Origin of the sequence: Paraburkholderia phymatum, from assembly GCF_038900715.1 — a bacterium.
GTDB lineage: Bacteria > Pseudomonadota > Gammaproteobacteria > Burkholderiales > Burkholderiaceae > Paraburkholderia > Paraburkholderia phymatum_A.
In genome coordinates this window covers 171119-228174 of the sequence record NZ_JAYMRZ010000015.1, presented here as the reverse complement: position 1 = coordinate 228174, position 57056 = coordinate 171119, and the positions used below count along the sequence as shown (strand labels likewise).

Below are 57056 nucleotides of genomic sequence, written 5' to 3'. Positions count from 1 at the left end.
CGCACTGGTCACCAACGCGCGCGCAGCGTTCACACGGCTGCTTGCTTGAACGCAACGGTCGTGTCCGCAATCGGGACAATGACCGCATTTCATGTGGCGTTCTTTCTGGCATTCGTTGAAAGCACGCAGATTGCCTCCTATGATGATTGCAATGCCGGCGTCATCGTGATGCTCTAGCTTGTCGGTTCTGCGGCAAGCCTGTTCGTGCGCGAAGTCAACGCCGCTTCGCAGCCGCACGAGGCAGCGGTTTGGTAAAACATCGTAAAACCTGGTAAAACCGCCCCCTATTTGGCATCTTTTTGCGAACTTGAATACACTGTCGGCGCCGCGCGTCGGACGGACAAGAGCAGCAGCCATTCGATTGACATAGATCACATACGTGACTGAGGCGACCAAGCAGTATTGAAGAGAGCGACCCGCCTCTTCAAAGGGTGTTCACACAACGAATCAAGAAACCCATTTCCCTACGAGGCCACTCGTGCATCGCAGAACCGTCGGCTCTTCGATCCTGTTGCTGATTTGCGTCGTTTGCACCTTGAGTGCGCGGCCTTCGATTGCGGCCTCGAACGACGTGCCGCCGCCGTCGGCCATGGACGAAAAAATGCACGCCTGCACGACCTGTCACGGCGTGCAAGGCCAGGGGCGCAACAACGACTACTTCCCCCGCATCGCAGGCAAGCCCGCGGACTACCTGTTCAACCAGCTCACTGCATTTCGCGACGGTGGCCGCACGTATCCGCCGATGGGCTATCTGCTCGCGTTCCTGCCCGACGACTATCTGCGCAAGATCAGCCAGTACTTTGCCGATCGCCAGCCGCCGTATCCGAATCCCGATACCAATCCGCTGCCGCAAGCGACGCTCGACTACGGCAAGCAGCTCGTCATGCAAGGCGATTCGAAGCGCGGCATTCCCGCGTGCGCCGCGTGTCATGGCGAGCGCCTGACGGGACAGCAGCCGGGCATCCCCGGACTGCTCGGTCTGCACGCGAGCTATATCGCCGGGCAGATGGGCACGTGGCGCTCAGGCACGCGTCACGCGCTCGCGCCCGACTGCATGCACTCGATCGCCGTCAAACTGAACGACAAGGACATCACTGCCGTCTCGAGCTGGCTCGCGCGCCAGCCGCGCCCCGCCGATCCGCGTCCCGTGCCGCGACTGCCCGGCAAGCTGCCATTGGCATGCGGGAGCCAACCGGAATGAAGACTCTCTCCTCTCGCTCCGTGAATCGCATGCAACGTGCCGCCAGCCTCACGCGCCGCGCGACGATGTCACTGCTCGCAGGCACTGCGCTTGCGCTCGCTGGCATCGCCGCGCAATGTCCGTTCGTCACCGCCGCCTATGGAGCGGGTGCAGCCGCGCCCGCAGCCGCAGGCGCGCGTTCCGAACAGGTCGTGCGCGGCGAGTATCTTGCGCGCGCGGGCGATTGCGTCGCGTGTCACACCGCGCCGCGCGGCAAGACGTTCGGCGGCGGCCTCGCGATGGAAACGCCGTTCGGCACGCTCTTCACGCCGAACATCAGCCCCGACAACGAGTACGGCATCGGCAAATGGACGGCCGACGATTTCTTCAAGATGATGCGCACGGGCAAGAGCCCGGACGGCAAGCTTATCTATCCCGCGATGCCGATCGCGCAATACACGAAGGTCACGCGCGAAGATTCCGATGCGATCTTCGCGTACCTGAAGTCGGTCGAGCCCGTGCATCAGGCGAACCGCAAGCATGAGCTGCGCTTCCCGTTCAACCAGCGCGAGCTGCTGATCGGCTGGCGTTCGCTGTACTTCCGCGAAGGCGAGTTCCAGCCGAATCCGACGCGCTCCGTCGAATGGAATCGCGGCGCTTATCTGGTCGAAGGACTCGGCCACTGCACGATGTGCCACACGAAGATCAATCTGCTCGGCGGCTCGTCGAAGAGCGAGCAGTTCGCGGGCGGCCTGATCCCGGTGCAGAACTGGTACGCGCCGTCGCTCACGTCCGACAAGGACGGCGGACTCGGCGACTGGAGCATCAAGGACATCGTCGATCTGCTGCAGGCGGGCATCTCCGATCGCGGCGCGGTCTATGGCCCGATGGCGGAAGTGACGTACCACAGCCTGCAATACATGACCGACGACGACGTGAAGGCAATGGCCGTCTATCTGAAGACGCTGCCCGACAACGATCCGGGCCGCAAGACGGGTCCGTCGGCGACGGTCAAGCCCGCCGTGTTCGAATCCGGCCAGCACATCTACATGACGAAGTGCGCGATGTGCCACGGCGACAACGGCGAAGGCAAGCTCCAGCATTACCCGCCGCTCGCGCGCAACCAGTCGATCGAAATGGATTCGGCCGTCAACCCGATCCGCATCGTGCTCAACGGCGGCTTCCCGCCGGGCACGCGACGCAATCCCGAGCCCTATGGCATGCCGCCGTTCGCGCAGGAACTGAACGACGTCGACGCCGCCGCTGTCGTCACCTACATCCGTACGGCCTGGGGCAATCACGGCCAGCCCGTGACGGCGAAACAGGTCAACGAATTGCGCAAGGCGCCGCTGCACTGATCACGCTTCACTGACACCAACCCTGTCCTCGGAGACTTCGCAGATGGACCCTAACGATCACTCCGGCGACCACTACGGCAACGCTTCGGACGACGAAGTCGAACGCATCGTCGCGCAAGGACCGAACGGCGCGATAGCGGTCGCGGGCGTCGCCGCCGTGGTCGTCCTTGCGCTCTGGATCGGCTTCTACTTTCTCGTGTTTCTGCCGCGCGGCGTCATTCACTGATCATGTCGACCCAACCTTCCCATTCTCCAGACAGCGGTCATGCCGTCTCCGTGCGCTCGGAGCGGCGCTGGGCGTACTTCGTCATCGCGATCGTCGTGTTCATGCTCGTCCTCGTCGTGTACTCGGGGCTGCACTGGGCCATGATGCCGCCGTCGCGTGTCGAAACCATCGATCCATCGCGGCTGCAGATGTCGGGTGAATTCGTCGAGAGCAATCTCGGCAGCGCCGTCGAGCCCGACGGTTCCGTCGTCGTGCGATTTATTGCGCAGCAGTACTCGTTCACGCCGCAATGCCTGCTGGTGCCCGCCGACACCGACATCACCTTCCGCACGACGAGCGCCGACGTCGTGCATGGCCTGCTCGTCACCGACACCAACATCAACACGATGGTCGTGCCCGGCTACGTCGCGACGTTTTCCTCCTCCTTCGACAAACCCGCCGATCATCTGATGCCCTGCCACGAGTTCTGCGGCTTCGGCCATCAGACGATGTGGGCACACGTGAAGGTCATCGACAAGGCTGCCTTCTTCGAACAGGCAAAACAACATCGGAGGCTCAGCTGTGTTTCACGCTAAGCGACTCGTTCTCGCGCACTTCTGGCTCGCGTTCATCTCGTTCGGGGTCGCGCTGCTGCTGGGCGCATGGCAGATGCTCGTGCGCAGTCCGCTGCATCCGTGGATCGGCGACCCGGAGCTTTACTACCGTTCGGTGACGGCGCACGGCACGGTGATGGCGTATGTGCTGCCCACGCTCGTCGCGATGGGCTTCGGCTACGCGATCGTCGAACTGGCTCTGCAACAGGCGCTCGTCGGCCTGAAGTGGGCATGGGCCGCGCTGATCATGCTCGCGGTCGGCGCGGTGATGGCGATGGTGCCCGTCGCGGCCGGCCAGGCATCGGTGCTCTTCACGTTCTATCCGCCGATGATCGGCAGCCCGTTCTATTACCTCGGCGTCGTGCTCGTCGTCGTAGGCTCGTGGATCTGGGTCGCGCTGATGGGCATCAACCTGCGCATCTGGAAGCGCGCGAATCCCGGCAAGCCGGTGCCGCTCGCGATGTATGCGAACGTCGCGGGCGCGTATCTGTGGGCGTGGACGGCCGTCGGCGCGGCGCTCGAAATCCTCTTCCAGATCCTGCCCGTCGCGCTCGGCCTCAAGACGACCATCGACGCCGGCCTCGCGCGCGTGCTGTTCTCGTGGACGCTGCACGCGATCGTCTACTTCTGGCTGGTTCCGTCGTATATCGCGTACTACACGCTGGTGCCGCGCGCGATCGGCGGACGGCTGTACAGCGATTCGATGGCGCGCGTGTCGTTCATCCTGTTCCTCGTCTTCGCCATGCCGATCGGCATTCACCACCTGTTCGCCGATCCGCAAGTGGGCGCGGGCTTCAAGTTCGTGCATGCCGTGTTTACGGGCATGGTGTCCGTGCCGACGCTGCTGACCGTGTTCACGATCTGCGCATCGGTGGAAATCGCGGGGCGGCTGCGCGGCGGCAAGGGCGCGTTCGGCTGGCTGAAGGCGTTGCCGTGGGACAACCCGATGATGCTCGTCATCGCGTTCTCGTTCATCATGCTCGGCTTCGGCGGCGCGGGCGGGCTCATCAACATGAGCTACCAGCTCAACGAGACGATTCACAACACGCAGTGGGTCACAGGCCACTTTCACCTGATCTTCGGTGGCGCGATCGTCATCATGTACTTCGCGATCGCGTATGAACTGTGGCCGCAACTGACGGGTCGCGCGATCGGCTCGCTGAACCTGATCCGCTGGCAACTGTGGCTGTGGTTCATCGGCATGATGGTCGTGACGCTGCCCTGGCACTACGTCGGCCTGCTCGGCGCGCCGCGCCGGATGGCCTACTACGACTACAGCAATCCCGCGATTGCGCCGCAAGCGATCTGGGTTGCCGTGTCGGCATTCGGCGGACTGATACTCGTGATCTCCGGTCTGCTGTTCCTCTACATTCTCGCGAAAGCGCAGTTCGGGGCGATCGAGCAGCCGAAGCAGTTCCGTTTCAGCGCGCCCGTGCATCCCGTCGAGCGCGTGCCGGCCGCGCTGAACAGCTTCGGCTTGTGGGTCGCGCTGATGATCGGCTTGACGGTCGTGAACTACAGCGTGCCGATCGCCCAGCTGCTCGGCTTGCAACAGACGTCCGTGCCGGCCGTCGCAGTGGGAGCACGGTGATGAGCGACGAACGCGTATTCAGCTTCAGCAACCGGTGGTTCACGTCGAGCGTCGGCGGCGTGATTGCGATTGCTGTCGTGTCGATTCTGATCGGCTTCATCTGGCTGCCGTCGAAGCATCCCGACTTCACGCAACGCGGACTCTGGGCGACGATCTGCAGCGCGGCGGGCGCGCCGTCGTCGTGGTACACGCAGAACGGGAACATCGCGGGCCCGGCGCCGAGCAATGTGGTCGTGCTGCCGCCCGCACCGCCGTTGAGCCGCCCGAGTCTCGATGCCGTTTCGGTCGGGCGCGGCGCGACGCTCGCGCAGAACTGCTCGATGTGCCACGGCGTGGAGAGCCTGATCCAGGTCACGGCGCCCGTACTCGCGGGGCAATACGCGGACGTGGTCTACAAGCAGCTGCGCGACTATCAGAGCGGTCAGCGCATGAACTCGATCATGCCGCCCATCATCCGTCACCTGAACGACCGCGATCTGCACGATCTCGCGAACTACTACTCGACGCTGCCGCGCCCGCCTGCCGTCGAAAAGGGCACGGTCGAAGACGCGAGCATCCGCAAGCTCGTCAACGAAGGCTCGCCGATGCGCAATATCGCGCCGTGCGCCGCGTGTCACGGCGAGCGCGACCGCAAGGGGTCCGCGCCGTGGCTGGGCGGGCAGTCGTCGGTGTATATGGCGGCGCAGTTGCGCGCGTTCGCCAACGGCGATCGTCATAACGACGTCAACGAGCAGATGCGCAACGTCGCGCGCAACATGACGCCGGAAGAAATCGACGGCGTGGCGAAGTACTACGCAGTGCGGCCTTAAGAAACGATATCAAAAAAGACCCCGAAGCCTGCTAACGAGTGAGGCTTCCTGTTTGTCTTGCGCTTAGGTGCGTGGTGGTGTCGGCGGGTTCCAGTCCACGGGCGTATCCGTCTTGAATTGAAGCCGCTCGCGTAAATCCGGATTGGAAAATCCTTGCATGAGCATCAGCATTCCACCGAGTTTGCGGGCGTCTTCATCCGTTAGCGGCTCCTCGGAATGCTCCGCCGCATCGGGTGGAATGGTGACAGCCATTGCCTGGTCGATTGCCGATTGAACACGTGAGCGCAACACCGTGCACATCTTGAGTTGTTGCGTCTCTTCGTCATAAACAACGATGCTTGCGTGTGGAGGCATTTGCATGATGTCAACTTCGCACTAGAGCGTCACCTTACCGCCTTTCCCGTCAGTAACTTGAAGGAAGTCGCGAAGCTCTGGGTATTGCGTCGCAAACCAGAGAAGAGCCGCACCGCCGAATCGACGTGCGAACTCATCGTCAATAGGACTGTCGGCGTTGACCTCATGCTCCACTGCCAAATTCATACGAGCGCCCGTGAGGATGCGGGCATCAACGAACCCCGTCTTTATGGTCTTCGTCTGGGGATCGTAGTAAGAAACAAAGTACTCAACCATCAGTAGCCTCTACACGCTTGATAATCTTGGAAGGCCTGGTCTTTGCAGGCCAGGTATGTCCGCGCATCGCCGCCATACATTTTGCTAAGGGCACTACAATATGTCATGCGCGCTTTGTACATGGCATCGCATTCAGCCTCCTCTGCCGCACTCACGCCACGCGCCGCGATTTCCTGTACATCACCCGATGAGGTATCGTCAGAGTACTCGAACGGCTGCGCGTCGCCGAGCGGCGTCGATGTGTCGTCATCCGTACCGACATCGTCCGCAAAGCTCTCCGCCATGCCCGGCGTAGCGTCGCCATCATCGTCCGCATCTGAATCGCTGCCGAATACGGATCCGGCCACGCCTTCCACCCGGCCAAGCAGGTCGCCACCATCATCGCCGCTGCTTGCAGCCATTGCTGCCCGAGCAGCCTTCAATTGCTTTTCCCACGTGGCCGGATCATATGGACCAGATAAGACGGGTTCGCCGTCCCATGTCAGGGGACCGGGACCCGCATTCTCGAAGGCGGCCCACTTTGTGCCGCCACTTCTGCCGAATGCGCCTCCGCCTGACTGCTGCGGCCAACGCAGCGGTGCGGGCGTAGGCCGAAACGTCGACGGATGCGAGCGCCAGTCACGGTTGATGACGGGCACAAGCATTCCGTCGCGCACGGCCTGTTTAAGCGCGCGCTCGATACCCTTATTATCGCTCGGCAGGTTCCAATGAACGAGGTTCAGTTGGTCGCTCAGGAATGAGCGGATCGCATCGATATCCCGGGCGATGGTTCGCCGGAAATCGTAATTGGGACGGAAATGCCGGTCGAAGGTGCGCTTGTCATCTTCGATTTCGCGCTCCCGCTCACGGCGCGCGTCCCAGTCAGCGAAGCGGTCCACGTATCCGCCAGAAAGGCGGTAGAACTCCCTGGCGGGTACGAGCTTGCATTGCCACGTGCCGATATCGAGCGGCAAATGAAGCGTGTTATACGACATACACCCTCCCACAGCGCTGCATTCGGCCTCCTGTAGTTGCTCGATGAGCGGGTATACCTAGCACGGAACCGGGGCGCGACGGGGTGTCATGACGATTTATGACATAAGTCGTGTAGAAGAAATGTCACGGGAAATACGTTTCGCAAGGAACTTAATCGGCCGCGCGCATCGCGCCAGAAAACAAACGGCGGTGCAAGCGTTCAAGGCTTGCACCGCCGTTCTGTTTTGCGTCGATGATGAAGCGCGAGTTATGGGCGCTTTCTCCTCTACGCCTCTACTCCCCTGCTTCAAGCACCTTCATCCGCCGGCGATGCGAAGAAGTGAGCCACGTCTCCGCGATTCCATTCGCCAGCGTGCCTAAACCGCTTCGGCCGCCTCCAGCGATACGTCCAGATCAGGCATCAGCGCGACCGTGCGATGCGCAACGGCACGCGGCGAAGAGGCACGCGCGCTATCGGTGCGGAACACGGAAACGGCCTCCGTGAGTTGCCGCGCCTGCTCTTCGAGCGAACTCGCGGCTGCCGCCGCCTGCTCGACGAGCGCGGCATTCTGCTGCGTCACTTCGTCCATCTGCGCGACGGCGACGTTCACCTGATCGATGCCCGTGCTCTGCTCGTTGGCCGCTTCGGCGATCTCGCTCATGATCGCGCTGACACGCGCAATCGCATCGACGATCTCCGACATCGTCGAACCGGAACGCTGGACAAGATCGGCGCCCGCCGTCACACGGTCATTCGATGCGCCGATCAAGCCCTTGATCTCCTTCGCCGCTGCCGCGCTACGCTGCGCAAGCGAACGGACTTCGCTCGCGACAACGGCAAAGCCGCGTCCCTGTTCGCCTGCGCGCGCGGCTTCGACGGCGGCGTTCAGCGCGAGGATATTCGTCTGGAACGCGATGCCCTCGATCACGCCGACGATATCGGCGATACGCCGCGAGTCGTCGACAATCTGCTGCATCGTGCCCACCACCTGCTGCGTGAGCTCGCCGCCTTGCGCCGCGAGCGTCGATGCGCCTTGCGCGAGCGAGCTGGCCTGCTTCGCGTTGTCGGCCGTCTGCTTGACCGTCGACGTGAGTTCTTCGATGCTCGCCGCCGTTTCTTCGAGCGAAGCCGCCTGCTCTTCGGTGCGCTGCGACAGGTTCGTATTGCCCGCTGCGATTTCGCTCACGCCGGTGTCGATCGAATCGGTGCTGTGGCGCACCGTGTTCACCGTCGCGATCAGCGACTCCTGCATCCGGCGCAGCGCCGCGGCGAGACGGCCCATTTCGTTGTCACCGGTGTTTTCGATGCGGCCCGTCAGGTCGCCGTGCGCGATGCGCTGGAACTGCTCGATGGTGGCGTCGACGGGATGCACGATCGCGCGAACCATCACGACGCGTCCGATCCACGAGAAGATCAGCGTGCCCGCCATGCCGATCGCAACAGCGATACACACTGCATAGAAGAGTTGCTGCGCATCCTGGTAGCGCTTTTCGGCGTGATCCAGTTGCAGCTTTTCGAGCGACAGCATCGGTTTTTCGTAGGCGCTGTACAGCGGCGACAATTTGTGTCCCTGCAACTCGTGGAACGCCGCCTTGTCGCCGGCCTTGAGCGCCGCCATTGCAGGTTCGACGCCTTCGTGCAGGAACGTCTCGCGCTTTTCCTGCATCTCCTTGATGAGCCGCTGCTCGTCGGCATCGTTGCTCGCGTTGCGAAGGAAATTGGCGAGACGTTCGTTCGACACCTTCAGGTACGTATCGAACCGCTTGAGCACGGCGTCGGCGCCTTGCTGATCATTGAGTTCGTTGAGCGATGAATACGTCGCGAGCGACAGGCGCAGGCGAAGCAGCTGGCCCGCGCTGCCTTCGAGATCCGCGATGGCCGGCGTATCGATCGTATACATCCGCTGCAACGACGCATTGTTCGCGCGCAGCGACAGCAGCCCCGCCGCCGCGCCGATCAGCAATACGATGCCGAACAGCACGATCATCAACGTGAGGTACGTGCGTATCGAAAGACCTTTCAACATGAAGCATGTCTCCTATGGCCGCCTGACCGGGAATCTCCAGAGAGTCCCGTGGCAGGATTGCTGCGCCCAGGCCGCCAGGCAAGGTCCGCAACTCGATTGAACATTAAGCAGATGCACCACACTGCCAGTTACGGCTGATTTGCCGAAAACTTTATGGCCTGTCGGGAAGTGCTCTGCCGGAAGGCCGCCGGGCTTGATCTCGCGCAATCTCGTCCGGAAACGTCACGCGCGTCGTGGATCAACCGACCTTGAGCCCGCCCGCCGCGTCGAAAATCTCGCGCAGCCATTGCGCGAACGCGCGCACGCGCGACGACAACTGGCGATTTTGCGGATACAGCACGGTGACGGGCATCGGCGGCGGCGGAAATTGCGGCAGCACGACGACGAGACTGCCCGCGGCAAGCTCGTTCAGCACGCGATAGCGCGGCACCTGCACGAGACCGAGTCCGGCGACAGCCGCGCCCGTGTACAGATCGGCGCCCGTCACCGACACGATCGCCTCGAGATTCACTTCGACCACACGTTCGTCGACCGCGAATTCGAGCGGCATTGCACTGCCCGTCGCGCTCGATATGTAGTTGACGGCACGATGCGTCGCGAGTGCGGCGAGATCGGCTGGCAGGCCGTGCCGCTCCAGATACGCGGGACTCGCGAGCGTCACCTGTTCGAGCCGCGCGACGCGCCGCCCGATCATCGACGAATCCTGCAAATTGCCCGCCCGCAGCACGCAATCGACGCCTTCGCGCACGAGATCGACGAGCCGGTCGTCCTCGCCGATATGCAGTTCGATGCCAGGATAGCGTTCGAGAAAATCCGGCAGCGCCGGGACGATGAAGTGCCGCGCGAGCGTGCCCTGCAAGTTCACGCGCAGCAGTCCCTTCGGCGCCGCGTTGCGGAACGAGCCTTCGGCCTCTTCCATGTCGGCGAGCAGACGCACGCAGCGCCGGTAATACGCTTCACCGTCGGGCGTGAGGCGCACGGTGCGCGTCGTGCGCTCGAGCAGCCGCGCGCCGAGCCGCTGCTCCATCCGCTTCATCAGGTTCGTGACGGTGGCGCGCGGAATCTGCAGATCGTCGGCGGCACGCGTGAAGCTTTGCCGCTCGGCGATCCGGACGAACACCTGCATTTCCTGGAAACGGTCCATAGCGACGAGCTCCACTGCCTGATGCGGCGTATTGTTGAAGTTAATGGAACGATGATAGCAATTCTCGTCCGATTATCTCTTCCATGAAATATCCGATCATGCTTTTCACCGAATCACTACTTCGAGGAACGGGATCATGAACAACGTGAAAAATGCCAAGGTGGCTATCGTGACGGGCGCTTCGCGCGGCATCGGCGCTGCCCTCGCGCGGCGGCTCGCCAGCGATGGACTTGCCGTCGTCGTCAACTATGCGGCGAGTTCGAAGGAAGCGGACGCGCTCGTCGCGGAACTGAAGACGCAAGGCGCGGCCGCGATTGCGGTGAAAGCCGACGTGTCGAGCGCCGACGATGTGCGACGCATGTTCGAAACGACGGAGCAGCAGCTCGGCAAGGTCGACGTGCTCGTCAACAACGCGGGCATCATGAAGCCGCTGCCGCTCGCCGACACCGGCGACGCGCTCTACACGCAGACTTTCGACATCAACGTGCGCGGCACTTTCAACACGCTGCGCGAAGCGGCGGCGCGTATGAACAACGGCGGGCGCATCGTCAACTTCTCGAGCACGACGCTCGCGCTGAACATGCCTGGCTACGCGATCTACAACGCGACGAAGGCGGCCGTCGAAGCGTTCACGCATGTCTTTGCCAAAGAACTGCGCGGACGCGATATCACCGTGAATGCGGTCGCGCCGGGGCCCGTCGCGACCGCACTGTTCCTCGAAGGCAAGACGGAAGAGCAGATCCAGAACTTCGCGAAGATGCCGCCGCTGCAGCGCCTGGGACAGCCGGAGGATATTGCGTCCGTGGTCTCGTTTCTGGCGGGGCCGGATAGCGCGTGGGTCAACGGACAGATTCTGCGGGCAAATGGGGGGTTGGCTTGAGGGGGCATGAGACGGGGCCGGGCTTCGGATGATTCTGCCCTTGTCCTTGCTCTCGCAACAGTCGCGATGGGCACGCGCATAAAGAAACACCCCGCTCGAAGGCGGGGTGTTTCGCTGTTCGCCCGACGCGCGGTGTTTCGCTGCGGCCGGACTGTTTTTGCGCGAGGCGCGTCAGAACGGAATATCGTCGTCCATCTCGTCGAAGCCGCCGCCAGCCGGCGCACTCGGACGGCTCTGACCGCCGCCGCCACCACCGCCACCCGACATACGGCCACCACCGCCGCCGCCCGACATGCGGCCGCCGCCACCGCCGCGCTCCATCGACTCGCCACGGCTATAGCCGCTGTCGTCGCCACCGCCGCCGCCCGAACCGCCGCGGCCGCCGAGCATCTGCATCTGATCAGCGACGATTTCCGTCGAGTAACGGTCGGTGCCGTCCTGCGCCTGATACTTGCGCGTGCGGATACGGCCTTCGATATACACCGACGAGCCCTTCTTGAGGTACTCCGACACGATCTCCGCGAGGCGTCCAAAGAACGACACGCGATGCCACTCAGTCATTTCCTTGAATTCGCCCGACTGCTTGTCCTTGTAGCGATCGGTCGTGGCAAGGCGGATGTTCGCCACTGCGTCACCGCTCGGAAGGTAACGGACTTCCGGATCGGCGCCGAGATTGCCGACGAGAATGACCTTGTTCACGGATGCCATGAGTTTCTCCTGTTGATTCCGTTTCCGGCGACGCGGCACCGATGGCTTTCTACGCCATGGCCGCCTGTGTCAATGACCGGAAAGCGCGCCCCCGCGCCCCGTTTGACCGCCGCCTTTAAATTCGTGCCGTAAAAGATTTATGCTTTGCGCGGCGGCTGCTTCATGCTCGCGGCGATTATAAGCCAGCAAGCTACGAGCCCCGAGCATGCAAAAAACACGGCACTTTGTCCATCCACTTTCAGCAGCCAGCCGCCGATCACGCCGCCCATAGCAAGGCCGATCGATTGCGTCGTGTTGTAGACGCCCGCCGCCGCGCCCTTGCGGTTGCCCGGCGCCAGTTTCGACACCAGCGAAGGCTGCGATGCTTCGAGAATATTGAAGCCGAGAAAGTAGATAAACAGGATCGCCGCCACAGCCATAATGGTATGCGCAGCGACGCCGAGAAGTAACTGGCCGATCAGGATAAGACCAATCGCACCCAGCAGGACCGCCTTCATCTTGCCGCGCTTTTCGGCGGCGATGATCGCGGGCACCATCATCACGAACGCGAGCCCCATCACGGGCAGGTAAATCTTCCAGTGCGACGCGACGGGCAAACCGCCCGCTTCGAGAATGCGCGGCACGACGAGAAAGAGCGCCGTTTGCGTCGCGTGCAGCACGAGCACGCCGAAATTGAGGCGCAACAGCTCTCGGTTGTGCAGGACTTCGTGGAACGGCGCGGGCACGTGCACGGGTTTCGGCGCATCCGGCACGACCCACAGCACGACGCCGATCGCCAGGATCGAGAACACGCCGACAAGCGCGAACAGGCCGCTCATGCCGACCCAATGGAACACGATCGGCGCGCCGACGATCGCGACCGCGAACGATACGCCGATCGATCCGCCCACCATCGCCATCGCCTTGGTGCGATGCTCTTCGGCCGTCAGATCCGCGATGAACGCGATCACCGCCGACGACACCGCGCCCATCCCCTGAATGACCCGCCCGACGATGATCCACGTCATGTCGTGCGCGAACGCGGCGACGAAGCTGCCGAGCGCGAAGATCAGCAGGCCTGTCGCGATGACGGGCTTGCGGCCGACCTTGTCGGAGATCCAGCCGTAGAAGATGTAGAGCAGCGATTGCGTGACGCCATACGCGCCTAGCGCAATGCCGACGAGCAGCACGTTGTCGCCGCCCGGAATCGTCTTCGCGTAGATCGAGAAGACGGGCATGATCATGAAGAGACCCAGCATGCGCAGCGCGAAAATCGCGGCAAGCGACACGGTCGCGCGCAGTTCATGCGCGCTCATGCGTGAAGAGGTGGCGGACGGATTGGACATCGGGAGCGATATTCGAATGAACGGACGGCGAACCGCGTGGGCCCGCATGCGCAGCTTCTGACGCGTGCAGCGCTCGCGCCGGCCACCTGTTGTCTTGCAGACGACGGAAAACGCCTCACATACAGGTGTCACATACAGGCAGTTCACCGCGACGCTGGACTGCAAAAAAACGACGGTTTCGTATCTGTCAGCACGCCGTTTGCGGGCTGTCAGGAAGCCGTAACGGCGGTCTGGAAAAGTCGTTATAGTAGCAGGTTTAGCCTTCTCCTCTTCCCGCCGGTTCATGGAACAAATCCGTATCCGTGGGGCTCGGACCCACAACCTGAAGAACGTCAATCTCGACTTGCCGCGTCACAAGCTGGTCGTGATTACCGGCCTGTCCGGCTCGGGCAAATCGTCGCTGGCCTTCGACACGCTTTACGCCGAAGGCCAGCGTCGTTATGTGGAGAGCCTGTCCGCATACGCCCGCCAATTCCTGCAACTGATGGAAAAGCCCGACGTCGACCTGATCGAGGGCCTGTCGCCTGCCATTTCGATCGAGCAGAAAGCGACGTCGCACAATCCGCGCTCGACGGTCGGCACCGTCACCGAAATCCACGACTACCTGCGGCTTCTTTACGCACGCGTGGGCACGCCGTACTGCCCGGACCACGAAATTCCGCTCGAGGCGCAAAGCGTCTCGCAGATGGTGGACGCCGCGCTCGCGCTGCCCGAAGACACGAAGCTGATGATCCTCGCGCCCGTCGTCGCGAATCGCAAGGGCGAGCACACCGAGCTGTTCGAAGACATGCAGGCGCAGGGCTTCATCCGCTTTCGCGTGCGCTCGGGCGGCGGCACCGCGAACGAAGGCGTTGCGAAGATCTACGAAGTCGACTCGCTGCCGCAACTGAAGAAGAACGATAAGCACACGATCGACGTGGTCGTCGACCGTCTGAAGGTGCGGCCCGACGCGAAGCAGCGTCTCGCGGAATCGTTCGAAACGGCGCTGCGTCTCGCCGACGGCCGCGCGATCGCGCTCGAAATGGACACGGACAACGAGCATCTGTTCAGCTCGAAGTTCGCGTGCCCGATCTGCTCGTACTCGCTGCAGGAACTGGAGCCGCGTCTCTTCTCGTTCAACAACCCGATGGGCGCGTGCCCGGAATGCGACGGCCTCGGTCAGATCACGTTCTTCGATCCGAAACGGGTGGTCGCGCATCCGTCGCTGTCGCTGGCGGCGGGCGCCGTGAAGGGCTGGGACCGGCGCAACCAGTTCTACTTCCAGATGCTGCAAAGCCTCGCGGCCTTCTACGAGTTCGATATCGACACCGCGTTCGAAGACCTGCCGGAAAAGGTGCGCCAGATCCTGCTGTACGGCTCCGGCAAGCAGACCGTGCCGTTCTCGTACATCAACGAGCGCGGCCGGACATCGGTGCGCGAGCATGTGTTCGAAGGGATCATTCCGAATCTGGAGCGGCGTTATCGCGAGACGGATTCCGTCGCGGTCCGCGAAGAGCTTGCGAAGTATCAGAACAACCAGGCGTGCCCGTCGTGCGAAGGGACGCGTCTGCGGCGCGAAGCGCGTTTCGTGCGCATCGGCGCGGATGGCGACGCGCGCGCGATCTACGAAGTGAGCGGCTGGCCGCTGCGCGACTCGCTCGGCTATTTCCAGACGCTGCGGCTCGAAGGCTCGAAGCGCGAAATCGCCGACAAGGTCATCAAGGAAATCGTCGCGCGCCTGATGTTCCTGAACAACGTCGGGCTCGATTATCTGTCGCTGGAGCGCAGCGCCGAAACGCTGTCGGGCGGCGAGGCGCAGCGCATCCGGCTCGCGTCGCAAATCGGCTCGGGACTGACGGGCGTGATGTACGTGCTTGACGAGCCGTCGATCGGCCTGCACCAGCGCGACAACGACCGCCTCATTTCGACGCTCAAGCATCTGCGCGATCTCGGCAACTCGGTGGTCGTCGTCGAGCATGACGAGGACATGATCCGGATGGCGGACTATGTCGTCGACATGGGACCGGGCGCGGGCGAGCACGGCGGCATGGTGATCGCGGAAGGCACACCCGTCGAAGTGCAGGCGGACCCGGCATCGATGACGGGCCAGTATCTCGCGGGCACGCGCCGCATCGAATTCCCCGACGACCGCAAGCAGCCCGACGAGCGCCATCTGCGCATCGTCGAGGCTTACGGCAACAACCTGAAGCGCGTGACCCTCGATCTGCCCGTCGGTCTGCTGACTTGCGTGACGGGCGTGTCGGGCTCGGGCAAGTCGACGCTCATCAACGACACGCTCTATCACGCCGTCGCGCAGCACCTGTACGGCTCGTCGACGGAGCCTTCGCCGTTCGAGGCGATCGAAGGCCTCGAACACTTCGACAAGGTCATCAACGTCGATCAGTCGCCGATCGGCCGCACGCCGCGCTCGAATCCCGCGACGTACACGGGCGTCTTCACGCCGATCCGCGAACTGTTCGCGGGCGTGCCCGCCGCGAAGGAACGCGGCTACGATCCAGGCCGCTTTTCGTTCAACGTGAAGGGCGGACGCTGTGAGTCATGTCAGGGCGACGGCGTGCTGAAGGTCGAGATGCACTTCCTGCCGGACGTGTACGTGCCGTGCGACGTGTGTCACGGCAAGCGCTACAACCGCGAGACGCTCGACATCCAGTACAAGGGCAAGAACATCAGCGAAGTGCTGGAGATGACCGTCGAGCATGCGCACGAGTTTTTCCGCGCGGTGCCTGTCGTCGCGCGCAAGCTGAAGACGCTGCTCGACGTCGGCCTCGGCTATATCCGCCTGGGCCAGTCGGCGACCACGCTGTCGGGCGGCGAGGCGCAGCGCGTCAAGCTCTCTCTGGAACTGAGCAAGCGCGATACGGGTCGCACGCTTTATATCCTCGATGAACCGACCACGGGCCTGCATTTCCACGATATCGCGCTGCTGCTCGAAGTGATCCATCGGTTGCGCGATCAAGGAAATACGGTTGTCATCATCGAGCATAATCTCGATGTGATAAAAACAGCCGACTGGGTCATCGATCTCGGTCCCGAAGGCGGCGCCGGCGGTGGTCAGATCATCGCGCAGGGCACGCCGGAACAGATCGCGAAGTCGAAGGCAAGTTTTACCGGCCGGTATCTCGCGCCACTGTTGCTGCGCGGATCGGCGGCCGGCGAATCGGCACCGGAAGCACAGGCCGGATCGGTTGAATCGGCGGACGCGGAATCAGATGAGCCGTCCGAAGATGAAACCGGCGAAGCCGAGGCAACCGGCAGCAACACCAATGAAGAATCCGCAAAAACAGCCGTAAAACCGGCGAGGGCAAAAAAGGCCGTCGCCGCCGACGCACCGAAACGGGCTTCGAAATCGACAGCGAAGCCAGCGGCAGGAACGGCAAAAGCGACAGCAAAAGCCGGCAAGCCGAGCGTAAAAACCTGAGGTTGGAGACGATAGAAAGCCATGGCCAAGCGTAATCCGGCCCGCGACGACGGGCAGGTGCAGGATCTGCGCCCTCGCCCGGTCAGGCTGACCAGCGACATGAGCCTGCCGAAACTGTCGGCGGTCGAAATCGGCAGCTATGTCGTGGCGCTGCTCGCGATGTGGGCGGTGCTCGAACTGAGGCTGCTGGGCGCGCTGCTCGCCGGCATGCTCGTGTTCCAGCTCGTCCACACGCTCGCGCCGCGCATCGAAAAGCACATGTCGAGCTACCGCGCGCGCTGGTTCGCGGTGGTGATTCTGTCCGCCGTGATCGTCGGCGTGCTGACGGGTTTCACTGTCGCCATCATCGAGCACTTCGAGAGCGACGTGCCGAGCGTCCAGAAGCTGCTCGACCAGGCGATGTCGCTGATCGACCAGGCGCGTACGCGCCTGCCGCAGTTCATCGCGCAGAACCTGCCCGTTTCCACCGAGCAGATGAAGGAAAAAGCCGCCGTGCTGATGCAGACGCATGCGGGCACGCTCTCGCAAGGCGGCAAGAACGCGGCGCGCATCTTCACGCATGTGCTGATCGGCATGATCATCGGTGCGATCGTCGCGGTCGGCGCGCAGAAGCACATTCAACGGCTGCCGTTGTCGACGGCTTTTATCACGCGGCTCAGCCGTTTCGCCGATGCGTTCCGCCGCATCGTGTTCGCGCAGATGAAAATCTCCGCGATCAACACGGTGTTCACGGGCATCTTCCTGCTGTTGCTGCTGCCGCTCTTCCATGCGCCGCTGCCGATGGCGAAAACGCTTGTGATCATCACGTTCATCGTCGGCTTGCTGCCCGTGATCGGCAATCTGATTTCGAACACGCTGATCGTCGCAGTCGCGTTATCGGTGAGCTTTCCGGCGGCCGTGACGGCGCTCATCTTCCTGATCCTGATCCACAAGCTCGAATATTTCCTCAACGCGCGCATCATCGGCGGACAGATCGAGGCGCGCGCATGGGAACTGCTCATCGCGATGCTCGTGATGGAGGCCGCGTTCGGCATTCCCGGCGTGATCGCCGCGCCGATCTTCTACGCGTACATCAAGCGCGAACTGATCTATCTGCGGCTCGTGTAGCGCAACGCAACAGGTGTATCGACGCAAAAGGGCGACCGCGAGGCCGCCCTTTTGCGTGTGCGTGTCGATGTCCGCATCGATGTCGGTATCGCGCGGCAATCAGAAGTCGATGCGCGCGTTGAGCGACAGTGTGCGCGGATCGCCCGGCGAGATGTAGTCCGCGTACTGGTATTCCCAGTAACGCTTGTCCGTGATGTTGTCGATCGCGGCACGGAACGTCACGCCATAGCCGCCGATACGCGTCGCATACGACGCGCCGACATTGAACAGCGTGTAGCCGCCCGCTTTCAGGTCGCCGGCTGGACGCACGGTCGTGTTGCCGGTGAACTTCGCGTCGGCGCCGACCCTGAGCCCGGGCACGTAGGGCACGTTGTACGTCACATGGCCTGCCGCGACGAAACCGGGCGCGCCCGCGACGCGGTTGCCATCGAATGACGAGCCGCGCTCGTACTTCGTATGCAGCCACATCAGGTCGCCGCCGACCGTCCAGTTCGCGCCGAGCCGCACATCGGCGCCCGCTTCGACGCCCTCGAAGATCGACTCGCCATCCTGAACATAGACGTTCGCGCTGTTCGCGTACTCCGCGCCGCGCTCGATGCGGAACAGCGCCGCGCTCGCGCTCCAGCGCGCATGCTCGCTCTTGATGCCGACTTCGTACTGCTTGCTGCGCAGCGGCTTGAGCATCTGGCCGGCGTTCGCATAGGTGAAGTCGACGATCGAGCCAGGTTCGAGCGATTCGACATAGCTCGTGTAGAGCGTGGTCGTCGGCGCGAGCTTGAACATCAGCGCGACGGTCGGCGTGAGCACGCCGCTCTGGCTGTAGTGCGAACTCGTCGCGCCCGTCAGCGTGTAGCCGTTCTGCTCGTAGTACGTATAACGGACGCCGCCGAGCACCGACCAGCGTTGGGTCAACTGGATCGTATCGCTCGCGAAGAGCGCCTTCTGGGTGATGTCGCCGGCACGATAGGTCGACAGTCCTTCGGGGCTGTAGAACAGGTTCGTGTTCGGCGAATAGAGATTGCCCGTGCCGATCTGCTCGTAGACGCTGTTCGCTTCGTACTCGTTCACCTGTTTCTGCCACGCCGCGCCGAACACAAGCTGATGCTCGAACGGCCCCGTCTTCACGTCGCCTTCGATCATCGCCTGCCAGAGGCTCAGCCGATGTCCTTCCTTGCCGGCGAAGCGGAAGTCCGTATAGTCGCCGGCCGGGTTCTGGAGGAAGAACGTGCTTTCGTTGCGATCGCGGAAGCTCTTGCTGAAGCTGTACGTCAGATGCGCGGTCCAGTCGGGGCTCAGGTTGTAGTGAACGCCCGCCGTGTAAAGCTGGAGATTCGTGTTCAGGTGCTGCGACGGATTGCCGAGGTTGTCGGTGGAGCCGGAGAGTGTGGTCGGTAGCGACGTGCCGACGTATTGCACCGTCGAGATGGAGCCGCCCTGCCCCGTCGTGTGCTGGTCCTGATAGAGCGCGCCGAACGTCGCGCTCAGGTCGCGCGTGATGCGCGCGTCGAGCGCGAGCGAGAATGCGTTGCGGCGAAGCGTGCCGTCGTTGTACGTCTGCCCTTCTTCGTGCGTCGCGTTGAAGCGATAGCCGAACATGCCGTTCGGGCCGATGCGGCCACCGAGGTCCGCGTGCTCGGCCCATACGCCATCCGTCACATAGCCGACGTCGACGCTGCGAATGGGCGTGCCAGAGAGCGGCGGCTTCTTCGTCACATAGTTGACGACCCCGCCCGGCGCGCCAAAGCCGTACATGAAACCGGACAGTCCCTTGAGCAGTTCGACGCTCTCGAGCTGTTCATACGGCATCGTGATGCCGTAGCTGTTGAACGGTAACCCATCGATCTTGAAGCCGTTCTGCCAGTCGAGTTGCATGCCGCGCACGCTCAGATACGTGGCCCACGCGCTGTATGGATTGCCGTTGTCGGAGACGGACGCGTCGCGCGTGAATACGTCACCGAGCTTTTGCGGCTGCAAGTCCTGCAGTTCCTCGCTCGTCACGACCGTCGTCGAGAACGGCGTGTCGAGTTGGGTGCGCGTGCCGAGCGCGCCGCCGCCGACGTCGGCGTTCAGATGCTGCGGCGAGTCCTGCGCGGCCGTCACGTTGACGGCGGGCAATGACTTATCGGCGCCCGCGCCATTCGCTGGGCCCGCGTCGTTCGCTGGGCCCGCGGATTCCGTGGCAGCACTCGACGCATTTACCGGCGCGCCTGTCTGCGCGTAAGCGTTCTGGCTCGCAGCAAATGCCAGCATCACGGCGATATGCATGACGCCGATCGTCGGCACACTCGTCGTCCTGCGATTCTTACCCACCCCTTGTTCAGCAGCGCTTTTCATTGTTGTTCCAGACAGTCAGTCGACCCATTCGGCGAATACGAATCATTCCTATTTACAGGAAAGCGAATGATGCCGGGAACCGTGGGATTTCTGTAAGTGTTTAGGCGCGACATTTTGTCGCATTTGAATCAAAACGAAGCCGTGGACCGGCTATCCGTCTGCGTGCAAAGCCGCCGCTGACAAAGGAAATACGCGCCGCCAGCGCTTACGAAACTCTTGCGGCATCGGCGCTCGCCCCATAAGATGCGAATAATTCTTATTCGCAAGGACGCCACGCGGTCATGTCTGTCACTTTTTTGCCGACGACGGCCATCGATTTCGACGGAGATCGCGCGTGAGATCCGCGCTCGTTCGACTGCATCGCTGGTTCGGCATCGGGACTGCGCTGTTTCTGTTCGTCGCGGGACTGACGGGTGCGCTGATCGCTTGGGATCACGAACTCGACGCGGCGCTCAATCCGTCGTTCTTCGACGCGCGTACCCATGCCGCGCCGTTGCCGTCGCTGGAACTCGCGCGCCGCGTCGAGTCGGGCGACCCTCGGCTGCAAGTGACCTATCTGCCGCTCGCAGCCGAAAAAGGACACACGCTGCAAATGATGGTGATGCCGCGCGTCGATCCGAAAACGAACCAGCCGTATCCGCTCGACTTCAACCAGATCGCCGTCGATCCCGCCACGGGCGAGATTCAAGGCCGGCGCGAATGGGGCGCGTTGTCGGTCGCGCGGATCAATCTGCTGCCGTTCATCTACAAGCTGCACTACACGTTGTTTCTGCCGTTCACGCATGGCATCGACATCGGCACGTGGCTGATGGGCATCGTCGGCATCGTGTGGATTTTCGATAGCGTGATCGCGCTCGTGCTCGCGTTTCCCAGCGCGAAGGCGTGGAAGAAGTCGTTCGCGTTTCGCGTGCGGCGCGGCGGCTACGCGCTCACATTCGATCTGCACCGCTCCGGCGGCGTATGGATATGGGGACTGCTGCTGATCGTCGCGGTGACGTCAGTGTCGATGAATCTGTCGACGCCCGTCGTGCAGCCGATCGTCAAGCTGTTCTCGACGCTCACGCCGACGCCCTTCACCGATCCGTCGATGGTGCCCAACGCCCAACCCAACGACGAACCGCTGCCGCGCGAACAAATCCTGAAGGCGGCGGCACAGGCGCGCATCGAAAAGCATATCGATGCGCCGCCGGGCGCGATCTATTACGCACCGGCGCTGCATGTGTACGGCGTCGGCTATTTCGCAGCCGGCGACGATCACGGCGACGGCGGCCTCGGCAATGCATGGACGTACTGGAGTGCGCAGACAGGCCAGGCGCTCGGTGCGCAGATTCCCGGCCAAGGCACGGCAGGCGACCTCTTCATGCAGGCGCAATTCCCGCTGCATTCGGGGCGCATCCTTGGCATCGGCGGACGTGTTCTGGTCAGTTTCGTCGGCGTGATGGTGGCCGTGCTGAGCGCGACGGGCCTGTTGATCTGGCTAAAGAAGATGAACGCGCGCCGCCATGCGACGATCACGCGCGACGCAAAGTCACGCGCCGTTCGCGCGCAAGCCGAAAGCGCGACGTCGCAATAGAAAACCGGCGCAGTCGATCAGACCGGCGCCGAGCCTGGCAATATCAACACAAAGGCTCGAACCGGACATCAGCCGTTACGCGATCCGGTCAGATGTTCGTGCTGCAAGGAATACGGCTTGGCAACAGAAAATCATAAGGTTGTGGCCGAGTCCTGTTGCGATCATTGATGGTCGCTTCCACCGCTTTCAGGCTTGCCTGGAAGCGCTGCAACGGCCCACCCGCAGCAGCGATGCGAGGATCGGTAAAAACGGACGAGAACGGAAACAGATTCGAACGGTATTCGCCAAGCGGCGTGTGATACACCCCACCCAGCAATTCGAGCGTCGCGATCTGCAACATCGAAACGGGCAACGGTGGCAAAGCGAGGCGTTCCCAGGATTGCTGCGATTGTGCAACCGCACCCGACGGCGCGGGCGACCATCCGGACGCGGTGAACGCAGGCGGGTACGCCATCAACGCTTTCTGCGGGAAATTGACGGCGGCATGCTGCGCCGACGCGGTAAAGACAATCATCGTCACGACGTCGGCTAGTTGAGCAAGCGAAGTAATTGATCGAAAGCCTCTTATCTTCCCGCTATCCGCGACTGCCCTGACCCAGTTCGCAAGTTCCGCGTCGGACGTGACGTCGTAGTCGCTCTGGTAATACACGCCCAGGTATTCGCAAACCCAATCCTGAATCGCCTTCCAGACAAGCAAAGCATCATCACGATAAGGGTAATCGGGTAGGTATGCGCGATTGTCGACGCGACGGCTGTTCAGATCGGTGGGCAGCATGTTCGCGTAGAAGTCGAACGCGAGCCGGCCGGCGCCCGCCGTCTGCTGAATCGTCTCAATGGGTCCCGAGAAGAGGTTATCGATAATCGTGCCTTTGGCGATCAGCACAAAGCAGGCGAGGCTGTTGATGAACAGCGTGCCTTCGAAATGCGGCACCAGAAGCACATTCAGCGGATGCGAAGGAGCAAGCTCGCGATGGGTCGCAACGCAAAACGCCTCGCTGACAAGGTGCGTCCGTCCGAGATGAACGAACACTTCATGGTACGTGGTATCTGCAATCTGCACGCAGGTCTTGGCCATTCTCCACGCCCAATAGTCGGACGCGTCAGCCGTCCGGTCCGCCCGAAGAAATATCAGATTGTTGCCGGACTCCTGTCCGCACTGAATCGCCACCGGCATCATCGCGCCGCCATTGCGCGGAATCGCGAACAGCGCAATCGGCGCGAATCCAAACTTTGCAGGTCCACGCCTGGCGAGTCCTGCCAACTCCGCGTAGTCGAGAAGATAAAGCCGGTGCTGACTGCCTGCGAGTGCGAGGTCGTCATCGTTGCCCATGACCTTGCGATATTGCGCATTCGTCAATGGAAATTTGGGCGGAAGCGCTGTGACGCCGGCAATCAGCATCGGATTCGGCCCCGCCACTCGCCACCGCGCAAACGCCACGTCGTCATCCAGACTTTGAGCGACAGCCGGAAGCGGCGTTGTCGCGAATAACGCGTTCTGATACTGAAGTCCGTTTCCTTGAAGCATGCTCTTCGACGTTGCGGCAAGCTGGTCGTGTATCCGGGAGACCTCGCGGGTCATTGAAAAGAGCGTTACTTGCAGTTGCGCGGCTTGAGCGAGCATCGCAGCGGTTGGCATGCCACGCCCGACGTTGTTCGCCGCAAGCTGGTTGTATTGCTGAAGCGACGCGTTGAACCGCGAGCGGGCCGAATCCGCTTGAGCCTGCAAGCTTGCAATCCCGGTCACGCCAAGTTTGACGAGCGAAGCTGCAACATTCACGATGATATCGATACTGACCGGCAACACCTTGAGTAGCCAAGGCAGTGACGGCAAATCTTCGATCGGCACGATGGCAGCCATGGGCACGCCTTGCACCGATGGATAGTTCGTCGTCCACGTGTAGGCAATCCGTTTTGCTGTCAGCGCTGCACTTCGCGCTATTTGCGCGATAAACGGATCTTGCCTTGGCAGCGTAGGATTCGCACCCAGCAATGAAGCGGCTTGTGCAATAGAAGAACCCGTTAGCGGCGGAATCATCGCAAGGCTGGCAGTGGCACCCGACCACTTCAAGACGTCTCTTCTTCTCATTTTCCTCGACCTTTTGATCAGCGCTTGTTCCCATCGGGTGCGCGTGCGGCCGGCTCCGCGCTGCGCACACCGATGGACGATTCGATCGACACCCAGGTCTGCAACGCGTCGCGCCAGCACCGGGTTATCTTCGGAAAGTCAACTTTAATTCGCAATGCGAAAAAACGTATCCGAAACGAACGTGCGCGGCATCCGAATAAGCGCGCCGCTTTGAAACGCTCGACGTAAGGAACGTAGAGACGCCGGGCATGCGCAGACCGATATCCGGGTAGGAGAAGAGAGAGACAGCGACGTGTTTTCTGTCAAAGCCGTCGCAAGCGGAACCGGGACGGCATCCCGGTTCCGACAGAAGAGGGGCGGACGATCGATTATCGCGCCCGGTAAAACGCCTTAACGGAACACAACCGTCTTGCTGCCGTTCAGCACGATACGGTGCTCGACGTGCCACTTCACCGCGCGCGCGAGCGTCACGCATTCGACATCGCGGCCGATCGCCGTCAGTTGATCCGGCGTCATGCTGTGATCGACGCGCTCCACTTCCTGCTCGATGATCGGGCCTTCGTCGAGATCCGTCGTCACGTAGTGCGCCGTTGCGCCGATCAGCTTCACGCCGCGATCGAACGCCTGATAGTACGGCTTTGCGCCCTTGAAGCTCGGCAGGAACGAATGATGGATGTTGATCGCACGCCCCGTCAGCCGCTCGCACAATTCCGGTGACAGAATCTGCATGTAGCGCGCGAGCACGACGAGATCCGCCTTGCATTCGTCGATCACTTCCAGCACGCGCGCTTCCTGCTGCGCCTTCGCGTCCTTCGACGTCAGCGGGAAGTGATGAAACGGAATGTCGTAGCTCGCGGCAAGCTGATAGAACTCCTTGTGGTTCGAGATGATCGCGGGAATCTCGATGTTCAGCTGTCCCGTGCGATAGCGGAACAGCAGATCGTTCAGACAGTGACCGATCTTCGACACCATGATCACCACGCGCGGCTTCACGTTCGCGTCGTGCAGTTCCCAGCGCATGCCGAATTGCCCGGCGAGCGTCGCGAATGCTTCGCGCAGCGCTTCGAGGCCGGGATCGCCGCCCACCTGCTGAAAGTGGACGCGCATGAAAAATTCGCCCGTGTGGCTGTCGCCGAATTGCGCGGAGTCGAGGATGTTGCTGCCGCGCTCGAACAGAAAACCCGACACGGCGTGAACGATGCCGGGCCGATCGGCGCACGACAGTTTGAGAATAAAGCTGTGTTCGGTCGACATGACCTCGGTGACCCCCTTCTTCAGTGCGTGTTTCGTAGAGTGTGATGCAGTGCTTCAGGTGCGCGTGCGCGTTCGTCCGTCAGTGTCAGTCGATGACGGGCGGTTCGAACAGCGCGTCGATGCCAGCACACGCGTCTTCGTCGATCCAGCGGCGGCGCAACAGGCAATCGAGCGTCGCGAGGCTCGCATCGACCGTCATCGCGCCTTCTTCGATCGACTGCGCGACATCTTCGATGCGCGCCAGCCGATGCTCGCCCACTTCGCCATCCTGATTGCGCGGCGCGAAGTCTGCGGGCAACGCGAGGTCGTAGATGAAAATCTGCTCGGCCTGCGTGCCTTCGGGCAGCGATTGCAGCACATGCGCGGTGCGTCCCGCGACCGCGCGCGCGGCGATCTCTTGCGGAATGCCCGCTTCTTCCCAGCACTCCTTGACGATCGTTTCAGCGAGACTGAAGCCCCAGCCGATGCCGCCCGCAACGACGTTGTCGAGCATGCCCGGATCGGTCGCCTTCGTGTCGCTGCGGCGCGCGATCCACAACTGCGGCGCGCGATCTTCATATTCTACGACGCCGTTCAGATGCACCGCGTACGTCATCGTGCCGAAAAAGCGTGACGCCGCGCGCTCGATATACGCGAGCGGCGGCGCATCGAACGCATTGCGGATCGCGTAGGTTTCGTCGCGCCAGCCGGGAATGCAGCCGTCGGCGGCAAGCGCGCCGATCACCGAGCCCAGTGCTGCGCTACGCAGTGCGACCGTGTTGAATTGCGGCGCAAGCGTAACGCTCTTCGCATCGATGTCGAACACATCGGGCCAACGCGCGAGCAGCGGCACGTCGGTCGCGCGAATCCAGCCGACGCGCTCCCCGTCGATCACGAACGGAAGATGCCGCGCAGGATCGAAGCGGCGCGCGGCGGCGATGCAAGGCAAAGACATGAAGACTCCAGTCAGCGTAATACGTGTTGACGATCCAGCCGGCGGCTCCGACGACTCGAGCGGCAAACAGAATCAGTCGCGCAACGCGACCCGGATGCCGATCGCGATGAACGTTGCGCCCGCGAGCCGGTCGAGCCACACGCCCACGCGCGGACGACGCTTCAGCCATCCGCCGATCACACCCGCGCACACGCCGAACAGCGAGAACACGACGACCGTTTGCAGCATGAACAGCGCGCCCAGTTCGAGCATCTGCAACGTGACGCTCTGCACGCCGTGCGGATCGACGAACTGCGGCAGGAACACGACGAAGAACAGCGTCACCTTCGGGTTCATCATGTTGCCGATCACGCTCTGCCGGAAGATCGACGAAAGCGGCTGCGGCGGGCGCTCGTGCGCGGTCGCGAGACCGTTGCTGCGCAATGCCTTGATACCGATCCACACGAGATACGCCGCGCCCGCGAGCTTGATGATCTGAAACGCGACGGGCGACGAGCGCAGCACGGCGGCAACGCCGAGCGCTGCGAGCGTCGTGTGAAACGAGATGCCCGCGGCGAAACCGAGCGCGGCGACGAAGCCCGCCGCGCGTCCTTGCGAAATGCCGCGCGCCAGCACTTGCAGATTGTCGGGGCCGGGCGCGAACGTGATCGCTATCGATGTCGCGAGAAAGAGCAGGAAATTGGGCATTGCTCAGAGACTCCGTCGGAAAGAATCAGTGACCGCCGAAACCCGTCACGGTGAAAAGCGGCAGCCCTGCATCGCGCAGCAGCTTCGAGCCGCCGAGATCGGGCAGATCGATGATTGCCGCGCCTTCGACCACCGTCGCGCCAAGACGCTCGAGCAGCTTCTTGCCCGCCATCATCGTGCCGCCCGTCGCGATCAGATCGTCGACGATCACGATGCGGTCGCCGGGCTTGCACGCGTCTTCATGAATCTCGACAGTCGCCGTGCCGTATTCGAGCGCATACGATTCGGACACCGTCTTGTACGGCAGCTTGCCGATCTTGCGGATCGGAATGAAGCCGACGTTCAGCTCGTACGCGAGAATCGGCCCGATGATGAAGCCGCGCGCGTCGAGCCCCGCGATGTAGTCGAGCTTCTGGTCGATATAGCGCTGCACGAACATGTCGATCAGCACCCGCAGCGTTTTCGGGTTTTGCAGCAACGGCGTGATGTCGCGAAACTGCACGCCGGCCTGAGGCCAGTCGGGCACCGTGCGGATCTGGCTGTTGATGTAGTCGGCCGGATCGAATGGCTTGTTCGCAGGCGCGTTGGACATGATGACTCCAGACGGGTCGTCGAAGACCCCGATGTTTCCAGTGAGTTGCTTGAATACGGCGCGCGTTCGTCGAGCGCCGCCGCGTGATCGGTGTTGGTGAACGGCAGCAAACGTCAGGCCGCCGCCGCGCCCGCGCGCCGATGCTTCGACAGACGCTCCTCCGCTTCCGCCAGCGCTTCGGGCAGGCCGCGCAGCACGACGATGTCGCTTGCGCGAAGTTTAGTCGATGGATCGGGCTCGACGCCGCGAATGCCGTGTCGCCGGATCGCCGTCACTTCGACGCCGAGATCGAAGAGGCCGAGTTCTTCGAGCGTGCGCCCGACGGCATCGGCCTTCTCGTCGACGGGGACCGATTGTAGCCGCACCTGCTCGTGACCGTCGTCGTCATCCACGTCGTCCGCGCCGTGAAAATAGCCGCGCAGCAGGCTATAGCGTTCGTCGCGCAACTCCTCGACGCGCCGCACGACGCGCCGCATCGGAACGCCCATCACGACGAGCGTGTGCGACGCAAGCATCAGACTGCCTTCGACGATTTCCGGAATCACTTCCGTCGCCCCAGCGGCGAGCAGCTTTTCGAGGTCGCTGTCGTCGACGGTGCGCACGATGACGGGCAGCGTCGGCTCGAGTTCGTGGATGTTGTGCAGCACGCGCAGCGCCGACGGCGTATTCGCGTACGTGATCGCGACGGTCGCCGCGCGATGGATACCCGCCGCGAGCAGCGACTCGCGCCGCCCCGCATCGCCGAACACCACCGATTCGCCCGCCGCCGCGGCCGCCGACACGCGGTCGGGATCGAGGTCGAGCGCGACATACGACAGCCCTTCGTGCTCCAGCATCCGCGCGAGGTTCTGTCCGGCGCGACCGTAGCCGCAGATGATCACGTGGCCGGTTTGCTTCAGGCTTTGCGTCGCGATGCGCGTCATCTGCAACGACTGCATCATCCATTCAGTCGACGACAGCCGCAGCACGATGCGATCCGCGTTCTGAATGAGGAATGGCGCGGCGAGCATCGACAGCAGCATCGAGGCGAGAATCGCCTGCAGGAACGTCGCGTCGACGAGGTGCTTGTCGAGGATCAGATTGAGCAGCACGAAGCCGAACTCGCCCGCCTGCGCGAGTCCGATGCCCGTGCGCATCGCCACGCCGGGCGTCGCGCCGAACAGCCGCGCGAGCCCCGTGATCATCACGGCTTTCAGCAGCAGCGGGCCGATCAGGAACGCGAGCACGACGAGCGGATGTGTCCAGATCACGCGCGGATTCAGCAGCATGCCCGTGGTCACGAAGAAGAGACCGAGCAGCACGTCGCGAAACGGCTTGATGTCCTCTTCCACCTGATGCCGGTACGGCGTCTCGGCGATCAGCATGCCGGCGATGAACGCGCCGAGCGCGAGCGACAGGCCGAACTTGTCGGTGATGAACGCCGCGCCCAGTGTGACTAGCAGCAGGTTCAGGATGAACAGTTCCTGCGAACGGCGGCGCGCCACGACGTTGAACCAGCGCGTCATGAACTTCTGCCCGACGATCAGCAGCAGCGACAGCGCGATCACGATCTTGATCGACGCGATGCCGAGCGACTTGACGAGATCGTCCGAATTTCCGCCCAACGCCGAGATGATGATCAGAAGCGGCACGACGGCGAGATCCTGGAACAGCAGCACGCCGAAGATGTTGCGGCCGTGCTCGGTCTCGATCTCGAGCCGTTCCGCGAGCATCTTGCTGACGATGGCCGTCGATGACATCGCGAGCGCGCCGCCCAGCGCGACGCTGCCCTGCCACGAGATATGCACCCAACGCTCCAGCACCATGCCGACCGATACCGCGACGGCCACCGTGCCGAGCACCTGCAGCAAGCCGAGGCCGAACACGAGCCGGCGCATCGAGCGCAGTTTCGCGAGCGAAAACTCCAGCCCGATCGAGAACATCAGGAACACGACGCCGAATTCGGCGAGATTCTGCGCACCGACGGAATCGGGCACGAGGCCGAACGCGTGCGGCCCGACGACGATCCCCACCGTCAGATAACCCAGCATCGGCGGCAGGTTCAGATAACGGAACACGACGACGCCCACCACTGAGGCCAGCAGCAGAAACAGCGTCATTTCGAGCGGGGAAATCATCGGCAAAAGCGCATCGGAGAGAGCGTCCTGGTTCGTCAGCGAAGCCACGCGCAAACGCCCGCGCAGCAAGGTCGAAGGGCCGGTGAGGGCAATGTCCGGAACGATCGGTCCCGGCGCGGCGAACATACGCCTTTGCTATACTCCCCGGATGATAGCGAAAATCAATGGCGATCGGGCACTTGCGCTCGCTCGCGACGTGCTCGACATCGAAGCGGACGCCGTGCGCTCCCTTCGCGATCATCTCGACGACTCTTTCGTCGAAGCGATCGATTTCATACTCGGCTGCCGTGGACGCGTGGTCGTCTCAGGCATTGGCAAATCCGGTCATATCGCGCGCAAGCTGGCGGCGACGCTCGCCAGCACGGGCACACCCGCGTTTTTCGTGCATCCCGCCGAAGCAAGCCACGGCGACCTCGGCATGGTCACGGCCGACGACGTGTTCATCGGTATGTCGAATTCCGGCGAATCTGAAGAACTCGTCTCGATCCTGCCGCTGATCAAGCGCCTCGGCGCAAAATTGATCGCGATGACGGGTCGCCGCACCTCGAGTCTCGCCAGGCTCGCCGACGTCCATCTATATTGCGGCGTCGAAAAAGAAGCGTGTCCTCTGAATCTCGCGCCGACGGCGAGCACGACGGCGGCGCTCGCGCTCGGCGACGCGCTCGCGGTGGCCGTGCTCGAAGCGCGCGGCTTCGGAGAAGACGATTTCGCGCGCTCGCATCCGGGCGGCGCGCTCGGCCGGCGCCTGCTCACGTATGTGCGCGACGTGATGCGCACGGGCGACCAGATGCCGATGGTCCTGTCCGGATCGACCGTGCGCGACGCGCTGTTCCAGTTGACGGCGAAGCGCATGGGCATGACGGCCATCGTCGACGAAAACGAGCGCGTCAAGGGCATTTTCACCGACGGCGACCTGCGCCGCGTGCTCGAACGCGACGGCGATTTCCGCGCGCTGCCCATCGAATCCGTCATGACACATGGCCCGCGTACGATCGGTCCCGACCGGCTCGCCGTCGAGGCCGTGGAACTGATGGAGCGTCATCGCATCAATCAGATGCTCGTCGTCGATGAAACGGGCAAGCTCATCGGCGCGCTCAACATGCACGACCTGTTCTCGAAGAAGGTGATCTGATGGCCTCTTCCGCCCTGACCGCGGCCGAACGCGCGAGCCGCGTGAAGCTGATGATTTTCGACGTCGACGGCGTGCTCACCGACGGCGGCCTGCTGTTTACGGCCGAAGGCGACACGATGAAGGCGTTCAATTCGATGGACGGCCACGGCGCAAAGCTGCTGCGCGAAGCCGGCATCGACACGGCGATCATCACGGGGCGCAAGTCGGGCATCGTCGCGGTGCGCGCGCGGGAATTGCGCATCACGCATCTTTATCAGGGCGTCGAGCACAAGCTCGAAGCGTTCGCCCAATTGCTGGACGAAACGGGCCGCACGCCCGAAGAATGCGGCTATATGGGCGACGACTGGGTCGATCTGGCCGTGATGCTGAAAGTCGGCTTCGCGGCCGCGCCGGCAAACTCGCATCCCGAAGTGATCGCCCGTGCGCACTGGGTCAGCGAAGCGCGCGGCGGCCACGGCGCCGTGCGCGAAGTATGCGATGCGCTGCTGCGCGCGCAAGGCCGCTATGACGCGCTGCTCGCGGCGGCGTGCAGCGGCGAGATGCCGCGGGGCCTCGTCGGATGAACCGGTTTCGCTGGACTTCGCTGATACCGCTCGTCGCGATGGCGGCGCTCGCAGGGATCACATATTGGCTGCTGCAAGCGACGCTGCCGCGCCAGAACGAAGGCGCGGTCAAGCCGAAGCAGCACACGCCCGATTATTTCGCCGACAGCTTCTCGGTGTCCGAGCTCGATCAGTCGGGCGCGACGCAATACCGCCTCACCGCGGCGAAGCTGGTTCACTACGAAGACACCGAAGTGAGCGACCTGGCGAAGCCCGCGATCCGCGCGTTTCAGCCCGGCAAGCCGGTCGTCACCGCGACGGGCGACCGCGGCACGGTGAACGCGGACGCGTCGATCGTCGATCTGTACGACAACGCGCGCATCCTGCGCGACGCGGGCTACGGCGATCCGCAAATGCAGGCCGATTCCGCGCATTTCCGCGTGCTCGTCAACGACGATGTGATCGAGACGGAAAAGGCGGTTAAACTTCAGCGCGGCCAGTCGATCATGACGGCCAGCGGCATGAAATACAACAATGTCACCCGGGTCATGCAGCTATTCGGCAACGTGCGCGGCGCCATCGCCCCCGTCGACTCCGGCGGCTCCCAGAAGCAACCCGGGTAATCCAATTCCAGGCGTGACTGCATGAACGAATCGTTCCCCCGTTTTGAGTCCGGCCGCATGCGCGCGCTGTGCGCGAGCCGCGCCGGACTTGCGGCACTGTTGATCGCATTGCCGCTCGCCGGTTTTGCGCCGCTCGCGCACGCCGAGCGTGCCGACAAGGACAAGCCGCTCAATATCGAAGCGGACAACATGACGTACGACGACCTCAAGCAGGTCAACATCTTCACCGGCCACGTGGTCGCGACAAAAGGCACGATCGTCATCAAGGCAGACCGCGTCGAAGTCTCGCAGGACCCGCAGGGCTATCAATATGCGACGGGCACGTCGACTGGCAAGAACCTCGCGTATTTCCGCCAGAAGCGCGACGGCGTCAACGAATATATCGACGGCGATGCCGAACGCATCGACTACGACGGCAAGCAGGACCTCACCACGCTGACGACGCGCGCAACGGTGCGCCGTCTGCAAGGCCTCACGACGCTGATGGACGAAGTGCATGGCAGCGTCATCACATATGACGGCCAGAACGATTTCTATACGGCGAAGGCCGGCAAGGACGTCGCGGGTCCGGGCAATCCGAATGGCCGCGTGCGCGCGATGCTGTCGCCGCGCAACGGCGGCGCGCAACCGATCAGCGGCCCTTCTGCGACGCTGCAACCGACCAACCAATTCCAAGGACAAGGAACGACGAAGCCGTGAGCGCCCCTGCCCTTCCCAACCGAAAACCCGCCGGCACCAGCAGTTCGCTCGTCGTACGCAATCTGAAGAAGCGCTATGGCTCGCGCACGGTCGTCAAGGACGTGTCGCTCGACGTGAAAAGCGGTGAGGTGGTCGGCCTGCTCGGGCCGAACGGCGCGGGCAAGACCACGTCGTTCTATATGATCGTCGGCCTCGTGCCGCTCGATGCCGGCGAGATCGACCTCGACGGCAAGTCGATCAGCCTTCTGCCGATCCACAAGCGCGCGTCGCTCGGACTGTCGTATCTGCCGCAGGAAGCTTCCGTTTTCCGCAAGCTCTCCGTCGAGGAAAACATCCGCGCCGTGCTCGAACTGCAGATCGGCGAAGACGGCAAGAAGCTGTCGAAGGATGCGATCGCGTCGCGCACGGAAGCTTTGCTCGACGAACTGCAGATCGCGCATCTGCGTGAAAATCCTGCGCTGTCGCTGTCGGGCGGCGAGCGCCGCCGTGTCGAAATTGCACGAGCGCTGGCAACGAACCCGAGCTTCATTCTGCTCGACGAGCCGTTCGCGGGCGTCGACCCGATCGCCGTGCTGGAAATCCAGAAGATCGTGAAGTTCCTGAAGCAGCGCAACATCGGCGTGCTCATCACGGATCACAACGTCCGGGAGACGCTCGGTATCTGCGATCACGCATACATCATCAGCGACGGCAGCGTGCTCGCGGCCGGCGCCCCCGGCGACATCATCGAAAACGAGAGCGTGCGCCGCGTCTATCTGGGCGAACACTTCCGCATGTAAGGCGCGCCCGCGCCGGGCGGCCGACGCGTTCGGCTCGCCCTTCTTCGCCCAACCCTGCCGCCGTTTCACGAACGGGCCCAGTAATTTTGACGCCGGACTGGCTTGTTTCCGCCGTCCGCGCCAAAATCTCTTGCACGCGCGTTTTTGCGGGTGTCGCAATGTATCGCGGTCGTGGCAAACTCTCTACAATGATTCACAACTTGCCATGAAAGCCAGCCTCCAACTCCGCCTGTCGCAGCATCTTGCGCTGACACCTCAACTACAGCAGTCCATCCGGCTGCTGCAGCTGTCTACGCTTGAGCTGCAACAGGAAGTCTCGATGGCGATCGCTCAGAATCCGCTGCTCGAAGCGGAGGACGACTGGATCGCGAGTCCGTTGCGCGTTGCCGCCGACGGGTCCGTGATCGCGCAAACGCCGCAAAGCGCCGCGCCGGAGCAAATGTCGAGCGCGCCGCCGTCCACTTCGTCGACGTCGACCAGCGAGAGCGCCGATGGCGGCGAACCGCAGAGCGTCGACGAGTACAACGGCCTGGGCTCGGATGCTAACGCCGATTCGAGCCAGTGGAACCTCGACGACTACGGCCGTTCAGGCAACGCGTCGGACGACGACGATCTGCCGCCGCTGCAAATCCACGAATCGACTACGACGCTGCGCGATCATCTGACCGCGCAATTGCGCGTGACACAGGCAAGCCCTCGCGACCGCGCGCTCGTCACGTTCCTGATCGAATCGCTCGACGACGACGGCTATCTGACGGCCACGTTCGACGAAATTCTCGCTGACCTTCCCGAAGAACTCGAAGTCGATACCGACGAACTGAACGCGGCGCTGGCGTTGCTGCACAGCTTCGATCCGGCAGGTGTCGGCGCGCGTTCGGCGTCCGAGTGCCTGCGTCTGCAATTGTGCCGGCTCGATCCGTCGCCGACGCGCACGCTCGCGCTCGACATCGTCGCGCATCACCTCGAGCTGCTCGCGGCGCGCGATTTCACGCGGCTGCGCAAATACCTGAAGGTCAGCGACGACGACCTGCGCGAAGCCCACGCGCTGATCCGCTCGCTCGAACCTTTCCCGGGTGCTTCGTACGGTAAGGCCGAAGCAGACTACGTCGTGCCCGACATCATGGTGCGCAAAACGGCACAGGGATGGCTGGCCGAACTGAACCCCGAAGTCGTGCCGAAGCTGCGCATCAACCATCTATACGCGAATATCCTGCGCAACAATCGCGGCGATCCGGGCAGCGGTTCGCTGCGGCAACAACTACAGGAAGCGCGTTGGCTGATCAAAAATATTCAGCAGCGTTTCGAGACGATTCTGCGTGTCGCCCAGGCGATTGTCGAACGTCAAAAGAACTTTTTTGCGCACGGCGAAATTGCCATGCGCCCCTTGGTTTTGCGGGAAATAGCTGATACGCTGGGTTTACACGAGTCGACGGTCTCGCGTGTGACAACCGGCAAGTACATGCTCACCCCGTTCGGGACGCTTGAATTTAAGTACTTCTTCGGATCGCACGTTTCCACCGACACGGGGGGCGCGGCCTCTTCCACGGCCATTCGCGCACTCATCAAGCAACTGATAGGAGCAGAAGACACCAAATCTCCTCTTTCAGACAGCCGCATTGCCGAACTGCTGGCAGAACAGGGTTTCGTGGTCGCGCGCCGTACAGTTGCGAAGTATCGCGAAGCACTGAAAATCCCAGCAGTCAATCTGCGCAAGTCTCTGTAGCCCGCTGCCTCCTGTGGCGGGTATTTTCCGGCCGCGCCGCTGTATGGCGGAGCAGGCTGGCCGATGCGACCTGCCAGTAGCCTGTCAACGGGGGACGGCGTGGTAGTCGCGAGAATCGACCGGCGCTCGCGCGATTCATGCGGACCAAGCGGCCACTAGCTTGGAGAAGCACTATGAATCTGAAGATCAGTGGACACCATCTCGATGTAACGCCAGCGTTGCGAGAATACGTGATCACCAAATTAGACAGGGTGCTAAGACATTTCGATCAGGTGATCGATGGCAATGTGGTCCTCTCGGTCGACAACCACAAGGAAAAGGAAAAGAGACAAAAGGTTGAAATCAACCTGCATCTGAAAGGCAAGGACATTTTCGTCGAAAGCTGCGATGGCGACCTTTACGCCGCGATCGACCTGATGATCGACAAGCTGGATCGGCAAGTCATTCGTCACAAGGATCGCCTGCAGGGCCATCAGCACGATGCGATCAAGTATCAGCCGGTGGCGGCGCAACCCGAAGTGCCACCGCAATAAGCAGATCCGGAAGTTGCTTTGTTCCCCGCGAAACCGCCCGACATCGGGCGGTTTTTCGTTGAGAGGCCCGTCGCAATCGATTGCCCGCGCGCCGCGTTTCCTGCGAACGTTCGGGCCCGCACACGCGATACTGCACGATTCGTTTTTTCCCTCATGGCGCGGCGCACCATATGTTGCAACCCTGTTCTATAATAAATCGATTGCCTTTAGGGGTTTTGTCCAGCCCGAGTCCTGCACAAAGGGGTCATTGCGGATCTCAGGGGCGGGGCTCATTGCGCATCGTTGTGTCCGCTATGAGCAGTTACCACGCATGGAACGCTTTTCAAACGCCACAGCGAGGAGAATCCAGGCGACCTTTGCGCCTGCCAACATGAATCGTTTAGCCAAATATCTTCCCCTCGAAAACGTCGTCGTCGGTCTTTCGGTTACCAGCAAGAAGCGCGTATTCGAGCAAGCGGGCCTGATCTTCGAAAACCAGAACGGTATCGCCCGCAGCACAGTGACTGACAATCTGTTCGCGCGCGAGCGTCTCGGTTCGACGGGACTCGGCGAAGGCGTCGCGATCCCGCACGGCCGCATCAAGGGCCTCAAGCAGCCGCTCGCCGCGTTTGTGCGCCTGTCCGAACCGATCCCGTTCGAATCGCCCGACGGCCAACCCGTTGCGCTGCTGATCTTCCTGCTGGTCCCGGAACAGGCGACGCAGCAACACCTGGAGATCCTGTCGGAGATCGCCCAACTGTTGTCGGACCGCGATGCGCGCGAACGGCTGCACACGGAACAGGACCGCGAGGCATTGCATCGCCTGCTCACTCAGTGGCAACCTTGACGTGTCGGCGTGGCGCAGCGTCCGTGAGAAGAGCACGAGGCCGCGTCCGGGACACGCGGCGATCGTCCTGTGAACGGGGCGTCGCGGCGAGCCGGACACATCCCGTGCGAAGCGTGGCGGAACGCGCAACAAGCGAATAACGAGCAGGAAAACAGGCGGGGCAGCGGCCAGAGCGCACCGATGCAGCACTACGGCAGCACCAGGGCGGCACCACAGCGGCACATATGAAGTCAGGGAGTCAGGGATTCATGGATACGTCCAGCATCAACGCCCAGAGCATTTTCGACGACAACGCCGCCGCGCTGAAGCTCAGCTGGCTGACGGGGCATGAGGGCTGGGAGCGTGGCTTCTCGGCGGAGACGGTTGCAACCGCAACGTCCAGTGCCGACCTCGTCGGCCACCTGAACCTGATCCACCCGAACCGGATCCAGGTGCTCGGCGACGCCGAAACCAACTACTACCAGCGTCAATCCGACGAAGACCGTTCGCGCCACATGGCCGAGCTGATCGCGCTCGAACCGCCGTTCCTCGTGGTCGCGGGCGGCGTCGCCGCGCCACCGGAACTGGTCCTGCGCTGCACGCGTTCGTCGACGCCGCTCTTCACGACGCCGATGTCGCCGGCAGCCGTGATCGACAGCCTGCGCCTCTACATGTCGCGCATTCTCGCGCCGCGTGCAACGTTGCACGGCGTGTTCCTCGACATCCTCGGCATGGGCGTGCTGCTCACGGGCGACTCCGGCCTCGGCAAGAGCGAACTCGGCCTCGAACTGATCAGCCGCGGCCATGGTCTGGTCGCCGACGACGCCGTCGACTTCGTACGCCTCGGCCCGGATTTCGTCGAAGGACGCTGTCCGCCTCTGCTTCAGAATCTTCTGGAAGTACGCGGTCTGGGGCTGCTCGACATCAAGACGATCTTCGGTGAAACGGCCGTGCGCCGGAAGATGAAACTGAAGCTGATCGTGCAGCTGGTGCGCCGACCGGACGGCGAATTCCAGCGTCTGCCGCTCGAGAGCCAGACCGTCGACGTGCTCGGCCTGCCCATCAGCAAGGTCACGATCCAGGTGGCGGCCGGCCGAAACCTCGCGGTGCTGGTCGAGGCGGCCGTGCGCAACACGATTCTGCAACTGCGCGGCATCGATACCTTGCGCGATTTCATGGACCGCCAGCGTCTCGCGATGCAGGACCCCGACAGCCAGTTTCCCGGCAAGCTGATCTGACGCGATGGACGAGAAGCCGCGGCGGCACAGTGGGTCGCACCGGATGCTATGATGAACTCAACGGATTCCTCGACTCCATGCGCATTATCCTGATCACCGGCATCTCCGGCTCCGGCAAATCTGTTGCGTTGAACGCGCTCGAAGACGCGGGCTACTACTGCGTCGACAATCTGCCGCCGCGCTTTCTGCCCGAACTCGCCGCGTATATCGCGGGCGACGGCCAGGACAAGCTCGCGGTCGCGATCGACGCACGCTCGGGTGCCTCGCTCGAAGACATGCCGCAGATGATCCGCGATCTCGCCGGCCAGCACGATGTGCGCGTGCTGTTCCTGAACGCCAGCACGCAAGCCCTGATCCAACGCTTTTCCGAAACGCGCCGCCGTCATCCGCTGTCGGGCTCGCCTGCGCACGATGCCGACGTCGGCGTGCTGACATCGCTTGCCGAAGCGATCGAACGCGAACGAGAACTCGTCGCAGGTCTCGCCGAGTTCGGCCATCAGATCGACACCAGCAACCTGCGGGCAAACGTCTTGCGCGCGTGGGTCAAGCGTTTCATCGAGCAGGAGCACACGGGCCTTGCGCTGATGTTCGAGTCGTTCGGCTTCAAGCGCGGCGTGCCGCTCGACGCCGACTTCGTTTTCGATGTGCGCGCGCTGCCGAACCCTTATTACGATCGCGAGCTGCGTCCGTTGACGGGACTCGACAAGCCCGTCATCGATTTCCTCGATGCATTGCCGATCGTCCAGCAGATGATGGCCGACATCGAGTCGTTCCTGCAGAAGTGGCTGCCGCATTTCCGCGACGACAATCGCAGTTACCTGACCGTCGCAATCGGTTGCACGGGCGGACAGCACCGCTCGGTATTCATCGCCGAAACGCTTGCCGCGCGTTTCGCGAGCGAAGCGAATGTGATAGTGCGGCATCGCGATGCGCCGATCGACGTCGACGACTCATCGAAACTGGTCGCCTGAGGTCTCCGATGGTGGCTTGACCGGCCGCTCGAGGCGGCCCTAACCGAAGCGTTGCGCCATGTCCTCTACACCATCCGTGCTTGCCGATGTGCCACTTTTCCCATTGCACACCGTCCTCTTTCCCGATGGACTGCTGCCTCTGAAAATCTTCGAGGCCCGCTACCTCGACATGGCGCGCGACTGTCTGCGCGACAAGACGCCGTTCGGCGTGTGCCTGCTGAAAAGCGGTGCGGAGGTCGCGCAGCCCAACGAACCTTCTGTGCCGGAAGCGATCGGCTGCCTAGCGGAGATCGACGTGTGCGACGTCGACGAGTTCGGCATGCTGCTGATTCGCGCGCGCGGCACAGAACGGTTCCGCCTGCTGTCGCATCGCGTCGAATCGAGCGGCTTGCTGGTCGGCATGGCGGAACTGGTGGGCAGCGACGTGCCGCTCGAAGGCACGGGGCACATGGAAAAATTCGGCGCGTGCGCAGAAGTGCTCGAACGCATCATCGCAACCATACGCGAGCGCGACCCGGAAAGTCTTCCGTTCATCGAACCGTTCAGGCTCGACGATCCCACATGGGTATCGAACCGTTTGTCGGAAGTGCTGCCGATCGCATTGAAGGCACGGCAAAAACTGATGGAGTTGCAAGACGCCGGTGCGCGCATCGATGTCGTGCATCACTACATGCAGCAACATCAGCTGCTGTAGCTCGCGGCCGATCAGATCAGCGAGCCCTGCAGGCCTTCTAGCAGCTTGCGCACGGGAGCAGGCACGCCATACGCATCGAGTTCGTTCAGCGACATCCACACGGTATCGGCGTCGCGCGCGTTCGCGTCGATTGAAGAGCGATCGAGTTCGGCAAGACGCGGCTCGATATCCAGCCTGAAATGCGTGAACACATGCGTGAGCGGCGCGAGCGGCGAGACATCGGCACCGCCGAAGTCGCGCGCGAGTTGCGCGAGCGCCGCTTCATCGGCCGCTTCCGGCAGACTCCACAAACCGCCCCAGATGCCCGACGGCGGACGCTTCTCGAGCATCACGGTATCGCCGTCGCGCAGCAGCAGCATCCATATGCGGCGAGTCGGCACGGTCTTTTTCGGACGCGCCGCCGGCAATTCGCGCTGACGGCCCGTCACGTTCGCCACGCAATCCACCGCGAACGGACAGCGCGCGCAGTCGGGCTTGCCGCGCACGCACAGCGTCGCGCCGAGATCCATCAGACCTTGCGTGTATGCGCTCACGTCATCGTCGGTTGCGTTCACGGGCAGCAGCGATTCCGCGAGCAGCCACATGCCGTTCTCGACTTTCTTCTCGCCCGGAAATCCTTCGACGCCGAATACGCGCGCAAGCACGCGCTTCACGTTGCCGTCGAGAATCGTCGCGCGCGCGCCGAATGCGAACGATGCAATCGCGGCTGCCGTCGATCGTCCAATCCCCGGCAATTCCGCGAGCGCTTCGACCGATTCCGGAAACCGGCCGCCGTGCTGTTCGACGACCACCTGCGCGCAGCGATGCAGATTGCGCGCGCGCGTGTAGTAGCCGAGGCCGGCCCACAGCGTCATCACGTCGTCGGCGGGCGCGCAGGCGAGCGCGGCCACATCGGGGAAACGCGCGAGAAAACGCGCGTAGTACGGAATCACCGTCGACACCTGAGTCTGCTGCAACATGATTTCGGACAGCCAGATCCGGTATGGATCGCGCGTGTTCTGCCACGGCAGGTCATGACGGCCATGTTCGCGCTGCCATGCGATCAGGCGCACAGAGAAATCGGACAGAGCGGGTATCTTCGAGGACGCGGTCGCGGGGACGGTCGCAGATGCTGTTGATGAGGCAGGCGAAGAAGCGGTCGAGGAAATGGAAGCGGACATGAATGATTCAGCGCTGACAGGTCGGACAGTAGTAAGTGGAACGTTGCCCCTGCACGATCTGTTTGATCGGCTTGCCGCACACGCGGCATGGCAGACCCGCGCGATCATAGACGAAATAGTCGAGCTGGAAGTAGCCGCTCTCGCCGTTGCTGCCGACGAAATCGCGCAACGTGCTGCCGCCCTTTTCGATCGCGGAGGCGAGCGTGGCGCGCACGGCGTCTGCAAGCAGATCGTAACGAACGAGCGAGATGCGTCCGGCTGGCGTGGTCGGTCGGATACCGGCGCGGAACAGGCATTCGGATGCGTAAATGTTGCCCACGCCGACGACGATTTCACCCGCGAGCAACACCTGCTTCACCGATACCTTGCGCCCGCGCGTCTTACGATGCAGCAGCGTGCCGGAAAAAGAAGGTGCGAACGGCTCGACGCCGAGCGCTGCCAGCAACGGATGATCAAGAATGTCGCCGGCCGAGCGCGGGTGCCATAACACAGCGCCGAAGCGACGTGGATCGCGAAAGCGCAAAATGAAGTCGTCGAATACCCAGTCGACGTGATCGTGCTTTGCAGCTGCCGGCGGATGCGGCACGTTGCGCAGCACTCTGAGCGTCCCCGTCATGCCGAGATGCACGATGAACCAGCCCTCGTCGATCTCGAACAGCAGATATTTGCCGCGCCGTTCCACTTTGTGGACCAGCCGGCCATGCAGCAGGCGCGCGAAACCGGCTGGAATCGGCCAGCGCAGCGCGGGCGTGCGAACGTCGACGCGCTCGACGCGCCGCCCGGCGACAAACGGCTCGATTCCGCGTCGCGTAACCTCAACTTCTGGCAACTCTGGCATGTCTAACTGGTCTGCAACTTGCGTCCGTGGTTATGCGCTTATTGTAGCGAGCGCGTTACAATCGTCCGAAACATTGAACGGATCTGTATGAACCTGTCCTTCGTTACGCAGTTTCTTAAGCGCCGGACTGGTGCGAACAGCGTGCCGCACGCTGTTTCCCCACGCCGGCTGCTCGGTGTGGCCGCTCTGGCTGTCTGGGTGCTCGCCGCATCGCCAGTGCATGCTCAGGATCCGTCGCCCGATACGGATGACAACGCCGTCTCCGTCCAGGACGCCTTCGGCCCTGAATCCGCCGAAGAAAAGAACAATCTGCCGAACGTTGCACTGACGAGCCAGATCGTATTCCAGGTGCTCGCAGCCGAAGTCGCGCTGCAGCGCAATCAGCCCGCGCCCGCGTATCAGACCTATCTCTCACTCGCTCGCGACACGCACGATCCGCGCATGGCGCAGCGCGCGACGGAAATCGCGCTCGCCGCGCAGAGCCCGTCGGATGCGCTGACGGCCGCGCAACTATGGCAACAATATGCGCCGACGTCCGAGCGCGCCGCGCAGCTCGACGCATCGCTGCTCGTACTGTCGGGCAAGCCCGATGACGCAAAGCCGATGCTCGCAAAAGAACTCGCGAAGATCGCGCCGGAAAATCGCGGCAGCGGCATTCTCGCGCTGCAGTTGCTGATTTCGCGCGGGCCGAATCGTGTGGGTGGATTGCACGTGCTACAGGATCTGCTCGCGAACGACATGAACCGCCCGGAAGCGCAATTCGCGATGGCACGTCAGCAGCTTATCGCCGACGATGCGCCCGGCGCGCGCAAGTCGCTCGAACAGGCGCTCAAGCTCAAGCCCGACTATCTGCCCGCTGCGCTGCTGCTCTCGCAGATGGGACCGGAAGAACGCAAGGAAGGCATCGAGTCGCTGGAAAAGTACGTCAAGGCCAATCCGAAGTCGCATGAAGCACGGCTCGCGCTCGCGCAAATGTACCTCGCGAGCGATCGCCTCGACGACGCGCAGAAACAGTTCGAGTACATGCAGAAGGACAACCCGAACGACCTGACGCCGCTGATGGCGCTTGCGCTCATCAGGATCCAGCAAAAGAACCTGCCTGAAGCGCAGAACTATCTGCAGCAGTACGCGCAGAAAGCCGAAAAAATGCCGGGAGCGGATGCGGGTCAGGCGTATATCTATCTCGCGCAACTGTCGCTCGAACAAAAGGACAACGACGCAGCCGGCCGCTGGCTGGACAAGATTTCGCCGACCAGCACGCAGTACGTCCCCGCGCAGATCACGCGCGCGCAACTGTTGGAAAAGCAGGGCAAAGTCGATGACGCGCGCAAGCTGCTTGCGGGCATTCATCCGCAGGACCCGCGCGATCAGGCGCTGATCGCGCGCACCGACGCCGCCATCCTGTTCGACGCGAAGCGCTATTCGGAAGCCGAAACGCGGCTCGCGCAAGCCACGGGTGATTTCCCGGAAGACCCCGATCTCACCTACGACTACGCAATGGCCGCGGAAAAGAACAGCCATTTCGACGTGATGGAAACGCAGCTGCGCAAGCTGATGCGCACGCAACCGGATAACGCGCAGGCCTACAACGCGCTCGGCTATTCGCTCGCGGATCGCAACCAGCGTCTGCAGGAAGCGGACAAGCTCGTCGAGAAGGCGCTGTCGCTGGCGCCGAACGATGCGTTCATCATGGATAGCGTCGGCTGGGTCAAGTACCGGCTCGGCGATACGACGGATGCGATCAATCTGCTGCGCAGGGCCTACGATCTGCAGCCGAACGCCGAAATCGGCGCCCATCTCGGCGAAGTGCTGTGGAAGAGCGGCGATCAGGACCAGGCGCGCGCGGCATGGCGCGATGCGCGCAAGCTCGAACCGGACAACGACACACTCGTAAAAACGCTCAAACGTTTTCAGGTGAACGATCTCTGATGCATTTTCCCCGTCTCGTGTTTTCAACTCCGGCGCCGCGCCGCGCGGCGCTCGGTCTCGCAGCCGCAGCCGTCGTCGCCTTGGCGGGCTGTGCTTCCGTCAAGCCGCAGGGCCCATCGACGTCGAATGCCGCAACGGCTGTCACCGCGCAGACGGCCCGCGCGTATCACGGCCGTTTCGCCGTTCAGTACGTCGACCAGAACGGCCAGCAGCGCAATGCATATGGCAATTTCGACTGGCAGGAACACGGCGATACCGTCACGGTGCAATTGCGCAATCCGCTCGGACAGACCATGGCGATCGTGACGTCGTCGCCGGCGACCGCCACGCTCGAACTGCCGAACCGTCAGCCGATGACAGCCGATAACGTCTCCACGCTGATGCAGAATGCGCTCGGCTTCACGCTGCCCGTCGAAGGGCTGCGCTACTGGCTGCAGCCGTCCGTCGCGCCGACGTCGAAAGCGACGACCGAGAGCGATCCGCAGCAGCAATCGCATCTGAAGCAGATTCAACAGGACGGCTGGACGATCGACTATCTCGCCTATGCCGATGCGCCCGCAACCGGCGTGAAGCGCGTCAATCTCGAACGTTCCGAACCGCCGCTCGACATCAAGCTCGTGCTCGACCAGTAATTGCGCGCACGCGCTCCTTGCAAAGACTCATGATCGAAACGAACGACTCGCTGCGCGACTGTCTCGCTCCGGCGAAGCTGAATCTCTTCCTGCACATCACCGGCCGTCTGCCGAACGGTTATCACGCATTGCAGACGGTGTTCCAGTTGCTCGACTGGGGCGACACGCTTCACTTCACGCTTCGCGACGACGGCGCGATCACGCGCGGCACCGAGATCGCCGATGTTCCCGCCGATACCGACCTCACCGTGCGCGCAGCGAAGCTGCTCAAGGAACATACGGGCACGCGCCTCGGCGCGAACATCGAGATCGACAAGCGCCTGCCGATGGGCGCGGGCCTCGGCGGCGGCAGCTCCGACGCGGCGACGACGCTGCTCGCGCTGAACCGTCTGTGGAAGCTCGCTTTGCCGCGCGCGGAGTTGCAGGCGCTAGCAGTCAAACTGGGCGCCGACGTGCCGTTCTTTATCTTCGGAAAAAATGCCTTCGCTGAGGGTATCGGAGAAGAACTCGAGCAGGTACAATTGCCGCCGCGCCACTTTCTGGTGGTGACACCGAGGGTTCACGTTCCAACCTCAGCGATTTTTTCCGAAAAAACGTTGACAAGAGATACGAAAGCCCTCACAATAGCAGACTTTCTTGCACAGCATAGTTGCAACGCAGAATGGCCAGACAGCTTCGGCCGGAATGACATGCAGCAGGTTGTCGCAGGAAAATACGCGGAAGTCGCGCAGGTGCTTCGATGGTTTGACGACATCGCGCCGGCGCGGATGACGGGATCAGGCGCAAGCGTTTTTGCAGCGTTCCGTAGCAAAGATGAAGCAGTTGCGGCGCAAGCCAAACTGCCCGTCGAGTGGAACAGTGCAGTGGCGACAAGTCTGGATACGCATCCACTCTTCGCTTTCGCGGCATAAGTTTCGCGGCGCTGAATGGCCTACACATTCAGCGAAGCTCAAAGTTAGTGTAGGGGAGTCGCCAAGTTGGTTAAGGCACCGGATTTTGATTCCGGCATGCGAGGGTTCGAGTCCTTCCTCCCCTGCCAAAATTCTCGCAGTTCCTCGCCTCCCACAGCCTGAAGCAGGTGCATGATGAGCAGCCATGACGGCCTGATGGTTTTTACTGGCAACGCAAATCCAGCGCTTGCACAGGAAGTCGTCAAGATCCTCGGTATTCCCCTCGGTAAAGCAATGGTCTCCCGTTTTTCGGACGGCGAGATCCAGGTCGAGATTCAGGAAAACGTTCGTGGCAAGGACGTCTTCGTCCTCCAGTCCACGTGCGCGCCGACCAACGACAATCTGATGGAACTGATGATCATGGTCGATGCGCTCAAGCGCGCATCCGCCGGCCGGATCACGGCAGCCATCCCCTACTTCGGCTATGCCCGTCAGGATCGCCGCCCGCGTTCGGCGCGCGTTGCGATCTCGGCGAAGGTCGTGGCGAACATGCTGGAAATCGCTGGCGTCGAGCGGATCATCACGATGGATCTGCACGCTGACCAGATTCAAGGCTTCTTCGACATCCCCGTCGACAACATCTACGCAACGCCCGTGCTGCTCGGCGATCTGCGCAAGCAGAATCACGAGAATCTGCTGGTCGTGTCGCCGGACGTCGGCGGCGTGGTCCGCGCCCGCGCGCTGGCGAAGCAACTGAACTGCGATCTGGCCATCATCGACAAGCGTCGTCCGAAGGCGAACGTCGCTGAAGTGATGAACATCATCGGTGAAGTCGAAGGCCGCACCTGCGTGATCATGGACGACATGGTCGATACGGCCGGCACGCTCTGCAAGGCAGCGCAAGTGCTGAAGGAACGCGGCGCGACGAAGGTCTTCGCGTATGCGACGCACCCGGTCCTGTCGGGCGGTGCTGGCGCGCGCATTGCTGCGTCGGCGCTCGACGAAGTCGTCGTTACCGATACGATCCCGCTCGGCGAAGAAGCCCGCTCGTGCCCGAAGATCCGCTCGCTGACGAGCGCAGGTCTGCTGGCCGAAACGTTCTCGCGTATCCGTCGCGGCGACTCGGTGATGTCGCTGTTCGCGGAAAGCTAAAGTATTCGCGAAAGCGCCGCATGACACATGCGGCGCTTTTGCATATCGGCGTGAACGAACGAAGGTTCACGCCGTCGTGTCTGGGGCCGCTAGAAGGCCCCGTCTTGCTGCCTGGTCGCGGGCAGATAATGGAGAATCAAATGAAAGTCATCGCTTTCGAGCGTAATCTGCAAGGTACGGGTGCGAGCCGCCGCCTGCGTAACTCGGGCAAGACCCCGGGTATCGTGTACGGCGCCGGCGAACCGCAACTGATCGAACTCGATCACAACGCGCTGTTTCACGCACTGAAGAAAGAAGCATTCCACTCGTCGATCCTTGACCTGGAAGTGGCAGGCAAGTCGCAACAGGTTCTGCTGCGCGACGTGCAATACCACCCGTTCCGTCAGCTCATTCTGCACGTGGACTTCCAGCGCGTCGACGCGAACAAGAAGATTCACACGAAGGTGCCGCTGCACTTCCTGAACCAGGAAACCAACCCGGCTGTGAAGCTGGGTGGCGCGGTGATCTCGCACGTCATCAACGAAATCGAAGTCGAATGCCTGCCGGCCGCTCTGCCGGAGTTCATCGAAGTCGATCTGGTGAAGATCGAAGCGGGTCAATCGCTGCATGCATCGGACATCGTTCTGCCGGCTGGCGTCGCACTCGTTGCGCACCTTGCAGCAGAAAACCCGGTGATCGTTTCGGCGCCGATTCCTGCTGGCACCGTGTCGGAAGAAGCATCGGCTGAAGGCGAAACGCCGGCTGCAGAATAAGGCTGCTATCCTCTCGATCCGTTTCAATGGAACGGTCGACGTAACCCGCCGCGGTTCGCCCCGGCGGGTTTTTTTTCGATTTTTTCCAGGCTGCGTGCGTGCCGCGTGGCTCACTCGAATATGATCAAGCTGATCGTCGGGCTCGGCAATCCGGGCGCCGAATACACCGCGACCCGCCACAACGCCGGCTTCTGGCTCGTCGACCAACTCGCGCGCGAAGCAGGCGCGATGTTGCGCGACGAACGGCGCTTTCACGGCTTCTACGCGAAAGCGCGTCTGTATGGCGAAGAAGTGCATCTGCTCGAGCCGCAGACGTATATGAACCGTTCGGGTCAATCGGTCGTCGCGCTCGCGCATTTCTTCAAGATCCTGCCGGATCAGATTCTCGTCGCGCACGACGAACTCGATCTGCCGCCCGGCGCGATCAAGCTGAAGCTCGGCGGCGGCAGCGGCGGACATAATGGCCTGAAGGACATTTCCGCGCATCTGTCGACGCAGCAATACTGGCGACTTCGTATCGGCATCGGCCATCCGCGCGACCTGATTCCCGAGAGCGCACGCGCGGGCGCAAAACCCGACGTCGCGAACTTCGTGCTGAAGCCGCCGCGCAAGGAAGAGCAAGACGTGATCGACGCGTCGATCGAACGCGCGCTTGCTGTGATGCCAACCGTCGTCAAAGGCGAACTCGAACGCGCGATGATGCAGCTGCATCGCAATCCTTGACGCAAGCGTCTAAAAAGGAGAGAAGCTTGAGCCGCTACTGGAGCGATATCGTTCATCGACTGACGCCGTACGTGCCGGGCGAACAGCCCGCGCTTGCGCATCCCGTGAAGCTGAACACCAACGAGAATCCGTATCCGCCGTCGCCCGCCGTGGTGAGCGCGATCCGCAACGAACTGGGCGAGCATGCCGAGTCCTTGCGCCGCTATCCCGATCCGACTGCGCGCGTGCTACGCGAGACGGTCGCCGCGCATCATCGTCTGAACGCCGATCAGGTGTTTGCGGGCAACGGCTCGGATGAAGTGCTCGCGACCGTATTTCAGGCGCTTCTGAAGCACGATAAGCCGATTCTCTTTCCCGACATCACATACAGCTTTTATCCGACGTACGCGCGTCTCTACGATGTCGCGTATCGGACGATTCCACTCGACGACGCCTTCAAGATTCGCATCGACGATTACGCGCAGCCGAACGGCGGCATTCTCTTTCCGAATCCGAATGCGCCGACTGGCCACGCGCTGCCGCTATCGGACGTCGAGCGAGCGGTCGCATCGAATCCTGATTCGGTGGTCGTCGTCGATGAAGCGTATGTGGACTTTGGCGCGCAGTCTGCGATTTCGCTGATCGGCAAGTATCCGAATCTGCTCGTCGTGCATACGACGTCGAAGTCGCGCTCGCTCGCCGGCATGCGCGTCGGCTTTGCATTCGGCGATGCCGTGTTGATCGATGCGTTGAATCGCGTGAAGGACAGCTTCAACTCGTATCCGCTCGACCGTCTCGCGCAAGCCGCCGCGACAGCCGCATACAAGGACGACGCGTGGTTCCGCGATTGCACCGAAAAAGTGATCGCGAGCCGCGAACGGCTCACTGCGCAATTGACCGCGCTCGGCTTCGACGTCGTGCCGTCGTCGGCGAATTTCGTGTTCGCGCGTCACGCCGGATATGACGCCGCGACGCTTGCAGCGCGGCTCAGGGAAAAGGAAATCTTCGTGCGGCACTTCAAGGCGCCGCGCATCGATCAGCATCTGCGCATTTCTATCGGCACCGATGCCGAGTGCGATACGCTCGTGAACGCGTTTAAGGAGATCGTCGGCTGATGCGCCGGGAGCAAGACAAGCGGCGCGCCATGCGCCGCTTTTGGTGAGATCACGCGCTCTTTGCGGCCTGCAGCGCGTTGTACTTCGTCATCAACTGTTCCGGCGTCTCGAGATGCTCCGGATTGCGCGGAATACATTCGACGGGACACACCTGCACACATTGCGGTTCGTCGAAATGGCCGACGCATTCGGTGCACTTCTTCGGGTCGATCACATAGATTTCCGGGCCCATCGAAATCGCGTCGTTCGGGCACTCGGGCTCGCAAACGTCGCAATTGATGCACTCGTCGGTAATCATCAGGGCCATGCTGTTCTCACTTCATGCCGGCGCACATCGCGCGCATGCCGGCTAACGTTCCGTAACTAGCAATTTTACGCCTGTCGGATAGACCACGTTTAGCGTCCGGTTATCGACTACGAGGACGCAGCGCTCCGTCAGGGGCCGGAATTACGGTTGTGCCGCCGCCCGCGCCCGCTCCATCTCCACGACCTTGTCCTGCAGCCGCTTTTCCACCGATGGGAACACGAACTTGCTCACGTCTCCGCCCAACTGGGCGATCTCGCGGACGATCGTGCCCGAGATGAACTGATACTGATCGGACGGCGTCATGAACATCGTCTCGACATCCGGCAGCAGATAGCGGTTCATGCCCGCCATCTGAAACTCATACTCGAAGTCCGATACGGCGCGCAGACCGCGCACGATCACGCGCGCGTTGTTGACGCGGACGAAATCCTTCAATAGCCCCTTGAAGCTCATCACCTGCACGTTCGGATAGTGGCCGAGCACCTCGTTGGCGATGTCGAGCCGCTCTTCGAGAGAAAAGAACGGTCTCTTGTTGCGGCTATCCGCCACTCCCACCACCAGCGTGTCGAAAATGCTCGATGCACGACGCACGAGGTCCTCGTGACCACGCGTGAGCGGATCGAACGTACCCGGATACACGGCGACTACCATGGGATTTCTCCTCTCTACAGACTAGAAGCGTGCCGGAACGCCCCGCAGGACCCGTCCGGCAACGACACGCGCGTTCAGCGGCAAGCCGCCCGGCGCTTGTTATGAACGCGCATTATTCCTCATTTTCGCGTTGCAGCAAATGATAGCGGACGGTGCCCGCCTTGCCCTCGCGGATCACCGTCCAGCCTTCGAGCGCCGCGTTTCCCGCCGCGTCGAGCGATTCTCCGGACTCCACATAAAGAAAGCCATCCGCGCTTACCAGCGGTGCGGCGACCGCGAGCGCGCGGCCGAGCAAATTCTCGCCGAACGGGGGATCGAGAAAGACCACGTCGAACGAGCCGGGCGCGAGGCTTGCCGCGAGACGCAACGCATCGGCCTCGGCGATTTCGATCGCGCTCGCCGACAGCTTTGCCTGATTGGCGCGCAACTGCGCCGCCGCGCGCGCGTTGCGCTCCACCATCAGCACACGCGCTGCGCCGCGCGACGCGGCCTCGAAGCCGAGCGCGCCGCTGCCGGCGAAAAGGTCCAGACAGCGTTGGCCGTCGAGCCGTTGACCGAGCCAGTTGAACAGCGTTTCGCGAACGCGATCGGGCGTCGGACGCAGCCCATCGATGTCTATCACGGGCAGCGGCGTGCGTTTCCAGTCGCCGCCGATAATGCGAATGGTGTGCGCCTGGCCACGGCCGGACGGCGCGTTTCTTGCGCGAGCAGGGGAAGTACGGGACATGCGGTTCGTTTGTTGAGCGTGCGCCTGCCTGTCGCGGATTCGGTCAATGAGCGTCGGAATCTGTCGATCGCGCGGGTTCTCGTCGACGGGCGGGCCGGAGCGCCCACGTTACCACACGCGCGCGACGGCCTTCGCCGAAGTTCACCGGGGCGGTGCGCGACGACGCCCGTCGCGGTGCCCAATGACGCGCCATCACGACGGAGCCGGAAGCGCCTGATAAAATGTTGGGCTTCCAGCGCCTCGCATCCCGCACTGCCATGCCCCGCCGCCAGAAAAGACGCGTCGACGTTCGTCGCCACGCGCGATCGGGCAAATAGCGGGAATCCAGCGCACTCTCACGCAGCTCAGACCATGTTCAGCTTTTTCAAACGATTCAAGGGTTCGAATACGCCCGACGGCACGCCTGAGGCGTCGCAGACCGATTCCGGCGGCGACGTCGATACGCAGGACGTGGCCGCGCCGAAAGCACCCGCCGCGTCCGGTACTTCCGGTACTTCCGGCGCGTCCAGCGCTTCCGGCGCCCCCGGCATTTCCGGTGCTTCGTCGAAGCCCACGCGCGACGCGCAACCGGCGCCCGACTCAGCCGACGCGCCCGAATTCGACCCCGACTACGTGCCAAGCGCCGCCGACTTCGAGGACGCGGACGAGGAAGTCGAAATCATCCCGCCGCCGCAACCCGAGGCGGCAGCGAAGCGCACGTGGCTCACACGACTGCGGAGCGGCCTGTCGAAGACCAGTTCGAGCATTACGGGCATTTTCGTCGGCACGAAGATCGACGAAGAACTGTACGAAGAACTGGAGACGGCGCTGCTGATGTCCGACGCGGGCGTCGACGCAACGGAGTTTCTGCTCGAAGCGCTGCGCGAAAAAGTGCGCGCCGAGCGCCTCTCCGATCCGCAGCAGGTCAAGGGCGCGCTGCGCGCGCTGCTCGTCGACCTGCTGACGCCGCTCGAAAAGTCGCTGACGCTCGGCCACTACCAGCCGACCGTGATGATGATCGCGGGCGTGAACGGCGCCGGCAAGACGACGAGCATCGGCAAGCTGGCGAAGCACATGCAGAACTTCAACCAGTCGGTGCTGCTCGCCGCGGGCGATACGTTCCGCGCCGCCGCGCGCGAACAGCTCGCGATCTGGGGCGAACGCAACAACGTGACGGTCGTGCAGCAGGAAAGCGGCGACCCCGCAGCCGTGATTTTCGACGCGGTCGGCGCGGCGCGCGCTCGCAAGATCAACGTCGTGATGGCGGATACGGCCGGCCGTCTGCCGACGCAGCTTCATCTGATGGAAGAGCTGCGCAAGGTGAAGCGCGTGATCGGCAAGGCAATGGACGGCGCGCCGCACGAAGTGCTGCTCGTCATCGACGCGAACACGGGTCAGAACGCGCTCGCGCAAGTCAAGGCATTCGACGATGCGCTGAATCTCACGGGCCTGATCGTGACGAAGCTGGACGGCACCGCGAAGGGCGGCATTCTCGCGGCGATCGCGCGGCAGCGGCCGGTGCCCGTGTATTTCATCGGCGTCGGCGAAAAGGTCGAGGATCTGCAGCCGTTCAGCGCGGAAGAGTTCTCGGATGCGTTGCTGGGTTGACCTGACGGGCCGCTGAGGCTGGCCAGACATCGGGTGCAAAGGGCGTCATGTGTTCGCATGACGCCCTTTTTGTTGCCGTCACCCTTCGTGCCTCGCAATAACGGGGCGGCTCGAAAAGGCCGCGACTTCACTCGGCGTCGGGCTGCACGCCGGGCTCCGCGCGCGCGAACGCATCGAGCGTGTTCGCGTAGTCGCAGATGCGCCGGATGGTCGGATACGGACTCATATCGACGTTGAAGCGCGTCGCGTTGAACACCTGCGGCACGAGACAGATATCCGCCAGAGTCGGCGTATCGCCGAAGCACAGCTTGCCCGCGCGCCCATCCGCGACCAGATATTCTTCGAGCGCCGCAAAGCCCGAACTGATCCAGTGGCGATACCACGCGTCCTTCACCTCGTCGTTCACGCCGACGGTGCGCTTCAGATACTTCAGCACGCGCAGATTGTTCAACGGGTGAATCTCGCACGCGAGTTGCAGCGCGATCGCGCGGACATACGCGCGATCGACAGGTGTCGACGGCAGCAGCGCCGGCTCGGGATGCGTCTCGTCCAGATACTCGACGATCGCGATCGACTGCGTCAGCACGGTGCCGTCGTCCACCAGCGTGGGCACGACGGCATCGTGATTGAGCTTGCGATACTCGGGCTTGAACTGCTCGCCGCCATCGCGCAGCATGTGCACCGGCAAGTACTCGTACGGCAGGTTCTTCAGGTTCAGCGCAATGCGCACGCGATACGACGCGGAACTGCGAAAGTAGCTGTACAGCTTCATTGTGTTGTCCTCCCCAACCTCACTTCTACATCGTCAAACGACGCGCACGCTGAACTCGCCCAGCCCGTCCACGCCGCCTTTCATCAAATCGCCTTGCACGACCGCGCCGACGCCTTCCGGCGTGCCCGTGAAAATCAGGTCGCCCGGTTGCAGTTCGAAGAAGGTCGACAGATACGCGACCGTCTCCGCCACCGACCAGATCAGTTGCGACACATCCGAACGCTGCTTCTCCTCGCCGTTGACAGTGAGCCAGATCGCGCCCTTGCCGACGTGCCCGACTTTCGACACGGGATGAATCGGGCCGAGCGGCGCCGACTGATCGAAGCCCTTTGCCGTGTCCCACGGACGGCCCAGCTTTTTCGCCTCGGCCTGCAGGTCGCGGCGCGTCATGTCGAGGCCGAGCGCATAACCGTAGACGTGGTCGAGCGCGTTGTCGGCGGAAATGTTCTTGCCTGCCTTGCCGATTGCCGCGACGAGTTCCATTTCGTAGTGCACATTCTTCGACTGCGCCGGATAAGTGAATTCGCCCGTCGCGCCAGGCGCCACGTACAGAACGGCATCAGCGGGTTTCGCGAAGAAGAACGGCGGCTCGCGATCGGGATCGTGGCCCATTTCGCGCGCGTGCGCCTCGTAGTTCCGGCCGACACAGTAAATGCGGCGCACCGCGAATTGATCGTCCGATCCGACGACCGGCACTGCCGTCACCGGCGCTGGCGCAAACACGTAACCCATTCCGTTCTCCGTCTTCTATTGGTTGAGCCGCCCGACGCGGCGAAGCATTGAGTGTAACGCGACGCCGTTACGCGCGTAGCCTGGCCGAATGGCCAGGTGGCGAGCCTCGCGGCCATGCTTTAACGTTCGATGCAGGCCGGCAATTTGCTCGAATTCTGGACGCATGCGCACCGTGCGATACTGAACAGAATCAAGACCAAACGGTCGACGCCACGTGACCTGCGCCTGGCTCGCTTGCCGCGCCAGCGCGAAGCTTCGTTGCCCGCTGTCCCCACAAACACGATTTGCCCGATGACTGATTTCACCGACACTGCCGCTCCTTTCCCCTGCGCCCGCTTCATCAAGGAAATCGGGCGCGGTCCCAATGGCGCGCGCGCGCTCACGCCCGACGACACGCATGCGCTCTACGCCGCAATGCTCGACGGCCGCGTGTCCGACCTGGAACTGGGCGCGATCCTGCTTGCGTATCGCGTGAAAGGGGAATCCGCCGATGAACTGGCCGCCATGCTGGCGGCGGCCCATGCGTCGTTCGCGCCCGTCAACGTGACGCACGACGCGCATCAGGCCGTGTCGATCCCGAGCTACAACGGCGCGCGCAAGCAGCCGAACCTCGTGCCGCTGCTCGCGTTGCTGCTCGCGCGCGAGGGCGTGCCCGTGCTGGTTCACGGCGTGACGGAAGACCCCGGGCGCGTGACGAGCGCGGAAATCTTCGCTCATCTGAACGTCGCGCCCGCTCAAACGCACGCCGATATCGAAACGGGCCTTGCGAACCGGCGCATCGCGTTCGCGCCCATCGAAACGCTCGCGCCGAAGCTCGCGCGGCTGCTGACGCTGCGTCGGCGGATGGGGGTGCGCAACTCGACGCATACGCTCGTGAAGATTCTTCAGCCGTTCGCGCCCGCAGGTCTGCGGCTCGTGAACTACACGCACCCGCCGTACCGCGAAAGCCTGACGCAGCTGTTCGTCTCGCATCCGGACGCGGCCGTCGGCGGCGCATTGCTCGCGCGCGGCACGGAAGGCGAAGCGGTCGCCGATACGCGCCGCCAGGTGCAGATCGACTGGCTGCACGACGGCATCTGCGAAACGCGTGTCGCCGCCGAGCGCTCGTCGCCGGATGCGCCCGAAGTCGAACTGCCCGAAGGCCGCGACGCACCCACGACGGCGGCCTGGATCGAGTCCGTTCTGCGCGGCGAAGCGCCTGTGCCCGCCGCGATCACGCGTCAGGTCGAGCTGATCGTCGACATCGCCAGGAAGGCCGCCTGATCAAGGCAAACAGCGGCTTCACACACGTTGTGAACCACCGCGAACGGCTGCAGCGAGCGAGTTGAGGAGCGCATCAAATGGCCGCGGCGTGTTGACAGCCACGCGCGGCCTCGCTTACCCTTAAAAAAATGCGTTCTCACCCGAACACCCTCCGAATTACCCTCGGCCGCCTAGCGCGGCCCCTATCGCTACGTCTAGCGTAAGCCAGGCGTAGCGCCGCACGCAGTCGCCACAGCGGCTCGCGCGGTCCTCCGAAGCAGTTCCCGTAGTTCGTATCACCCAGTCCGTAGTTCCTTCAAAACCTGTAGTCGTCTGTATTCGTCCGTTTACCGTTCAGACGAATCGCGAGGGTCAAATGCACGTTGCATGGGCTTCAGTACCGATCGTTGCCTTCGTCGTCGTCCCGATGACGTTCTTCGTCCGCGCCCGTTCGTTGCTCCCGCTAGCGCCCGGCTTGCGGGACGTGCATCCGTGGCAGCCCGCCAGCCGCTCGACGCCACATCACCCAGCACACGACTAAACGAAACGAACGAGGCTCACCATGTTGCGCAACCCTGCCGAGAAATACCGTCCCTTCCCCGCCGTCCGTCTGACCGGACGCAAATGGCCCAGCCGCACGATCGAGCGCGCGCCCATCTGGATGAGCACCGATCTGCGCGACGGCAACCAGTCGCTGATCGAGCCGATGAGCATCGAGCAGAAGACCGAGTTCTTCGAGATGCTCGTCCAGATCGGCTTCAAGGAGATCGAAGTCGGCTTTCCGTCGGCGTCGCAAACCGATTTCGACTTCGTCCGCAAGCTGATCGACGAAAAGCGCATTCCCGACGACGTGACGATCGAAGTGCTCGTGCAGTCGCGCGAAGAGCTGATCGCGCGCACGTTCGAGGCGCTCGAAGGCGTGCCGCGCGCGATCGTCCACCTGTACAACGCGATCTGCCCGTCGTTCCGCAAGATCGTGTTCGACCAGTCGAAGGAAGAGGTGAAGGCGCTGGCCGTCGAGGGCACACGGATCATTCGCGAGCACGCCGATGTCCGTCCGCAGACACACTGGACCTTCCAGTACTCGCCCGAGACGTTCAGCATGACCGAGCTGCCGTTCGCGCGCGAAGTCTGCGACGCCGTCGCGCAGACGTGGCGCCCGACTCGCGATCACAAGATGATCGTGAATCTGCCCGCCACCGTCGAAGCCGCGACGCCGAACGTGTTCGCCGATCAGATCGAGTGGATGGACCGCAATCTCGGCTATCGCGACAGCATCGTGTTGTCGGTGCATCCGCATAACGATCGCGGCACGGCCGTCGCGGCGGCCGAGCTCGCGCTGATGGCGGGCGCGGACCGCGTCGAAGGATGCCTGTTCGGCAACGGCGAGCGCACCGGCAATGTCGATATCGTGACGCTCGCGATGAACCTGTACACGCAAGGCGTCGATCCGGGGCTCGATTTCTCGGATATCGATGGCGTGCGGCGCGTCGTCGAGCGCTGCAACCAGATTCCCGTGCATCCGCGCCATCCTTATGCGGGCGATCTCGTCTACACAGCGTTTTCCGGCTCGCACCAGGACGCGATCCGCAAGGGCTTCGCGCATCAGAAAGCGGGCGCCGTCTGGGAAGTGCCGTATCTGCCTGTCGATCCCGCCGACGTCGGTCGCAGCTACGACGCGGTGATTCGCGTGAACAGCCAGTCCGGCAAGGGCGGCTCGACGTATCTGCTCGAGCGTGGCATGGGCTTCGCGCCGCCGCGCCGCGTGCAGATCGAATTCAGCCACGCCGTGCAGACGATCGCCGACCAGTCGGGCGAAGAAGTGACGGGCGACGCGATCTGCGCGCTCTTCGCGCGCGAATACTTCGAGACGGAGGGGCCGGCGCAGCGGGTGAACGGATCGACGGTCCGCTGGAACAAGCGCGAAATCGGCGTGCCCGCGATTGCGGCCCGCGTCGACGGTCACGAGGCGTATGCGAAGGCTGTCGCGCTGGAAATGTCGGCGGCGGCGAAGCAGCCGGTCGAAATCACGTCGTTCGAGACCGTGCGCATGACGGACGGGCGCACGGCGGTGTTCGTCGGCTGCCGTGTCGGCGAGCAACCGATCAGGCACGGCGTAGGTGTCGCGGAAGACGAAATGACGGCCGTCGTCGATGCCGTGGTCAGTGGCGTCAATCGAGCCGGATGGCCAACGGTGGACCGGCGGTTTGCGGCGTAACGGCGCGGGATAAAGACACGGGCCCACCGGCCAGGAAACACGAGCAGGAACGCACAAACGCCAGCGCCGACGGTTCGGATCACCGCGGCGCGCACGGCCCGCCCACGAGGCGGCGCCGTCAGGAACAGAGTGATCGCGGGATCCGCGTCACTCGCGCGTCACTCGATTGCGCAACGCGTCGCCTGCCAGGCGATCAGCCGCCACTTTCCGTCCTCCTGCGCCTGAATCGCGGTGTAAGCGATCGGAAAGAGCAGCGCGCCGCTGTTGGCCTCCATCTCGATCAGCGCGCGTCCCGTGACCACGCACGTCTCGCGGCCGACGGGCAGCACATCCTGCGACTGAATCTCGATCTGCCGATAGCGGCGGCGCCCGGCCGTGATGGCG

At 62.8% G+C, this 57056-nt stretch carries 54 protein-coding genes and 1 tRNA gene (2 of these 55 running past the window's edge); 33 read left to right on the top strand and 22 right to left on the bottom strand.

What is annotated here, in order from left to right:
- The 7 genes from VSR68_RS26155 to VSR68_RS26125 form a co-directional block, all read left to right on the top strand.
- Nucleotides 1-49 carry the 3' portion of a LysR family transcriptional regulator gene (locus tag VSR68_RS26155; protein WP_342942601.1) on the top strand. Its footprint begins 845 nt before the window's first position, so the window shows 49 of its 894 coding nt (coding positions 846-894); its start codon lies off the left edge, out of view; it ends in the stop codon at nt 47-49.
- A gap of 429 nt (nt 50-478) precedes the next feature.
- A complete protein-coding gene (locus VSR68_RS26150) occupies nt 479-1201 on the top strand; it encodes a c-type cytochrome (protein ID WP_342942600.1) in 723 nt (240 codons plus the stop codon).
- Nucleotides 1198-2538 carry a c-type cytochrome gene (locus VSR68_RS26145; RefSeq protein WP_428983587.1) on the top strand — a complete coding sequence of 447 codons (1341 nt, stop codon included), beginning with the start codon at nt 1198-1200 and terminating at the stop codon, nt 2536-2538. Before VSR68_RS26150 ends, VSR68_RS26145 begins: the two co-directional genes overlap by 4 nt.
- Nucleotides 2539-2581: 43 nt before the next feature.
- A complete protein-coding gene (locus VSR68_RS26140) occupies nt 2582-2764 on the top strand; it encodes a hypothetical protein (protein ID WP_342942598.1) in 183 nt (60 codons plus the stop codon).
- Between the two features lie 2 nt (nt 2765-2766).
- Complete coding sequence (locus VSR68_RS26135; RefSeq protein ID WP_087734116.1) at nt 2767-3339, top strand: cytochrome C oxidase subunit II; 573 nt, start codon at nt 2767-2769, stop codon at nt 3337-3339.
- Entirely contained in the window at nt 3326-4948 is a 1623-nt protein-coding gene (locus VSR68_RS26130) for a b(o/a)3-type cytochrome-c oxidase subunit 1 (protein ID WP_342942597.1), read from the top strand. Before VSR68_RS26135 ends, VSR68_RS26130 begins: the two co-directional genes overlap by 14 nt.
- A complete protein-coding gene (locus tag VSR68_RS26125) occupies nt 4948-5757 on the top strand; it encodes a c-type cytochrome (protein ID WP_342942596.1) in 810 nt (269 codons plus the stop codon). The genes VSR68_RS26130 and VSR68_RS26125 overlap by 1 nt, the downstream gene beginning before the upstream one ends.
- 63 nt (nt 5758-5820) lie before the next feature.
- On the opposite strand, the gene VSR68_RS26120 is transcribed toward VSR68_RS26125, so the two are convergent.
- The 5 genes from VSR68_RS26120 to VSR68_RS26100 all read right to left on the bottom strand — a co-directional run bounded on the left by VSR68_RS26120 (nt 5821) and on the right by VSR68_RS26100 (nt 10512).
- Nucleotides 5821-6117 carry a hypothetical protein gene (locus VSR68_RS26120; protein ID WP_342942595.1) on the bottom strand — a complete coding sequence of 99 codons (297 nt, stop codon included), beginning with the start codon at nt 6115-6117 and terminating at the stop codon, nt 5821-5823.
- Nucleotides 6118-6132: 15 nt separating this feature from the next.
- The gene (locus tag VSR68_RS26115; RefSeq protein ID WP_342942594.1) at nt 6133-6387 is read right to left on the bottom strand and encodes a hypothetical protein; all 255 of its coding nucleotides are present in this window, start codon (nt 6385-6387) and stop codon (nt 6133-6135) included.
- Nucleotides 6387-7361 (bottom strand): hypothetical protein, encoded by a 975-nt coding sequence (locus VSR68_RS26110; RefSeq protein ID WP_342942593.1) that lies wholly within the window; start codon nt 7359-7361, stop codon nt 6387-6389. The genes VSR68_RS26115 and VSR68_RS26110 overlap by 1 nt, the downstream gene beginning before the upstream one ends.
- Nucleotides 7362-7718: 357 nt before the next feature.
- Nucleotides 7719-9368: a methyl-accepting chemotaxis protein gene (locus VSR68_RS26105; RefSeq protein ID WP_342942592.1), complete on the bottom strand. Its 1650-nt coding sequence runs from the start codon at nt 9366-9368 to the stop codon at nt 7719-7721.
- Nucleotides 9369-9606: 238 nt separating this feature from the next.
- Nucleotides 9607-10512, bottom strand: a complete 906-nt coding sequence (locus VSR68_RS26100) for a LysR family transcriptional regulator (protein ID WP_342942591.1) — start codon at nt 10510-10512, stop codon at nt 9607-9609.
- Between the two features lie 136 nt (nt 10513-10648).
- Here VSR68_RS26100 and VSR68_RS26095 point away from each other — a divergent pair, with 136 nt between their 5' ends.
- Nucleotides 10649-11392 (top strand): SDR family oxidoreductase, encoded by a 744-nt coding sequence (locus tag VSR68_RS26095; RefSeq protein WP_342942590.1) that lies wholly within the window; start codon nt 10649-10651, stop codon nt 11390-11392.
- Between the two features lie 171 nt (nt 11393-11563).
- Here the strand turns inward: VSR68_RS26095 and VSR68_RS26090 are convergent, their stop codons facing one another.
- A complete protein-coding gene (locus VSR68_RS26090; protein WP_342942589.1) occupies nt 11564-12100 on the bottom strand; it encodes a single-stranded DNA-binding protein in 537 nt (178 codons plus the stop codon).
- A 137-nt stretch (nt 12101-12237) separates the two neighbouring features.
- Nucleotides 12238-13425, bottom strand: coding sequence for an MFS transporter (locus VSR68_RS26085; protein ID WP_342942588.1), 1188 nt, complete (start codon nt 13423-13425; stop codon nt 12238-12240).
- Between the two features lie 283 nt (nt 13426-13708).
- Here VSR68_RS26085 and uvrA point away from each other — a divergent pair, with 283 nt between their 5' ends.
- Both uvrA and VSR68_RS26075 read left to right on the top strand, forming a co-directional pair.
- On the top strand, nt 13709-16843 hold the full coding sequence (uvrA, locus tag VSR68_RS26080) for an excinuclease ABC subunit UvrA (protein WP_342942587.1): 3135 nt from the start codon (nt 13709-13711) through the stop codon (nt 16841-16843).
- A gap of 21 nt (nt 16844-16864) precedes the next feature.
- Nucleotides 16865-17950: an AI-2E family transporter gene (locus VSR68_RS26075; protein WP_342942586.1), complete on the top strand. Its 1086-nt coding sequence runs from the start codon at nt 16865-16867 to the stop codon at nt 17948-17950.
- Between the two features lie 99 nt (nt 17951-18049).
- Here the strand turns inward: VSR68_RS26075 and VSR68_RS26070 are convergent, their stop codons facing one another.
- On the bottom strand, nt 18050-20200 hold the full coding sequence (locus tag VSR68_RS26070; protein ID WP_428983588.1) for a TonB-dependent siderophore receptor: 2151 nt from the start codon (nt 20198-20200) through the stop codon (nt 18050-18052).
- A 418-nt stretch (nt 20201-20618) separates the two neighbouring features.
- Here VSR68_RS26070 and VSR68_RS26065 point away from each other — a divergent pair, with 418 nt between their 5' ends.
- Complete coding sequence (locus tag VSR68_RS26065) at nt 20619-21857, top strand: PepSY-associated TM helix domain-containing protein (RefSeq protein ID WP_342942585.1); 1239 nt, start codon at nt 20619-20621, stop codon at nt 21855-21857.
- 88 nt (nt 21858-21945) lie between these two features.
- Here VSR68_RS26065 and VSR68_RS26060 read toward each other — a convergent pair whose 3' ends face one another.
- The 6 genes from VSR68_RS26060 to VSR68_RS26035 form a co-directional block, all read right to left on the bottom strand.
- Nucleotides 21946-23715, bottom strand: coding sequence for a lipoxygenase family protein (locus VSR68_RS26060; RefSeq protein WP_342942584.1), 1770 nt, complete (start codon nt 23713-23715; stop codon nt 21946-21948).
- Between the two features lie 618 nt (nt 23716-24333).
- Nucleotides 24334-25197: a formyltetrahydrofolate deformylase gene (gene purU / locus VSR68_RS26055; RefSeq protein ID WP_342942583.1), complete on the bottom strand. Its 864-nt coding sequence runs from the start codon at nt 25195-25197 to the stop codon at nt 24334-24336.
- A gap of 85 nt (nt 25198-25282) precedes the next feature.
- Nucleotides 25283-26131, bottom strand: a complete 849-nt coding sequence (locus tag VSR68_RS26050) for an NUDIX hydrolase (protein WP_342942582.1) — start codon at nt 26129-26131, stop codon at nt 25283-25285.
- Between the two features lie 72 nt (nt 26132-26203).
- Complete coding sequence (locus VSR68_RS26045) at nt 26204-26818, bottom strand: LysE family translocator (protein WP_342942581.1); 615 nt, start codon at nt 26816-26818, stop codon at nt 26204-26206.
- A gap of 25 nt (nt 26819-26843) precedes the next feature.
- Nucleotides 26844-27410: an adenine phosphoribosyltransferase gene (locus VSR68_RS26040; RefSeq protein WP_342942580.1), complete on the bottom strand. Its 567-nt coding sequence runs from the start codon at nt 27408-27410 to the stop codon at nt 26844-26846.
- Nucleotides 27411-27523: 113 nt separating this feature from the next.
- The gene (locus tag VSR68_RS26035) at nt 27524-29527 is read right to left on the bottom strand and encodes a cation:proton antiporter (protein WP_342942617.1); all 2004 of its coding nucleotides are present in this window, start codon (nt 29525-29527) and stop codon (nt 27524-27526) included.
- 148 nt (nt 29528-29675) lie between these two features.
- On the opposite strand from VSR68_RS26035, the gene kdsD reads away from it, so the two are divergent.
- From kdsD to VSR68_RS25980, 11 genes are all read left to right on the top strand, one after another.
- Nucleotides 29676-30659, top strand: a complete 984-nt coding sequence (gene kdsD, locus VSR68_RS26030) for an arabinose 5-phosphate isomerase KdsD (protein ID WP_342942579.1) — start codon at nt 29676-29678, stop codon at nt 30657-30659.
- A complete protein-coding gene (locus VSR68_RS26025; protein WP_342942578.1) occupies nt 30659-31222 on the top strand; it encodes an HAD family hydrolase in 564 nt (187 codons plus the stop codon). The genes kdsD and VSR68_RS26025 overlap by 1 nt, the downstream gene beginning before the upstream one ends.
- The gene (gene lptC / locus VSR68_RS26020) at nt 31219-31824 is read left to right on the top strand and encodes an LPS export ABC transporter periplasmic protein LptC (protein ID WP_342942577.1); all 606 of its coding nucleotides are present in this window, start codon (nt 31219-31221) and stop codon (nt 31822-31824) included. Before VSR68_RS26025 ends, lptC begins: the two co-directional genes overlap by 4 nt.
- Before the next feature lie 21 nt (nt 31825-31845).
- A complete protein-coding gene (gene lptA / locus VSR68_RS26015; RefSeq protein ID WP_342942576.1) occupies nt 31846-32523 on the top strand; it encodes a lipopolysaccharide transport periplasmic protein LptA in 678 nt (225 codons plus the stop codon).
- Nucleotides 32520-33302, top strand: coding sequence for an LPS export ABC transporter ATP-binding protein (gene lptB / locus VSR68_RS26010; RefSeq protein WP_342942575.1), 783 nt, complete (start codon nt 32520-32522; stop codon nt 33300-33302). The genes lptA and lptB overlap by 4 nt, the downstream gene beginning before the upstream one ends.
- Nucleotides 33303-33507: 205 nt before the next feature.
- Nucleotides 33508-35025, top strand: coding sequence for an RNA polymerase factor sigma-54 (locus VSR68_RS26005; protein WP_342942574.1), 1518 nt, complete (start codon nt 33508-33510; stop codon nt 35023-35025).
- Between the two features lie 173 nt (nt 35026-35198).
- Complete coding sequence (gene hpf, locus VSR68_RS26000) at nt 35199-35558, top strand: ribosome hibernation-promoting factor, HPF/YfiA family (protein ID WP_342932384.1); 360 nt, start codon at nt 35199-35201, stop codon at nt 35556-35558.
- Between the two features lie 310 nt (nt 35559-35868).
- Entirely contained in the window at nt 35869-36384 is a 516-nt protein-coding gene (gene ptsN, locus VSR68_RS25995) for a PTS IIA-like nitrogen regulatory protein PtsN (RefSeq protein WP_342942616.1), read from the top strand.
- A gap of 248 nt (nt 36385-36632) precedes the next feature.
- A complete protein-coding gene (gene hprK, locus VSR68_RS25990) occupies nt 36633-37601 on the top strand; it encodes an HPr(Ser) kinase/phosphatase (protein ID WP_028365019.1) in 969 nt (322 codons plus the stop codon).
- Nucleotides 37602-37678: 77 nt separating this feature from the next.
- Nucleotides 37679-38572, top strand: coding sequence for an RNase adapter RapZ (gene rapZ, locus VSR68_RS25985; RefSeq protein ID WP_342942573.1), 894 nt, complete (start codon nt 37679-37681; stop codon nt 38570-38572).
- Between the two features lie 58 nt (nt 38573-38630).
- Nucleotides 38631-39266, top strand: coding sequence for an LON peptidase substrate-binding domain-containing protein (locus VSR68_RS25980; RefSeq protein WP_342942572.1), 636 nt, complete (start codon nt 38631-38633; stop codon nt 39264-39266).
- Between the two features lie 11 nt (nt 39267-39277).
- On the opposite strand, the gene mutY is transcribed toward VSR68_RS25980, so the two are convergent.
- Together mutY and mutM are read right to left on the bottom strand one after the other, a co-directional pair.
- Nucleotides 39278-40426: an A/G-specific adenine glycosylase gene (gene mutY, locus VSR68_RS25975; RefSeq protein ID WP_428983586.1), complete on the bottom strand. Its 1149-nt coding sequence runs from the start codon at nt 40424-40426 to the stop codon at nt 39278-39280.
- Between the two features lie 7 nt (nt 40427-40433).
- A complete protein-coding gene (mutM, locus tag VSR68_RS25970) occupies nt 40434-41264 on the bottom strand; it encodes a bifunctional DNA-formamidopyrimidine glycosylase/DNA-(apurinic or apyrimidinic site) lyase (RefSeq protein WP_342942571.1) in 831 nt (276 codons plus the stop codon).
- Nucleotides 41265-41351: 87 nt separating this feature from the next.
- Between mutM and VSR68_RS25965 the strand changes: the two genes are divergently transcribed.
- From VSR68_RS25965 to hisC, 8 genes are all read left to right on the top strand, one after another.
- Nucleotides 41352-43193 carry a tetratricopeptide repeat protein gene (locus VSR68_RS25965; protein WP_342942570.1) on the top strand — a complete coding sequence of 614 codons (1842 nt, stop codon included), beginning with the start codon at nt 41352-41354 and terminating at the stop codon, nt 43191-43193.
- Nucleotides 43193-43825, top strand: a complete 633-nt coding sequence (lolB, locus tag VSR68_RS25960) for a lipoprotein insertase outer membrane protein LolB (RefSeq protein WP_342942569.1) — start codon at nt 43193-43195, stop codon at nt 43823-43825. The genes VSR68_RS25965 and lolB overlap by 1 nt, the downstream gene beginning before the upstream one ends.
- Before the next feature lie 29 nt (nt 43826-43854).
- Nucleotides 43855-44736, top strand: a complete 882-nt coding sequence (ispE, locus tag VSR68_RS25955) for a 4-(cytidine 5'-diphospho)-2-C-methyl-D-erythritol kinase (RefSeq protein ID WP_342942568.1) — start codon at nt 43855-43857, stop codon at nt 44734-44736.
- A gap of 51 nt (nt 44737-44787) precedes the next feature.
- Nucleotides 44788-44864, top strand: a tRNA-Gln gene (locus VSR68_RS25950).
- A gap of 46 nt (nt 44865-44910) precedes the next feature.
- Complete coding sequence (locus VSR68_RS25945; protein WP_087734318.1) at nt 44911-45867, top strand: ribose-phosphate pyrophosphokinase; 957 nt, start codon at nt 44911-44913, stop codon at nt 45865-45867.
- 140 nt (nt 45868-46007) lie between these two features.
- A complete protein-coding gene (locus VSR68_RS25940) occupies nt 46008-46619 on the top strand; it encodes a 50S ribosomal protein L25/general stress protein Ctc (RefSeq protein ID WP_342942567.1) in 612 nt (203 codons plus the stop codon).
- Between the two features lie 120 nt (nt 46620-46739).
- On the top strand, nt 46740-47342 hold the full coding sequence (pth, locus tag VSR68_RS25935; protein WP_342942614.1) for an aminoacyl-tRNA hydrolase: 603 nt from the start codon (nt 46740-46742) through the stop codon (nt 47340-47342).
- A 26-nt stretch (nt 47343-47368) separates the two neighbouring features.
- On the top strand, nt 47369-48436 hold the full coding sequence (gene hisC / locus VSR68_RS25930) for a histidinol-phosphate transaminase (RefSeq protein WP_342942566.1): 1068 nt from the start codon (nt 47369-47371) through the stop codon (nt 48434-48436).
- A gap of 49 nt (nt 48437-48485) precedes the next feature.
- Here hisC and VSR68_RS25925 read toward each other — a convergent pair whose 3' ends face one another.
- The 3 genes from VSR68_RS25925 to rsmD all read right to left on the bottom strand — a co-directional run bounded on the left by VSR68_RS25925 (nt 48486) and on the right by rsmD (nt 50121).
- Nucleotides 48486-48743 carry a YfhL family 4Fe-4S dicluster ferredoxin gene (locus VSR68_RS25925; RefSeq protein ID WP_090863358.1) on the bottom strand — a complete coding sequence of 86 codons (258 nt, stop codon included), beginning with the start codon at nt 48741-48743 and terminating at the stop codon, nt 48486-48488.
- Nucleotides 48744-48884: 141 nt separating this feature from the next.
- Nucleotides 48885-49394 carry a pantetheine-phosphate adenylyltransferase gene (gene coaD, locus VSR68_RS25920; RefSeq protein ID WP_342942565.1) on the bottom strand — a complete coding sequence of 170 codons (510 nt, stop codon included), beginning with the start codon at nt 49392-49394 and terminating at the stop codon, nt 48885-48887.
- Between the two features lie 112 nt (nt 49395-49506).
- Nucleotides 49507-50121, bottom strand: a complete 615-nt coding sequence (gene rsmD / locus VSR68_RS25915) for a 16S rRNA (guanine(966)-N(2))-methyltransferase RsmD (protein ID WP_342942564.1) — start codon at nt 50119-50121, stop codon at nt 49507-49509.
- 351 nt (nt 50122-50472) lie between these two features.
- Between rsmD and ftsY the strand changes: the two genes are divergently transcribed.
- A complete protein-coding gene (gene ftsY / locus VSR68_RS25910) occupies nt 50473-51708 on the top strand; it encodes a signal recognition particle-docking protein FtsY (RefSeq protein WP_342942563.1) in 1236 nt (411 codons plus the stop codon).
- A gap of 127 nt (nt 51709-51835) precedes the next feature.
- On the opposite strand, the gene maiA is transcribed toward ftsY, so the two are convergent.
- Both maiA and VSR68_RS25900 read right to left on the bottom strand, forming a co-directional pair.
- Nucleotides 51836-52480, bottom strand: coding sequence for a maleylacetoacetate isomerase (gene maiA, locus VSR68_RS25905; RefSeq protein ID WP_342942562.1), 645 nt, complete (start codon nt 52478-52480; stop codon nt 51836-51838).
- A 33-nt stretch (nt 52481-52513) separates the two neighbouring features.
- Entirely contained in the window at nt 52514-53212 is a 699-nt protein-coding gene (locus tag VSR68_RS25900) for a fumarylacetoacetate hydrolase family protein (protein ID WP_342942561.1), read from the bottom strand.
- A 291-nt stretch (nt 53213-53503) separates the two neighbouring features.
- Between VSR68_RS25900 and ybiB the strand changes: the two genes are divergently transcribed.
- Together ybiB and leuA are read left to right on the top strand one after the other, a co-directional pair.
- A complete protein-coding gene (ybiB, locus tag VSR68_RS25895) occupies nt 53504-54475 on the top strand; it encodes a DNA-binding protein YbiB (protein ID WP_342942560.1) in 972 nt (323 codons plus the stop codon).
- A gap of 541 nt (nt 54476-55016) precedes the next feature.
- The gene (leuA, locus tag VSR68_RS25890) at nt 55017-56672 is read left to right on the top strand and encodes a 2-isopropylmalate synthase (RefSeq protein ID WP_342942559.1); all 1656 of its coding nucleotides are present in this window, start codon (nt 55017-55019) and stop codon (nt 56670-56672) included.
- Between the two features lie 158 nt (nt 56673-56830).
- On the opposite strand, the gene VSR68_RS25885 is transcribed toward leuA, so the two are convergent.
- Nucleotides 56831-57056 carry the 3' portion of a nuclear transport factor 2 family protein gene (locus tag VSR68_RS25885; RefSeq protein ID WP_087734154.1) on the bottom strand. The gene runs 158 nt beyond the window's last position, so 226 of the gene's 384 nt are visible here — the last part of the coding sequence; its start codon lies beyond the right edge, outside the window; the stop codon is at nt 56831-56833.

Coding starts and splice junctions, on each gene's coding strand:
- mutM (WP_342942571.1), bottom strand. CDS start 41,264: ATGCCAGAGTTGCCAGAAGTTGAGGTTACGCGACGCGGAATCGAGCCG.
- VSR68_RS26115 (WP_342942594.1), bottom strand. CDS start 6,387: ATGGTTGAGTACTTTGTTTCTTACTACGATCCCCAGACGAAGACCATA.
- mutY (WP_428983586.1), bottom strand. CDS start 40,426: ATGTCCGCTTCCATTTCCTCGACCGCTTCTTCGCCTGCCTCATCAACA.
- ybiB (WP_342942560.1), top strand. CDS start 53,504: ATGACTGATTTCACCGACACTGCCGCTCCTTTCCCCTGCGCCCGCTTC.
- VSR68_RS26035 (WP_342942617.1), bottom strand. CDS start 29,527: ATGATTTCCCCGCTCGAAATGACGCTGTTTCTGCTGCTGGCCTCAGTG.
- VSR68_RS26105 (WP_342942592.1), bottom strand. CDS start 9,368: ATGTTGAAAGGTCTTTCGATACGCACGTACCTCACGTTGATGATCGTG.
- VSR68_RS26060 (WP_342942584.1), bottom strand. CDS start 23,715: ATGGCTGCCATCGTGCCGATCGAAGATTTGCCGTCACTGCCTTGGCTA.
- VSR68_RS25965 (WP_342942570.1), top strand. CDS start 41,352: ATGAACCTGTCCTTCGTTACGCAGTTTCTTAAGCGCCGGACTGGTGCG.
- ptsN (WP_342942616.1), top strand. CDS start 35,869: ATGGAACGCTTTTCAAACGCCACAGCGAGGAGAATCCAGGCGACCTTT.
- leuA (WP_342942559.1), top strand. CDS start 55,017: ATGTTGCGCAACCCTGCCGAGAAATACCGTCCCTTCCCCGCCGTCCGT.
- VSR68_RS26070 (WP_428983588.1), bottom strand. CDS start 20,200: ATGCTGGCATTTGCTGCGAGCCAGAACGCTTACGCGCAGACAGGCGCG.
- pth (WP_342942614.1), top strand. CDS start 46,740: ATGATCAAGCTGATCGTCGGGCTCGGCAATCCGGGCGCCGAATACACC.
- VSR68_RS25900 (WP_342942561.1), bottom strand. CDS start 53,212: ATGGGTTACGTGTTTGCGCCAGCGCCGGTGACGGCAGTGCCGGTCGTC.
- rsmD (WP_342942564.1), bottom strand. CDS start 50,121: ATGTCCCGTACTTCCCCTGCTCGCGCAAGAAACGCGCCGTCCGGCCGT.
- VSR68_RS26040 (WP_342942580.1), bottom strand. CDS start 27,410: ATGTCCAACGCGCCTGCGAACAAGCCATTCGATCCGGCCGACTACATC.
- VSR68_RS25940 (WP_342942567.1), top strand. CDS start 46,008: ATGAAAGTCATCGCTTTCGAGCGTAATCTGCAAGGTACGGGTGCGAGC.
- ispE (WP_342942568.1), top strand. CDS start 43,855: ATGATCGAAACGAACGACTCGCTGCGCGACTGTCTCGCTCCGGCGAAG.
- hprK (WP_028365019.1), top strand. CDS start 36,633: ATGGATACGTCCAGCATCAACGCCCAGAGCATTTTCGACGACAACGCC.
- VSR68_RS26050 (WP_342942582.1), bottom strand. CDS start 26,131: ATGTCTTTGCCTTGCATCGCCGCCGCGCGCCGCTTCGATCCTGCGCGG.
- rapZ (WP_342942573.1), top strand. CDS start 37,679: ATGCGCATTATCCTGATCACCGGCATCTCCGGCTCCGGCAAATCTGTT.
- VSR68_RS26145 (WP_428983587.1), top strand. CDS start 1,198: ATGAAGACTCTCTCCTCTCGCTCCGTGAATCGCATGCAACGTGCCGCC.
- VSR68_RS26125 (WP_342942596.1), top strand. CDS start 4,948: ATGAGCGACGAACGCGTATTCAGCTTCAGCAACCGGTGGTTCACGTCG.
- VSR68_RS26110 (WP_342942593.1), bottom strand. CDS start 7,361: ATGTCGTATAACACGCTTCATTTGCCGCTCGATATCGGCACGTGGCAA.
- uvrA (WP_342942587.1), top strand. CDS start 13,709: ATGGAACAAATCCGTATCCGTGGGGCTCGGACCCACAACCTGAAGAAC.
- VSR68_RS26095 (WP_342942590.1), top strand. CDS start 10,649: ATGAACAACGTGAAAAATGCCAAGGTGGCTATCGTGACGGGCGCTTCG.
- coaD (WP_342942565.1), bottom strand. CDS start 49,394: ATGGTAGTCGCCGTGTATCCGGGTACGTTCGATCCGCTCACGCGTGGT.
- VSR68_RS26005 (WP_342942574.1), top strand. CDS start 33,508: ATGAAAGCCAGCCTCCAACTCCGCCTGTCGCAGCATCTTGCGCTGACA.
- VSR68_RS25945 (WP_087734318.1), top strand. CDS start 44,911: ATGAGCAGCCATGACGGCCTGATGGTTTTTACTGGCAACGCAAATCCA.
- VSR68_RS25925 (WP_090863358.1), bottom strand. CDS start 48,743: ATGGCCCTGATGATTACCGACGAGTGCATCAATTGCGACGTTTGCGAG.
- VSR68_RS26135 (WP_087734116.1), top strand. CDS start 2,767: ATGTCGACCCAACCTTCCCATTCTCCAGACAGCGGTCATGCCGTCTCC.
- VSR68_RS26120 (WP_342942595.1), bottom strand. CDS start 6,117: ATGCAAATGCCTCCACACGCAAGCATCGTTGTTTATGACGAAGAGACG.
- VSR68_RS26085 (WP_342942588.1), bottom strand. CDS start 13,425: ATGTCCAATCCGTCCGCCACCTCTTCACGCATGAGCGCGCATGAACTG.
- VSR68_RS26075 (WP_342942586.1), top strand. CDS start 16,865: ATGGCCAAGCGTAATCCGGCCCGCGACGACGGGCAGGTGCAGGATCTG.
- maiA (WP_342942562.1), bottom strand. CDS start 52,480: ATGAAGCTGTACAGCTACTTTCGCAGTTCCGCGTCGTATCGCGTGCGC.
- lolB (WP_342942569.1), top strand. CDS start 43,193: ATGCATTTTCCCCGTCTCGTGTTTTCAACTCCGGCGCCGCGCCGCGCG.
- lptC (WP_342942577.1), top strand. CDS start 31,219: ATGAACCGGTTTCGCTGGACTTCGCTGATACCGCTCGTCGCGATGGCG.
- VSR68_RS26100 (WP_342942591.1), bottom strand. CDS start 10,512: ATGGACCGTTTCCAGGAAATGCAGGTGTTCGTCCGGATCGCCGAGCGG.
- VSR68_RS26140 (WP_342942598.1), top strand. CDS start 2,582: ATGGACCCTAACGATCACTCCGGCGACCACTACGGCAACGCTTCGGAC.
- VSR68_RS25980 (WP_342942572.1), top strand. CDS start 38,631: ATGTCCTCTACACCATCCGTGCTTGCCGATGTGCCACTTTTCCCATTG.
- VSR68_RS26025 (WP_342942578.1), top strand. CDS start 30,659: ATGGCCTCTTCCGCCCTGACCGCGGCCGAACGCGCGAGCCGCGTGAAG.
- VSR68_RS26090 (WP_342942589.1), bottom strand. CDS start 12,100: ATGGCATCCGTGAACAAGGTCATTCTCGTCGGCAATCTCGGCGCCGAT.
- kdsD (WP_342942579.1), top strand. CDS start 29,676: ATGATAGCGAAAATCAATGGCGATCGGGCACTTGCGCTCGCTCGCGAC.
- ftsY (WP_342942563.1), top strand. CDS start 50,473: ATGTTCAGCTTTTTCAAACGATTCAAGGGTTCGAATACGCCCGACGGC.
- hpf (WP_342932384.1), top strand. CDS start 35,199: ATGAATCTGAAGATCAGTGGACACCATCTCGATGTAACGCCAGCGTTG.
- VSR68_RS26045 (WP_342942581.1), bottom strand. CDS start 26,818: ATGCCCAATTTCCTGCTCTTTCTCGCGACATCGATAGCGATCACGTTC.
- purU (WP_342942583.1), bottom strand. CDS start 25,197: ATGTCGACCGAACACAGCTTTATTCTCAAACTGTCGTGCGCCGATCGG.
- lptA (WP_342942576.1), top strand. CDS start 31,846: ATGAACGAATCGTTCCCCCGTTTTGAGTCCGGCCGCATGCGCGCGCTG.